Consider the following 56,584-nt stretch of genomic DNA (forward strand, 5'->3'; position numbering starts at 1 on the left):
CCCAGCATCAGTCCCAACATGCAGCCAAACAAGGCTTCCGAAGGCTGGGCACCTTCAAAGTTCGCCGCAAGCGCCACGTCGACGCAGATGCTGGCGACGGCGAGAAGGGAAAGCAGAAATCGTCCGGGAGTAATCATCCCTCCAGCATGATTAGAGGGAGCAGCAATTGCACACGCTACGGCAATTGTCCTCTCACGAAAAAGGAATCTGCACTAACGCTTGTGCCGGTTAAACCTATTAGTCGGCCGCGAACGGGTCTTCTTCCTCAGGAGCGGGTTTCGTGGGCAGGGTCTGAATTCGTACCTTCGCGTCGTGCAGAAGGATGACACCGCCTATCAACAGATAGAGTGACATGTAGCCGCCGATTTGTCCCACCAAGCTAACGGAGCTCACCGATTGCTCGGAGGTAACCGCAATGATCATAGAGATCACCAACGATAGCGACATCCACATGACATACCTCGGAGTCGAAGCGGTACGCGGGCCGACGAGCATGGACCCGGCCAATGGAATTGGGATGGCAGATCCGATGAAGAAGAAAAGATAAGTGATAAACCATTGCCAATCTGGATTGATTTGAACGACCAAGGCACATGCAATGGTCACCAGTGTCATCAGGCCGAATAAAAGTGAAAGGGAAAACTGCACCTGCAAACCGAAGAACACTATGCGATAGATCGCAAGCGGCGCGATTCCAAACAACAAGGTGGCAAGCAAGACGACAGCGATTCGATCGAAAGGGGCTGCCCAAGGACCTATAGTGACTGTCAGGCCGAAAGCCAGGGAAACGAGACCTCCACCCAGTGGTATCTTCCAGGCGGCAACATGCCGCATCATCAGAATCAGGCAAAGAGCCATCTGCGCTAGGGAAAGCCCTAGAATGCAGGTAGTCAAAAGTATTCTCTCTGGACCTTGTTCTATATCGTGTACGATCGCCGCCAGCACGAAGTCTACGAATGCGGTAAAAAGTACGAAGAAGAATGGTGCTCGGTTGTGGCTGCGGTGGTTCATTTTCCAAGCATCGCATTTTATTGCACCCAATGCACGCTCTCGTCGCAGGATCACGTTGCAAAAAACTCCACTGCCCGGCAAAATTGAGCCTGACAATTCCCCCTCAGCATTTTCCTACGCGCGCACGTAATGACTCACGAATCACTTCAGGAAATCGTCTGTTGCATGGGTCAGCCGGTGGCTGGTAACCCATCTCAGTTCATGATGGAACGGGCGTTTGCCGCAGCAGGTTTGGATTGGCGATATCTCACCTTGGAAGTCTCCCCAGAAGATCTTCCCGCGGCCGTGGCCGGCATGAAGGCCATGGGCTTTCACGGGGGCAACTTCACGATTCCACACAAGGTCGCCGTCATTGGGCATCTGAAACGATTGACCGAAGCGGCCGAGTTGATGGGGGCGGTCAACTGTATTTTCGCCGAAGATGATGGCTTCGTCGGCGAGAATACCGATGGCAAAGGTTTCGTCTTGGCGCTGAAAGAAGTCATGGAGCCGGAAGGGAAGAAGGTAGTTCTGCTGGGTGCCGGTGGAGCGGCCAGAGCGATTGCGGTTGAGTTGGGACTGAACAAGGTTGCCAGTATCGACGTTGTCAATCGCGATGCCGGCCGCGGCCGCGATCTGGCGAACCTTCTCTCGCAGCGCGTGGGAATCGCGTCGAAATGGATCCCTTGGAATGGAATGCACGAACTACCTGAGGATGCCGACCTGGTCATCAATGGAACAAGCATCGGATTGAACGATGCTTCGGCCATGGTTCCGGTCAATGTCGACACGTTTCGCGATTCGATGTTGGTGGCCGACGTGATCTTTAATCCGCCTGAAACCGCATTCTTGCAAGCGGCACAAGATGCCGGATGTCAGACGATCGATGGCCTGGGGATGCTGGTCAATCAAGGCGCGATCGGTTTCAAGATCTGGACCGGTATCGACCCCGATCCGGCTGTCATGCGAGAAGCTTTGGAAGAGTATCTAGGTATCTAGTCCCATAAAAACGAGGCCCTGACATTTACCAGGGCCTCGCTCGAATCATTCCGAACAATCACGATCGTTCGGTCTTATCTTTCATATTCGCTTACTCGCTAGGCTTGGCAATGCCGATCACGCCAACACCAACGCGAGGACCTGCATTGCCGGATGGTTGGCTCTTCAGATCGTCGGCATCGGCATGGACGACGAGCGAGCGTCCCAGCACGATGTGCAGCTTCAAACCCTCGGCTTTGATATCGATCTTAGCTTCGCCCTTATCGTCGGCGGTGATGTTACCCAAGTCACCGACATGGCTATGAGTACTAGGGGCACCATGTTCGTGACCATCAGGATTGAAGTGACCACCGGCGGCGGTTCCGTCCGACTTGGTCAGGTCACCGAACTCGTGGATATGGAAGCCGTGTTCGCCTGGTTTCAGATTGATCACTTTACCAGTCAGGTGTACGTAACCATCTTCCTGCTTCAGCATAATGACGCCCTTTACGTCGCTACCGCTGGTGGAAGCCAAGACGGCAACCGCGTTGGTGGGCATCTTAACCATTTCAGCGGCATGCTCATGTGCGTGTTCTTTTTCTTCCTTAGCACCTTCGTCTTGGGCCATAGCCAGGCCAGGAATTGCCAAAAGCAGAATGCTTAGAGTCAGAATGGTCGATTTCATCTTGCTGTCTTCTCCTGCGGGGGCGGTGAGCTTATTGTTTCGGTCGGCGAGAACGGTTCTACCGACGTCATCACTCTTGAATGAGTACTTGCGCCTATTGTTACGTATTGGATGAACCCATTCCACCAAGGATGAAAACTTTGTCGACCACTGAAAGCCCTCACCGAAAGAACATGCACGACACTTGGGCTAGTGAAACATCAGGCAGCTTGCTGCACTTTCTCAAGTACCAGCTGTTTCATTCGGGTCGCAGAATCACGAGCAAACTGTTTTTGTAGTTTCCGCATGTACGGTTGGACCAGCCAGACGATCCACCGTTTCGGTCGTGAAAAGGCCAGAATGTCATACCAGACGTCCCCATACTCATCCATTTCGACAAGGAAGCGTTCTTCACCCATTTCCATGTGGGCAGGCAATGTCCCGTACGCAAAGCCAAACTTAGGCGTATTCAGCCGATCGTCGATCACGTACACAATTCGCGCCGCATTAAGCCAATAGAGGCCAGCCGCTTTACCAATCACACATACCGTTTCTCCTTCGCGGATCGTAGTGGTGGTTGGCCTGGCAACGACCCAGCCCAGTTCAAACTGTTGCCACTTACCAAGGGCCTCTTTGGCCTTCTCGAAGACTTCAATGCCATACCCAAGCTTCACGCGAGTATGGTCAATCTGAAAACCTTTTGGGGGAGTGCCTGCCGTTTTCCCCTGATGGCAGTAAGAGTACTTCCGCTCGCACTGGCTTTTGATAAACCGTTCGACGGACGTAGCATCAGGTGAATGAAAGCGAAACATTGCGGTTCTAAAGGGTCTTTGAGACAATACTTCCGAGGTAACAGCTTGAACCGTAAAATCGAAACCCAAACAACATCGATCGGCCCGAATTATACCCAACGACGAAATGACCTCTGACGATCACCCCCCCAGCAACCGACGGAAAACGGTTCTCGTAACCGGAGCGACTGGGTATGTGGGAAGCCGGCTGATCCCCCGAATTCTACCTCACTACAACATCCGCTGCCTGGTACGCGATCCGAGCCGGCTAGATGAGACACTCTGTAATCAAGTGGAAGTCTCGCAAGGGGATGTAATGCACTCTCCTTCCCTTCAAAACTGCTTGCAGGGGGTCGACGTTGCGTTCTATCTCATCCACGGTTTGGGGTATGGGGCTGACTTTCAAAAGAAGGATCGCATTGCGGCCGAGAACTTCGCAGCCGCGGCCAAAGAGGCAGGCGTCTCGCGGATTGTTTACCTGGGAGGCCTGGGGGATGATGCCGACTCGAAGCTTTCGCCCCATCTGAGAAGTCGCCATGAGGTGGGTCAGATATTTCAAGCCAGTGGTGTGCCCACCATCGAGTTGCGCGCTTCGGTCGTGCTTGGCCCAGGCAGTTTGTCGTACGAACTCATTCGTTCGTTGACGCAGCGACTGCCAATGATGATTTGTCCGAAATGGCTATCAACACCGACGCAGCCTATCGCCACCGAAGACGTGCTGGCATACCTGCATGAATCGATTGAACTGCCCACCGAGAAAAGCGAAGTCTTCGAGATCGGCAGCCAAGACGTCGTCACCTATGGTGGACTGATTCAGATGTACGCGAAAGAGCGAAACCTGACGCGTATCTTAGTCCGCGTGCCACTACTGACGCCGTACCTTTCAAGCCTGTGGCTGGGGCTGGTCACGCCTACCAGTGCCGAGGTCGGTCGGCACTTGATCGAAGGGCTTCGCAACCCAACTGTCGTGCGTGACGATCGGGCCCGCACTATTTTTTCGCACCAGCCAATGACCACTCAGGAAGCAATTCGTCAGGCTGTCCAACAAGAAGCATAGCTGGCAGCTTGAGCGGCTCGTGGGAATGAAAATGAACGGCTTGGGACCGAAACCTCCCTCTGATGTTTCGATTTCGCAACACTCGTGGCGGTTGAGAAACGTTCAGCTCACTTGAACGTTGCATTAGGGCAACTTTTCCTTCTGGTTAAGCTAGCTGGTAGCAACCTTTCCTAATAGGATCACTTTGCCAAAAAAGAGGATTAGTTCGTCGGCAATTCGAAACGAAATCTTGAAAGAATTTTGTTTGATGTAAGACTAGATGAGGTATGCTTTTCCAGCGGAAAACGATCATGGTGGTAAACTTTTATGTTTGCCAGGCAGCACGATTTTTGCGAGTCTAATAAGACTCACACGCGTGGAAGAGGCGCCCCGTTTAAGGGAGTAGAACCGATCTGGAGCGAGAAGGATTTCGTCGGCGGATAGGCCTCGGTGGTCGTATTCGATAACCAACTTGGTCAGGAAACTTGAACCATGAAACTCGCTCATCTTAAGAAGGTACTTGTCGCTCCGGCGCTGCTTAGCGTTGTGGGCATGAGTATCGCGCCGACGCCATCACTGGCGCAGTGCGGCGGATGCGGTCCGTCGTACAAGATCGTCACTCAGACCGTCTATGAGGAACAGCCTGTAACCGCCTATCGGACGGAATACGAGCGCGTTGAAGTTCCCAAAGAGGTCACCTCCTATCGCCCCGTTTGGGAAACTGAACGCCGTGAGCGAACCGTGACCGTTGCAAAACCGGTCGTCGAAACTTCCGAGCGTGAAGAACGCTTCACCGTGATGAAGCCAGTTTGGCGCGAACGCGTTGAAGATCGCAGTTTCAATCGGACCCGTATGGTCACCGAAACGGAAATGCGCCAACAGGTGAACACGGTTCTCCGCCCGGTGACTGAAACGCAATTCTACGATCAACAAACGGTCGTGCGTCGTCCTATCACGGAAACCGTGATACAGAATCAAACGGTCACGATGTACCAGCCGCAAACCGTCTGCAAGACTCAGTATGTCGACCAAGGTGGTTACCAGACCACGCAGGTCTACACGCCTGGTCCCACACGTAACCGTTTGCGTTGGGTCCAAAGCCAAACCTTCGTCAATCCGACGACTGGTCAATTGGAAACCAACCGCGGTGGTTTGCACTGGATTCCCGAACAACGCCCTGGCACCGTCAGTAACGTGACCAATTACGTTCCGAACGTTGTGGCTCAGCAGGTTCCAGTCACCCAGATGGTTCCTACCCAGGTCACACAGCAAGTACCTGTTCAGCGTATTCGTTACGAAGACGAAGTTCAGGTAAACCGAATCCCGTTCAACGTGACTCGCTACGAACAAGTCCAGCAAGTCGAACAGATTCCGGTTACCGTTCAAAAGCCTGTGACGGAACGGGTCGAGAACATGGTCACCGTGAAGTACTGCGACTGGGTTCAGGAAGAAGTCGTTCGTAAAGTTCCTGTCAGCACGACCAAAATGGTCTACGAACAACGGGTCGAACCGTACGAAGTGCAGGTCCAGAAGTGGGTCACCGAAACGAACACAGTGACGGAAACCAAGCTGGTTCCGAAGCAGGTTCAGTACACGTATACTCGACGCATTCCGCGAACGGTGACTATGCGTATTCCGTTGGATTCGTTCGGCAATCCGATTTATGTTGCCCCGGCAACCTCGGCTAACCGTGTGATCCTGCCACCGGCTGCACCTTCGCCAACTCTGGCTGCTCCAAGCAGCGTGGTGGAAAAGCCGCCAACGATTATCCAGAAGAGCATCGTGACTCCTGCGGAACCGCCACCGGCTCCGAGCAAGGAAGAAGCAGAAGATGCTACGGCGGATAAAAAGGCAACCAAGGACGAGTCGACCACGTCCCCCAGCGACGAAGACCCAACCGGTCAACCGAAGCTGTAATCGAACGTTTCAGGTTGGTTATCAAAAGAAGGCCCATCGCAAGATTGGGCCTTTTTTCATGGACCGACCGCTCATTTGCTTCGAGCGATCTAAGGCCGCTCTTCTGGCTGATGAAGAATCAACTGGTTGAATGAATCGATCACGCTTGCCGGATCGACCCCTTCGGCCAGAGCCGAGATGTACTGATGTTTGGAATCATCCGTATCGGTTTGCCACTGGTGCGTTCCATTGGCAAAGATGTGATTATGTCCCTGGGTAACGAGCTTCCAAGGATACCCTGTCCCGCGGGCCGCGACCATGACGGAGATCTGGTCGGCGCTGTGGCGATCTTTCACCTTGCCGCCGAAGTAAAGTTCGTAAACGCGGCGGACTGGATTGTTCTGGGGAACCTCGTTCAAACGCTTTCCAGTTGAAACCAACTCGGCGAATTTACCTCCGCCGGTAAATGTGATCTTGGTTGGCCACTTCTCAATCGCCCTGAAAGTCGACTCGGCATCGGGTTTAAAGTTGCCCCACTTGCCTGGATCCAGATCGGCCGGGTAGCGACTTCCCATGCATACCCAGTGAGCGACCTTTTGCTGTACGAGTTCCTTGCCTGACAGCGAGCTGATGTCGTCCCCTTCTGACTCGATCAGATAGCGAAGATTCGTCAGGTCCCCCACGGTCAGAATCGTCACGCTATGATCCGGCTGAGCTGAGAGGATCTGGCGATATAGCTTCGTCGCGTCGGGGACATCTTCATACTTGGGAGAATCGTGCGGAAACTCCTTGGCGATCTGCTCGGCATATTTCGACCCTTGCTGAATGCCAGCCTTACCTTTGGGAACGCCAATTGGCAGATCAGGTCGACCATAGTACGTGTTGATCGCATCGGTACAGGCCGCCGACCATGGATGCTTGGCCGAGATCATTGTCCCCAGCAGTTCGATCTCACCGCGATCGACTAAAGCATGCAACATCGCCAGGCAAGCTGCATCGTCGCAGTCGCTATCCATGTCGGTATCGAAGATGATCTTGGGTGGGACCTGCCCATGGGTCAAGTTCACCATACCAAACCAACCAATCAGACAGACAAGTGTTAAGCGGAAACAAGCCATTGCTTCAGTCCAATTTAGATGTGCTTTACTCGTCCCCATCAACCCGTGAGGTATCTTCCAGATGCACAGGGTAGGGATCGCCTTTGACGGGAGGGTCGGTAATTCTGATTTTCCCGAGCACTGTTATTTCGTCGTTCTCTTCGAGCGAGTTAGGGGCCGAAACATCGACATGACTGAAGTGAACCGTGATTGGTATCTCTTTCAGCCCCTGAAGCATGGTGAAGTCGATACTTCGCAGATGTAGATCGTCGAACTTTTCGGGGATATCATCGTGCTTGGCAATCTTACCGGTGACTAGGCAATACTTGTCTTGAAACTTCTTCAGCGCGGCACGTCGATTACGTTTCAGCTGGCTCATCAAATCGGCAGCTTCAATCGTAGGAGGCGGGCCTCCTTTCACCATAACAAACTTGCCACCGTGCAGGCCATTCTGCGTCGACCAGCGCATGTGGACGGTTACCTTGTCTCCGATGTTTGCCTTGCCCCAAGCTTCGTCCGCCGACGACATCCCACAGTGGATGTAATCCTCCTTGGTTCCGACCGCGGCGGTGATTCGTTTAAGACTCGTATCGTGGGCGTAGTAGATGACGTTGCCGGTGACTTCAATCCATTTCCCTTCGGTGGCTTCTTTCATCTCCTGGTAGCCCAGGTCGCGGATTTGCTTGTAAAGCTCGGCCGGGGTGAAACTCAACACCGGTTCATCCTCTGCCTTAGCGATGGCTGAGGTCAGCAACAATAAGCCCATCACCGACAACACAATGCGGTTCATTAGAGGTTTCTCAACTGAGTTAGGAATCACTTCAGGGCACAAATAAAGGGAGCCGATCGTATCGGCTCACTTATCATTTCTTTCCCGTCGAGCGGTGTCAAATCGATTCGATTAGACGTCCAGGTTGCGTACTTCCAACGCGTGCTTCTCGATGAACTCGCGGCGAGGTTCAACCTTGTCCCCCATCAAGATACGGAACATATCGTCGGCGGCGGAAGCGTCGCTCATGGTGACCTGCATCAGCGTTCGGTTTTGCGGATCGAGGGTCGTTTCGCGAAGTTCTTCCGCGTTCATTTCACCCAGACCTTTAAAGCGAGTTACCTGCAGGCCACGTTCACCGGCCGAACGAACAGCCGTCAAAAGACCACGCAAGTCTTCGAGGCCTGTTTCCGTTTCACCGCGACGCAGCTTATAACGCGATTCGGTGCTGCCGGTACGTTCCTGCGGGATCAGCGACTGGATATCGAAGCCGAGATCAGCGATCTCGCCCAGCTTGATGTTGATCGTTCGCACTTCATGCAGTTCAGCAATGTGCGGGGCATCGATTGCGGACTCTTCTTCCTTCGGTTGACCATTGGAAGAAGCTTCTTCATCGATAACCTGGCCGTCGACTACTTCCCCTTCATCAGGAATCTGGGTGTCTGGCTCGGCATCGAGTCCGCGTTCGGTGAGGTACGTATCGAGTTCCTTCTTGGTGGCGAACCAATGTTCTTCGCGACCCATCACCAGGTGGAAGACCGGCAACTTCTGGCTGACTGGGTCCTGACGTACGGCATGAATCTTGAGGCCAATGCCGCGGCGTTCCAAAGCGACGATCGCTTCTTCCAGCGGAGCGAGTGCCCGACAGAGCTTTTCCATGTTCTCGCCTTCGATGACGTCTCCGTTCTCGTCGACGAAAGCACAATCCGCCAGACCGTTGTCCAGCAACTGGTTCTTCATCTCTTCTTCGGTCTGAACGTACCAGACGTTCTTCTTATTCACCACGCGGAACAGTGGCGGCTGGGCGACGTAGACGTGCCCGCCGGCAACCAGTTCGTTCATCTGGCGATAGAAAAACGACAACAGCAACGTACGAATGTGCGAACCGTCGACGTCGGCATCGGTCATGATCACGACCTTGTTGTACCGACGCTTGTTGATGTCCTGGTCCTGCCCGATACCCACGCCAATGGCCTGGATCATGCTGCGAACTTCTTCGTTGGCCAGCACTTTGTCTTCTCGGGCCTTGTAGGTGTTGATGATCTTACCTCGCAGCGGCAAGATAGCCTGAAAATCTCGCAGGCGTCCCCCTTCGGCCGAACCACCGGCCGAGTCACCTTCCACCAGGTACAGTTCGCACTTCTCCATCTCTTTGCTGATGCAGTCGCGCAGCTTGCCGGGCAAGCCGCCACCGCTGAGGGCATCCTTGCGGTTACGCAGTAGATCGCGAGCTTTACGAGCCGCTTCGCGGGCCTGACCGGCGAGCAAAGCCTTGCGGATGATGATCTTGGCGACCTTGGGATTCTCTTCCAGGTACTTGGTCATGAACTCGCCGAACGCCGAGTTGATGTAGCTTTCGACTTCGCTGTTACCCAGCTTGGTCTTGGTCTGCCCTTCGAACTGCGGTTCTGGCACGCGGGTACTGATGATCGCCGTCAAACCTTCGCGGAAGTCGTCGCCGGAAAGCGCGAGATCCTTGATCATGCTTTCCTTCTTGGCGTAGTTATTCAGCGTACGCGTGAGGGCTGTCTTGAAACCCGAGACGTGCGTACCCCCTTCGTGCGTGTTGATATTGTTCACGTAGGAATGGAGGTTTTCGGTGTACTCTTCGCTGTACTGCAAAGCGATTTCGTAACCGACCCCTTCGGTAACACCACTTAGGAAGATCACGTCTGGATGTAGCGCGTTGGTGGCACGGTTGAGGTGCTCGACGTACTCGATGATCCCCTTTTCGTAGATGAATTCGTCTCTCTCTTGGGTGCGGTCATCGATGAAGATGATCTTCACGCCTTTGTTCAAGAAAGCGAGTTCCTGCAGACGCTTTGCCAGCGTGTCGTGATTGAACTTGCTGACGTTGAAGATCTGGCTGTCAGGCTTGAAGGTGGTCTTGGTGCCACGCTTCTTGGTTGCCTGACCCTTTTGAACCGGACCTTGGGGAACGCCCCGTTCGTATTCCTGCTGCCAGACGAAACCATCGCGATAGACTTCGACTTCACACCACTCGGACAGGAAGTTCACCACGGTCACACCCACGCCGTGCAGACCGCCTGAGGTTTGGTAGGCCCCTTTGCTGAACTTGCCGCCGAACTTCAGAACGGTCATCACCCCTTCCAGGGTCGAGACGTCGCGGCCGACTTGTTCGGAAAGCTGCGGGTGGCGATCGACCGGAATACCACGGCCGTCGTCTTCCACCGTGACCGAGTTATCGTTGTGAACGGTCACGATCACACTGGAAGCGAACTCAGCCATCGCTTCGTCGATCGAGTTATCGACCACTTCGTACACCAGATGATGGAAACCACGCGTAGAACGGTCGCCGATGTACATACTCGGACGTTCGCGGACGTGTTCCAAGTCAGAAAGGTGCTCGAGATCGCTCGCACCGTATTCCGATTTGGCCTTGGCCTGTTGGGCCTGCTGTGCGGCTTCCTTGTTTTCGATGTCCCCAGTCGGTTGATCTTGAGGTTCGTTCGGTTCGGTCATATTCGCTTTTCGTTTCTCTTTCCGGTCCCCTTTCCCTTGAGGGGGAGGGTTAGGGGTTAACTGTTTCGGTTAACGAGGTGAATTATTATTGGTTAGCTTGGGTCATAGAGCAGTTGCTGGGCGAAGTGACATCGCACACTCAAAAGCCCCTCAACCTAACTCTCTCCCCTCGGGGGCGAGGGAACCAGTGGGATCTTAGTCAATCCGTCCCACTTTGATTTTCAAATCGGTGATCCCGTGATCCGGCAGTTGCTCTTGCAGCGACTTAAGGATCTTGGGCTTCTGGAAACTAATCATCTGGCTGATCGTCGAATTGGCGACCATGACTAACAAAGTGCCACGCTGTACATTGCCAGCCACACTATGTTCGGCCAGTCGCTCGCCGGCAGCGACATCCCAGGCCTTTTGTGTGGCATCGGCCGTCTGAACCTGGGCATAACCCTTTTGGACCATCAACTGGGCCAAGGTTCCTTTGATCGATTGCAACTTGCCTGGCTGACGCTGGCTCATGTTGGTAATTCCGTTTATCTCTTTCGCGGGCCAGGTCGAGACCTAACCTACATCCTCACTGATTGGCAAAGCTTACCGATCGCGTGCCAGTGGCATGACGACATAGTCATAGTTGTCGTCTGTACTGAATAGGGCAGCACTTTCGGCGTTTTGGATATTGAGCGTGAAATTGCTTTCGCTACCCAGCACCTTGTAGAAGTCGGCCACGAAGCGGTGATCCATCGTGATCTCGACATTCTCACCGTCGTACGGAATCGGAATCTCGACGCGAGAATCGCCCACCTCGGCCGTGTTGCTGGAAAGGACCATCGAACCGTGACCGAACGTGAAGTCGATCCCACGGCTCTCGTCGGACGTCACAATGGCTGCCTGACGAAGGGCGGCATACGCTGGCCCGACCGACATCTCGATATGGGCCGCTTCGCGCTTTTCGGGAAGCACGTCGCGCCACTTCGGGAAACGCCCTTCGACCAGGCGGGCATAAATCGTGGCTGGGCCAACTTTGACGAGTACGTCGTTGGTGCGGGAAGCGATCTGTACCGTCGCGTCCAGATCGGTCAGGCTGCGTTCGATCAGCTGCATCGCACGCGAAGGGATGATCGTCATTGCGTCGGTATTACCGTGACCTTCGACCTGCGTGGCAGGTCCTTCCATCTTGGCCAATCGGCGACCGTCGGTTGCCACCGCGGTGATGCTGTTCTCGCCCAGTTCCAACAGAACACCACCCAGTGCGTAGCGGCCACTTTCGGTATCGGTGGCGAAGAGGGTACGGCGAATCAGTTCTTTGAGAACCCGAGCCGATACTTCATGGTACTTACCCTCGGCGAACGTTTGCACGGTGGGAAACTCGTCGGGATCTTCGCTCGACAATGTGAACTTACTGTGCTGGGCTTGCACGACTGTCCGTGATTCTTCCCGCTGCACGCTGAGTCGCTCATCGCGAACCTCCTTCAAGATAGAACCAAACCGGGCCACCGGTAAAACGATACTGCCAGGCTGCTCGACTTCAATGCCTTCCACCTCGATGCGAACCCCGATTTCCATGTCGGTAGCCATCAAGATGGTGGCCTTTTCGGTGGCGTCGAGTTTGACGTTTTGCAGGATCGGCTTGGGACTACGGCTAGGTGCCACCATGGCCGCCGTCTGGAATGCCGTCTGAAACTTCTCGCGATCGAAAGTGATTTTCATGGAGCTCGTTAATCCAACAAATGTCTTCTTATTAGTTTTTCGAAAGAGTAGTAGTAGTAAGGGGACGCTGCGAGCTGTCGACAAGTAATCTCTCAGGTGCGTTTCGCTCGGTTATCTTCGAATCAAACGAAGCTGGTCGAGTTGTGAAAAACTTGGCGATAAGCCGTTGTTTTCCTGTCACTTGAGCGTCGACAAGTTCGCTAGCGGTGTTGGTCGTTTGAAGTGGCGTCGATAAGCGATACGATGTCGACATCCTTGCACACAAAACCAACACCTTTTCCACTACCTCTTCTGTGTTTGACTGAAAAGTCAGGGTGCCAGTGGTACCCTCGCTAATCCATTTACCTTCTTCAAAGCCCCTCACCGTTTCTTCCTCAGCTGCGAGGAGACCAGAGAGGTCCGCTTCGAAATTCACACTCTGAGGTTCACACCGCACTGCGCTGCAAGATGCTCTCTCGCAGCTCGAGTACGGCTTCTCTCAAAGCGACATCCTTCTTGAGTTTGGCTTCCATACTGCTCACCGCATGCATGACGGTGGTGTGATCGCGGCCTCCGAAATGTTTTCCGACCGCTTTAAGGCTTTCTTCCGTGAGTTGCCGAGCCAGCAGCATAGCGACGCTGCGGGCCTGAACGATACTTTGCCGCCGTGAACTCCCCTTCATGTCGGCGACCTTCACGCGAAAGTACTTGGCCGTCATGCTGGCGATGTTACGAAGACTGACTTTGGCCGTGTTGTGCTCACTTTCCAGAAGCGAGTCGACGACCGACGTATCGATGACTTGGTTAGCCGCCGTTTGAGCAATCAGTCGGTTCACAATTCCGCTGAGCTGCAGCAGACCATGCGGAAATGCCGCGGCCAGCTTCTGAGCGGCCATCTTGGTGATTTGGCGGTTGTGTCGTGTCGCGATCCCCTGGATCAGGACTTCGCGGGTTCCCTGCTCTGGCAATACGACCGGAACCAGCAAACCAGCCGACAAACGGCTGCGAAGTTCGGTCGAGAACCCTTCCATGCCAATTGGGTTTTCGCGGCATGAAACCAGGACCGCGGCACCGCGTCGTTCCAGTTCGTCGAGCAAGTGCAAAAGCACCTGCTGCATCGACGGGAAGTGCAACAGTTCGTGCAGGTCTTCGATGACCAGTACATCGGTTCCGAAGAACTCGGTGCGCGTCTTGCTGGCCGTTTCTTGTCGCAGGGCATTGCCATACTCGCGGGCAAAATCGCTGCCGGTTACGGAGAGAACCTTCAGGTCAGGTTCCTTCTCGACGAGCACGCCTGTGAGGCCTTGCAGCAAATGCGACTTGCCGGAACCGCTAGGGCCGTAGATCACGACCGGCGAGAACTGCGAAGCGTCGTGCTTCAATGCTTCGACCGCCGATTGAATCATGCGGTTTTCAGGCCCTGCCACAAAGGGGCGCAGTCCCTCAATGGACCGTTTTATCGATCCATTGTAGGCGGGGTCCTCTTGGCGGACCCAAGGCAAGGCAATGGTGATGATCTCCGTAACCACCGAAACTCCGTCTGTGTGTCTGTCAGACAACGGGGAAAAGCTCAATCGGCAGAGTTCGCGTAATGCAATCTCCTAAGCCCCAAAGGGGCGGCAGATAGCCACCAAGGGCGCGATCCCGAAGGTTCGATCTACCAAGCCTAGATTATAGAGGTTTTCCACAGGGAAAACTAGCCATGGGAGACGATTTTAGAACGTTTTGAAAACGCTGTAACCTTTTGCAAATAAAAGAGATACGTTTTCGTCAGTGTATTAGGTCGACTTGCGCAACAAGGCCTCGTATTGGCTCGCGAGATCGAGCTTTCCGATGGCTTGATAGCAAGCCGCCAATTCCGAGTAGATATATGGGGATGTGGGCTCTTCGTTGGCCGATATCTGGAACATTTCGGCCGCTTCTGCCATGCGATTTTCATCGCGAAGAATGTATCCCAGGTCTTCTGCGATATAAGACTTCTGATCGGCCAGTTCGAGACCCTTCTTCAAGATTTTGATTCCACTATCGGGCGCTATTCGGGAATAAAAGAGTTCGTAGTCGCCGTACGCATCAATCGGTACGGCACAAATCACTTCACCGGCGACTTCGTGGTGATAACAAGTGCTCAGTTCGCCATCGTTTAGGACGTAAACAAAGTCGCTCACGCGTTCTGGCAACATCAGATTGATGTAGCAATCGTGAATGGTTCCGTCGGGAAGAATGTGCTTGGCTCGAACGATGAAGAAATCACTCGTCTCTGATTCCCGCAGTATTGGCGAATCAATTGGCTCGACTTCCCAGTTCGACGGATCGTCCTGATTGTCGTCCGTATCTTCTTCAAGTCCCTCATAACGAGCGAAAAACGGTGTATCAGGATGTCGTAGCAAGGCATCTCGTAACCGCATCCTCGATTCCTCTTCGCAGAAGGAAGGTTAACTTTTTTGTAACCGCTTTACACACTGGGAGATACGACTTGCGACCTCATCGACTTCTGGCTCGGTCGTGAAGCGACTCAAACTCACGCGAATTGAGCCAGAGATGACACCTTCCGGTAGGCCCATCGCGATCAGTGTTGGGGATGGCTCGGAAGACCCGCTAGCACATGCGGAGCCTGTACTACAGGCGACTCCTGCCATGTCCAATGCCATTACCAACGCCTGGCGATCGATGCCTGGGAATGCAATGTTTGAAGTGTGCGGAAGACGCGGTGCATCTCGCCCGATGATGACAATTTGGTCAGCACCAATCAGGTCGGTGAGAAGCGCTTCCAAGCGATCACGTAAGTTTTGCATGTTCGGGCCGGCCTCGGGCAACGTTTCGATGGCGAGTTGTAAGGCTCGTTCGAAGCCGATTGCCAACTCCACGCTTTCGGTGCCTGGCCGCATGGCAAGTTGTTGTGAGCCGCCAAACATACTGGGATTCAGCGTCACGCGATCGTTGAGGACCAATGCCCCGATTCCGCGTGGACCGTGAAACTTATGCGGAGTCAGCGTCATCGCTGAGGCCCCTAATTCACGGAAATTTACGGGTATTTTGCCAATTCCCTGCACGGCATCGACATGCAAAGGAACGTCTCGATCACGACAAATTGCGGCGATTTCTCGAATTGGCTGAAGGACACCGGTCTCGTTGTTCCCCAGCATGACGCTTACTATTCGCGTTGGTTCGACAAGCCAACGATCCAACTCCGCGAACTGGACGACACCATTTCCATCGACCGGCAGGACACGAACTTTCCCGCCGCGTGCGGCCAACTGATCGGCAGCTTCGGAAACGCTGGGATGCTCGATTGCCGAGATGATGACCTGACCGCTTGTTTCCTTACCCAGACCGAACAGTGCCAGATTGTTAGCTTCCGTTCCTCCGCTGGTGAAAACCAACCGATCGCTGGCAAACCGGGTCGTTTCAGCGCCGAGTAAATTGAGAATTGTTTCTCGGGCATCATCTAGGCGACGATGTGCTTTTTGGCCGGCTTGATGTTGGCTGGAAGGATTGAAGAAGGCCGACTCGTAGGCTTGGCTCATGGCCTGGGCGACTTCCACGGCCATGGGCGTCGTCGCGTTGTTGTCGACGTAAATCACTTTTTAGATTCATCTTCCGGCGATTCATTTTCGACGGAAGCCTCTTCTTCGGCCGGTTCTTCCTCGGCAACAGCAGGTAGCTGATCAAGCTTCTGCTGTGCCTCTTGGGTGCCTGGGGCTAACCGAAGGACTTGCTCGTAGCAAAAACGTGCCCGCTTGGTTTGTTCGGCATCTTGAGCTGCTTTTCCCGCCGTCAAATACAGCTGAACCAGGAACGGATCGAGACTTTGCTGGCCGATTGTTTTCTGACGAGTCTCGCCGGCGGCTTTCTCTTCTTTCGTTAGATCATCCGGGGGAGCCGCTGTTTTATCTTCCTGGGCGAGCCAGGACTGGGGCAGTGGATTATTCTTCTGCCGGCTCAAATCCAACATGTGATGCAGGATGTCGGGGATCAGGATGTACATGTTCCCTTCAGCCACTTTCTGAATCTCAGGCCACATGACGGCCGCGTAACCAGGGTTGGCTTGGTTCCAACGATCGAGGTCGATCGCCCCGGTTGCGTTCGACATTTCGAGATAATCGATCAGGATCGCGGCGTCACTCTGGTAAAAGGTGCCTTGGGTGAGCATCGATACGGTCACCCAATCTTTGTCTTTCGGCTTTCTGCCGGTGGACGTAATCCACTTGTTTTTAACGAGGTTGAGCTCGAGATTGCCGGTGTTGTTGAAGTAATCGGTCGCTGTGAGCCGCATGCCCAGCGCTTCGTAGTAGCTGAATCGGCGACGCTGGAAACCATCAGGCGAAAACTGTTCGCCGGAATGGCTCGACGTACCAAGCAGAATCGTTCCGCCAATAACGACAATTACCAGCACAATCACCACGATGATGAAGACACGCATCATCGTCTGATTTTGGGAAGCAGCAGGTGCAGAACTATGAGGTGCTGGACTCAAAGCAGACGCCGTCAATGAAAGTGGGCTGAAATAGGAGAATTCGGTACCGAGTTCCCGACCCCCTTAGTGTAGTATCTGCCGACGTCGTTGACGAGATTCCTGCCGCTTTGGCATGAGAGCTACGGCCTATTTCAGGTTTTGCATGAACCCAAAGCCGATCATACCCAGCCCGGAAAGGCCGATAAAGGCAAAGAAGAGGGTAAAGACCATGTCCCCTTGGCCCAGGAAAAACCAGAGTCCCAGGGCCATCAAAATATCCATCGCCCCTACCAGCATGAGAATGGTCCCGGTGGGGATTTGGCCGCGGCGAGTTCCGAATCCAAGTTGACGTCTCATGCGGTAAAAGCCTGTCTTCGTGAGTTTCGGTCGTGCAATTACTTATAAAGAAATAGCGGGCAATTGGCTGTTTCCAGCATCTTGTTCGTCGACGAACCGAAGATGGTTTCCTTGAATCCGCCCCGACCGTACGCCCCCAGGATGACCATTCGAGGGCTTAGTTCCTTCACCTTCTCGGCCAACATTTCCACGACGCGGCGTTCTTTGGGCACAAAGTGCAACTGTGCATCGATTCCGTGGAATTTGAGGAACTGGGCCGCTTCTTCCAAGCGTGGTGTAGCTTTATCTTCCGAGTCGGAAATACTGACGACATGAACCTCAGTTTGCGGGCCGCGGATCTCCAGGAGGGTCCACATCTGCAAGGCATGTGCCGCGGTGGCACTGCCGTCGTAGGCGATAACAACTCGGTGATTGTCCGGCATCTTCTGCGGATATACGATCACCGGTCGGGCGTTGTCGACCAACAGTTTGCGAACCGTGGCACCCACGTCTTCGCTGGTTTCGTAGTGGAAATTGGTATCTCGGCCGATCAAGATGACGTCGTGACGCAGTGCATGGCGTTCAATCTGTTCGTACGGAAGGCCTTCGCTGCCGATGGAGGTGTGCGGAATCCCGGCTTCGTTGCAGCGAGATTCGAATTCGCCCAGGATCTCTTCGGCACGTTCTTTCGCTTCGGAAATCAGCGTGTCATCTCGTTGCTTCTTATAGGCACCAGCCCCAATGGGCAAGCTAGTGGGTGCTTTGATGCCGGGGATATCCACCACGGCAACGCCGGACAAATGGATGATATCGGTCTTACCTTCGTTGCGGGCCGCGTAGCGCTGGCAGAAGGAGATCGCCATGTCTAATGCGGTCTTGCTGGAGGGAGAATTGTCCAGGGCAATAAGTGCGCTGCGAATCATGATACTGTTTCCTTCCCCAATAGTCGGCTTAGACCGGTGTAAGATTGCTCAGCGGATGGTCGCTTTCCATCGACCGGCAAACGTCCGCCACCTACTTTCTATTGTAGCATTGCCGGCGGTGCCTCGGGATGGCTCACGAAACGATTTTCAGGTAGGGGATTCGTGGGCAGATTAACCGACTTAACCCATCGAGATACTCTGAATCAAATCGGGATCGCCCCCTTGTATCAAGAAGATCATGCCGGTGATTCCTAAGGTGACTGCGAGCCACATGATGCCGATGGTCAGTAGAGCAAATGTCCCCCCATCGACGCCAGGTACTAAGGTGCATTTCTCGGGGCGGAGTGGATCGTAATAGACGTTCAAACTTGGGAGAGATTTCAAGGTATTGAGCAGCTTTTCGTGATCGTTCTGCTCACTGGTCGGGATGTAGCTAGGGGCAATACTGGTCCCCTCAAATGGGCGTCCGCACACGTCGTAGGTATAGGTCGTTTTGACTTCAAACACGCTCCGATGGGACTTATTGTTGGTACGCGTCTTCTCGTCGATGCATGCTTCGATCAGGCGTCCTGCGGTTTTCTCCCACGAGCATGTCTGCCAGGCACGATAGAGGTCTCGCAAACCGTAGCCGACGATCAACAATCCAATCAAGTTGAAACCACCCATCACCAGCATTGCAATGATTTCTTTCGACATGGTCAGCCTCTTAGTGAACGAGATTCAGGGATCGATGATTTATCCGGGCCAAACGCTCGGGAATCTTTTTGATAGAACCCCCGAAGTAAATCAACGAAAAGATGCCACCGCAAAACGCCAACCAGGCACCACCAAAGAGGACCGGCATATAAGCACTGCGATGGATGCCGGTTGCTAAAGTGCTTTCTCCCGGGTTGCCTGGGTCGAAGTAGACGCGAACATAGCGAGACCGACTGAGCTTCTTTTGCAGGTTTGAGTGCATCTTCTTGTTATTGGTGCCGCCGTAGCCGTAGGCGATGCGGTCCCCTTCGTGAATTTGCCCGTCGATGTCGTAGGCGTACTTCACATAGCAGGCCCACGTCTCTTTATGATCGTGGGTATGCGAGCGTAGTTTGCACTCAAGGATTTCACCACGGACGGCTGGCCACTGCGTGGTTCGGCTGGCCTGATCCAGTTGGTAAATCCCATACCCCAGAAAGGCCACACCGAATCCTACAAATAGCAGCACAATCAGGGACGTGAAGAGTTTAGACATGAAACCACTCGGAGAAAGACAGCTAAAGGAGAGCCGGCTTGCTCTCTTGGTAAAGGTCGCTCAAAACAGGAAATGGTTGCCTGAATTTCGAACTTCCCTAGGTCCGGTTGCTGCTTAAACGGTGAAAGATACCGGTTATGACGAAGATAGCGTCGTCCCCTCACTGGTGGCAGGTTGGGGTCCAGTTTGTCAATTAATGACGGGTACAGGCCCTTCGCCGAAAAAATAGATGTCACCTATCCCCAGCACAGATGTCTCCAAGGAGCAAGAGCGGCGAACTACCAGGATCGTCCTCTTATGCGTTTCCCCAAATCATGCTGTGAGGTGATTCGATGTTTTTGTCTCTGCTTTCCGCCAGCGTCTGTTGTGTTTACGCATTCACGTCTGTTGCCGTGACCGGGTATTGGGCCTGGAAAGTATGGAGCAAATAACACGATCCGTTTCAACCATACAAGAAACAAGAAGGACGACCTGAAAGTTGTCCTCAAGTAGTTTCTCTCGACAATAAGCAGTCGAACAGTTTGCGCTAAGAAAGAGATCGCTGAAGGGACGAAAGCAGGTCGCGATGGCGCGATTCGCATTCGCGCATTTGCTGTTCAATTGCCGCTTCTTCTTCCACCGAGGTGGCATGGGTGAGCGACTGCTTCAAACGACTCATTTCAGAATCGAACGTTTCGTTCGCGGCTGCGATTGCGCTGCTACATCCTAATGCATGAAGACCGTCCATAACGTATCTCCTTTGATAGGGAATACCAGGAATGATGCCTCTATACTCCGGTTTAATCTATCAGGCGAACTTCCGCAAAGCCCCCTCTTTGATTGCATCAGATATCCCGAGTAAAAGATGAAAACTAATCCGATTTTTACTCGCCCGAATTGCGGTTTTGCTCTAAATTCAACCGCAATGCCCCCTGCTCTTCTCGACCTTCAAACCCCACGCCAGCTCACCCCATGAGCGCTTATCTCATTCTGCTAACTTTATTTGCGATTGCCTGGGCGATTGTCGGCTTCAGTATCGCCATGCTTATTTTGAAGCTTCGCTGGAAGCTGGTAGGCGCGGTCTTTTTAATTACTGTGGGTATCGTCCTGCCCGCAATCGTGGCAAGCTTTGCTTTTAATCCAAGTAAACATCGAGCAGACCTCCTTTTTAGATACGGCGTCACGATCTTTGGCATGTTGGAGGTCGTCTACGAGTTCATGATTGTCACCTCATGCGGTGGTTTTATTTTGGGAATCCTGGTCGGCACGGTGGCCGGTCTGTGGCCGCGTAAAGACGAGGAAGGAAACCGTCAGCAAAGTGCGAAAAGTTGGAGGGGCTGGAAGCTTGTCGTCGCAGGCCCTTTGGTGCTGACGATTGCCTGCACACTTTTCTTTCTAGCCGATCTTCGCGCGCAGCAGCGCCTTGCCAGCCTGCGTGCGAAATACCAGGTCATACTCGAGGTTCAGGAAGACGTTGCCCCGCGCTTGCAGAATGACGCTGCCCTGGTTCACGATGCTCTGATGTTAGCGCTATTGGAGGACGATTCGCCGGATTGGGTTCTTAAAGCCGAACGAGAGGCAAAGGTCCAAATCCAACCGGTTCCCACGAAGATCGATCGTCGAGATTACTATCTATTGAAAATCTTCCTGCCTGGTTTCCCACAAACATCGCAAGTACTCGAATATGTCGACCGACATGAGAAGGAGTTTTTGAAACTACGCAGCAGCGTGCTCGTCGACGGATTGGAGTACCGTCACTGGAACGAGCAAGTCGCCCGGTTTGCAGCCGTCCATGCGCTAGCTCAAATCCATCAAGGCGACAACGACTCTGCCCTGAAAGACCTACAACTACTGCGGGCAATGGCGACACAATCTTTGGACAAACGGATTGAAGATTCATTTACCTTTGTCCAGATCGAAGAGTTTCGGTATCTCGTATTTCAAGCCTTCTTAGGCCATGTGAGCCCTGTCCCGGACGACGTGTATCAGGAAATGCTAACCAGTATCGGTGATACGAACCCAAGCCTACGCAGGAGTTTGAAACGGCAGTTAAGCCAACACGTCGTCTCGTCGATTGATGCTTTGTTGAAAGAACAGACAGGCCAACAACGCAACTTTCGTGAAACTTACAGACGCATGGCCGAGCGAATCATCTACCAGGAACATACACCCCAATGCGTGGTACTTTTGGAAGATCAAATCAATCAAGCGTTCGATGGTTCAACTGATCCATTTAACGTAACACTACAGTCCGTGTTTCCTGCCATGTGGGACCTGGACGAGGCCTGGTTGATGACCTCTGGATTTTCGAGCCATGTGTATCTCGCGGTTCAAATTCGCTATCAACACAATGGGCGTCTCGAATTGGTTAAAGCAGTCCAAATGTTAGAAAGTCAGCGCGAAGAGAAAGGACGATTTCTCACTCAACAAGAATTTCTTTCCGGTATCACATCGAATGAATTTACTTCGGCCATTGCAATTGACTATCTCACGCTTCACAATCCCACAACTGGCAAAGCCGAAGGAGCGATTTTAGCAGGCTCTGAACACATGCAGTTGCATGACTATTTGGGCTTCTATCTTGGTCCAGCTTTTTTTTCCATCCTTGATGACCGCTGGCCTACCTTGATAATGAGGTCTAGCCAATCCAGCAGCACTTGGGAACTTGCCCAGGTAAAAAACTATCCTCAACGGTTGGTAATTCCAACACCCAAGGCTAGCACCTCTAATCCAATGTCGCCGATGCGATAGACAATCATCCAGCCATGCCGAACCGTTTCTCCCAGCGGACGTAGTGAGCGTTCAAGGATTCGCTGCACCCGTTTCCGATGCGTCTGTAAGACACAGCGCTCAAGGAGAAGAGATTCTGTGAGAAAGATCGTCTATTTCGTCACGGCCAGCCTGGATGGATTCATCGCACGGCCCAATGGAGCCATCGATTGGCTTATTCAAGCCGAGGGGAACGAGGACTTTGGTTTCGCGACCTTCCTCGAATCGATAGATTCTGTCGTCCAGGGCCGCAACACGTACGAACAGGTATTAACTTTTGGCCCTTACCCCTATGCCGAGAAGAAGAACTTCGTCTTCTCGCGCAAGCTACTGCAATGCCAACATGCGGAAGTGGTTCGACAGCCGGTGTCGGACTTCGTCCGTTGGATTCATTCACAGCCAGGCAAAGATGTCTGGCTGGTTGGTGGCGGACAACTGGCCGCGTCGTTTCTGCATGTCGGAGCGATCGACGAGCTGAAGGTGTTCGTCCAGCCAATTCTGCTGGGAGAGGGCCTGCCACTGGTTTCCCATATTGGTCGCGACACGCGACTAAGGGTGAAACATTCGCACACGTTTGGACAAGGTCTCGTGCAGATCGATTACGATGTATTGCGATAGTAGTGCTATCGCCAGCCGTCGTTACAGCTTAACGCTGCCCGCCTAACGATCCCCGTTTGCCAGAAACATTCCCTGATTTGGTTCTCCAGCCGTTGCCGACTTTTCTATTACACGTATTACGCCGGTTCTACCGAATGCATCGGTGCTGGCAGTGCTAGTAGGAAGGTGTTCGCATGGCAGTCGGGAAACTAAACGTTTGGCAATGGTCGTTGGTACTGGCAGTTCCGTCATTGACTGGCTGCGTTCTCCCTTATGCCAAGCCAGCAACCTACGCGGAAGAGATCGTACCGGTCAGCCCAGCTCCGATCTCTCAATCGGAAGCGAAGTCGGATGTGAAGCTGGTCGATCATCAAGAACCGATTTCGGTGATTCAGCCACCGGTGTTGGAACCCACAAACATCCTGCCTTCCGAGATAGATCCTGCAGAGATCCCTGCGTTTGAAATTGCTCAGGCAACCAAAGTGCCTGCTCTGCCGGCGGTTGCAGGAAAAGGTCTAACCCTTGCCCAGCTGCAAGACCTGGCCTTGGCCAACAATCCCACGATCCGTCAGATCTCAGCATCGGCTCAGGCTGCTTCCGACTACCGGTATCAGGTGGGTCTCTCGGCGAACCCTATCGTCGGTTATTCGGGAAGCCAGTTGGCCGATCAAAATACGGATCAGCACCTGGTAACGGTCGATCGCGAGTTCGTCACCGCTGGCAAGTTAGACCTTAACCGAAATGTCCTTGGTCATGCTGTAGAAGCCCAGAAGTGGGACGTTGAATCGCAGCGTTACCGCGTGCTGACGGACGTTCGCCTGGCGTTTGTCGATGCCCTGGTCGCCCAACGCCGGATCGACGTCATCGATAATTTTCATGAAGTGGTTGCCAAAGGGGCTGAGCTCGCCCAGAAGCGATTCGAGGCAAAAGAAGCTTCGCAGTCCGATCAGCTTCAAGCGGAAATTCAGTTGAATGAAGTCGAAGTCCTGCGACAACAGGCCCAGTTTGCTTGGGATGCTGCCTGGCAAGAGATGGCTGCCACCGCCGGCGTACCCAATATGGAACGCAGTTCCCTTGCTGGCGAATTGAATCCTCAGGTCGGAAACCTCGAGTGGGATTCTATCTATAGCGATTTGCTGGGCAATAGTCCGGAATTACACGCCAGCTACAGCCGAGTAAACCAGGCCCGCTCGAACATGACTCGGCAAGAGGTGCAGCACATTCCCAACATTCTTGCTGGCATTCAGGCTGGGCATGATAACAGCACCAATAGCGGTATGATCAACGTGACTGTTGGTGCTCCGATTCCGATCTTTAACGACAACAGCGGCAACGTCTCGGCTGCCTATCGCGAGTACTGCCGAGCCACCCATGCCGTGAAACGCATCGAGATGTCGCTGAAAGCTCGTCTGGCCGGCGTTGCCAAGGAATACGACTCGGCCTTAGTCGCTGTCCAGCGGTACGAACAGCAGATCCTGCCGAAGGCAAAGCAAACGCTTGACCTTTCTGAACAAGCATACGCCGCTGGCGAGTTCTCGTTCATTCAGGTGTTGATCGTCCGGCGGACGTACTTTGATACGAACCTGCAGTACATCAGTGCCTTGGGTGAACTTGCCAAAGCGCACGCCAAGATCGATGGTCTGCTTCTTACCGGCGGCTTGGACGAGCCCACCGACTTCCAAGGTGGCGACGAACTGCGTGGTCAGACATTCAGCCAGCAGTAATATTGAACATAAGGATGTCAGCCAACGTTAGTTGCTGACATCCTTCATTCCTGCGTTTTTATCGGCAGTAGCAGGCACAAGCCAGCCGATTTGCCCTGCTGATTCCTTCTTGCCTCGGCCAATGAGAAACTTGCCAGGCGAGACAGGTACGATGCCATACGATGCGAAGTAGGGAAATCGCTTCGGCTCTTGGAAGTCGGCGTTCGTTCTCAGCAGTTCTTGCGGTGTGCCATAACAGCCAAACCACCAGTGGCCGTCGTGATACGCAGCCGTTTGAATGCCCAGAAACGTTTGCCCACTCTCGATAACGTGCTGTTTGAGAAACTTAAAGTCCGGGTCGTACTCGTAGACGTAATTCACTTCGATGTTGCCTGGCAAACCACCAACGACAAAGAATCGCCCGTTGTGATATTCCATTCCTCCGGCCCCATGCACCGCTTCCTGGACGGGATGCTTGGCGAGCAGGTCTAGCGAACTGGCATCGTACACGTACACCCACGAATCGGCCTTACCGGCCGGCTGATTAAATTCGCCAAGATTGGTCGCGACATAGATTTTCCCGTCGTGGTGGCATAAATCACCATGATGCGTGGGTACTTTCACCTGCCGCAAGATCTTTCCTTGCGAGTCTGTTTTCACAAGTTTTGTAGTAAACGACCAGTAGATGTTCGTCGCCTCATCGGCGCAAACACCTTGCAGGTGTCCCTCATAAGCTCCTTCACAGTCAATTTTCTCAAAGGGAAGCTGCTCGTTCTTGGCTTGAGCGAAGAGAGATTCGCTTATGCCCAACGTAGCCGAGACGGCAAGGGCATGTTTCAGGAAACTACGTCGGGAATAGCCAGAAGGCTGAGAGTTTGAGTAGATCATTCTTGTCTGGATGGTAGGAAGGTGATTTTGCCGGGAAATTCGTTGTGGTTCTTGGGCCGAATGATTTAACGATCGGACACCGTCATACCCGAGGCCTTTAACACCACTTCATGCACGGCCAAATCATGCTGGCGATCCCAGGCCAGTTCTTTCTCGCCGCGGATGACCTTGGCCAGATCGGTGAATTCGCCATCGTAACGACCCCCTTCACGTTTCAAGGTAAGGTGCTGCGTTCCTTTCTTGAACTCGCCATGGGCTTCGGTCAAAGAGAGATCGACCTCGCCGGACTCCAGTGGTTTGATCTCTAGTGCGCCGCCTGATCCGGCGACTTGGAATCGACGACGAGGGAAGCCGAACGGGTCGAGGTGGTTGCAGCGGACAGTGGCGGTGGCTTTCGGATAGTCGAGCACAGCCAGTTGGTTGTCGGCAAAGCTGTCCTCTGGGGACTGTGTTCTTTTGGTGAAAGCAATCACTTCGTCCGGTTTACCTAGGATCGTCACCACCGCATCAATCAAGTGGCAGGCAAGTTCAAACAAGCCGCCCCCTTCGTATTGGGCCAGGTCTTTTCGCAGACCTGGGGAAGCCAGCTTTCCCATCATCGAATCGATTTCGTAGATCTCGCCCAACCATCCTTCGCGTGCCGCTTGAAACAGAAGCTCGAACGCGGGGTTGTACCGCAACATGTAACCCATTTGAATCGTTCGCTTCTTCACATCCGCCGCGGCGCACAGCTCACGAAATTCCGATAGCGACTCGCCTGCCGGCTTATCGAGATGAATGTGCATACCAGCTTCGATGCACTGCTTGGCCGTGGGAACGAGTTGCCGTACTTCGGTCTCCACCGCGACAGCTTGCAGACCAGGCGTGCTTAACAACTGCTCGATCGACATCACCGGCAGGCCTTCGTATGGCTTCCGCTGCACACCCTTTTTGGCCAGTTCGATATCGACGTCTGCCAGGCCTACCACTTCGTACGTATCGGAAAGCGATCGCATCGCTTCCATCTTTCCGGAAGCATGGGCATGAGAGGTCCCAATCTGGCCGATCTTAATTTTGGAACCAGCGGCAGCAGGTGCAGCATGCACATTGGCAGCCAGAGATGCGACGGCTGCGGCAGTCGTGGTGGTGAATTGGCGACGGGTAAGCTTCGTCATGATGGCAGGCCTTTACGAGGTGGGATTAATCTGGGGCCTAGTTTAGTCGGTTTCCGCCAGGAATTCGAGAAATGCAATGCGAATCTGCGTCGACAGGAATCTTTTTGAAAACTTGATCTCCCCTGTCACATTCCGTGTCCTTAGTTCGTCTGGTCATGGTAAGCCGTGTTTTACACCTCATGCAATCAGGGAAAACAGACCATGTTTCGCACCATTCTCACCCTGGCCGTAGGTATCTTTCTGGGAACCGCCGGCCTACTTGCCGCCCAGCACACGAGCATGCCCACGGTTGTTCCGATCTCAGCGCAAGACATCGTCGAGAAACTCGACGGGCACGACGCGAAGGTATCTGTTGTCGAAGTTCAACTCGAACCACTCGGCGAGGGGATGCCGCACCGACATCCGGGCCCGGTCTTCGGCTATGTGCTGGAAGGTGAATACGAACTTGGGATCGACGACCAGCCAACGAAGGTCTTCAAACAGGGAGAGACTTTTTACGAGCCGACCGGGTGCCTGCACCGTGTGGGTAAGAACCCCCAGGCTGTTGCCAAAACACGCGTAATCGCAGTCGTCGTTCATCCACGCGATGCGAAAGAGCTGGTGATTCCTGCACCAATGGCCAGGCCGTAGAATCCCATACCGAACAAATGAGCCTCTTCCTAAACAGAGCAAATACTTCATGCAACTGACGCGCGATCGTAATGTTTTCTTAGCGGAAGTCTTTCTTCGAGTAGCACTGGCCGCCTCGTTTCTTTCCGCTGTGGCCGATCGCTTTGGCGTGTGGGGTGCGCCGGGCGAGTCAGGCGTGGCCTGGGGCGCGTGGGATCCGTTTGTCGAGTACGTGGCCCTATTGAACTGGTTTGCTCCAGCGGCACTTCACGCGCCGCTGGGCTGGGTGGCGACGATCGCCGAAGTGATCATCGCCATCGGCCTGCTTGTCGGCTGGAAGCTGCGCTGGTTCGCGATCGCATCAGGCACACTACTGCTGGTCTTTGCCGTGACGATGACAATCGCGACCGGCATCAAGTCACCACTCGATTACTCAGTCTTCACGGCAGCAGCCGCTTCGTTCTTATTAGCGGCGATCCCGAAGAGTTCGCCGTCTGCATAAGTTGCATTGCGGGCGAGTTAGGACGAGAATTGAGCCTGCTTCTCGATCTCGTTCTTTTTCCTTCCACTTGGTATCTGCCGTTGGCCGGCTTCCTTCGATACGCGTGGAAGATTTCAAGCTGATCGAGTTCTTTGGCGATCGCTTTGATGCGGCACCGCCGGACATCGAATCGAACTGTACAACCTGAGGAGTGACCTGGGCGGCAAAACGGTTTTTCCAAGTCGATGCCAGCGATGCGAGACAAACTGCATCAACAGCTTCGCGATTGGATACATGAGATGGACGCCGCTGTGCCGGGTTTGAATTCGCACTATGACCCGGCCCAGGCATTTGAAACGACGCGTGTTAAGCCGGAGTGGGTTTCTACTCCGTAAATGTTCAATTAGATCGGTTTCCCGCTCATTTCAACGGCTTTTTTAGTAGCAAGCGAAACTTACGGACTGTTCGATGGTTGAATGCCTTTAGAGAACGAGCAACTCTCGATCTCTGTGCTTTGTTTCTCATCCAGAATAGAGGATCTTCCATGCATCGCAGTTTGCATTTTGGTAGCAGTCGTCGGGCATTCATGGGGCTGATGGGTACGGCATTTTTCACCACCCCAGGCCTGTTTGCCGAGGAACTGCTCAAACCGACGCCGTTTCTCACGGAAGGGCCTTTCTACCCCGATAAGCTGCCGTTGGATCAGGATAATGACCTGATCATCATCAAAGACAGCACCACGCCGGCTGTTGGGGAGATTACCCATCTGACGGGTCGGATCCTCGACAAGAGTGGTAGCCCGATGAAGGATGCCACCATCGAGATTTGGCAGTGCGATGCCAATGCCGTCTATTTGCACACCCGCGACAGCAGCGGAAAACAAGAACAACAGGACCGAAACTTTCAAGGCTTCGGTCGGTTTACCACCGGAAGCAGCGGCGAATACCGCTTCCGCACCATTAAGCCTGTCCCCTACCCCGGTCGTCCTGCACCCCACATTCACATCAAGGTGAAGCAAGGGGACAAAGAGCTGTTAACCACTCAGCTGATGATTCGCGGCTTTGAAGGAAACAAGCGTGACGGGGTATTTTCCCAAGTTCGCGATCCGGAAAAACGCGAGCTCCTGATGACCGATTTCAAACCGATTCCCGATTCGAAAATGAATGAGTTCGCGGCTTCGTTTGATATCGTTCTAGGGGCAACTCCTGATGAACGCGATATGCGACGCCCAGGTCCGCCTCCGGGTGGGCGGGGACCGGGTCGAGGTCCTGGCGGTCGTCCTCCAGGGCCACCACCACAAAATTCGTAATGCACGAAGTCACGCGTGTGAGTTCGTGATTCACCAACCTACTTGTCTCCCCATTTCTGCAAAAGTGAAAAGAACCATGAAGATCGTTTGGAAACATTCCTTAGCTATGCTTTCGCTGTTGATGGTGGGTGTGGCCTTCACCACGGCCAACGCCCAAGACGGCGAACGTGGTCCACGTGGACCTCGTGAAGGGGAACAGCGCGAAGGGGATCGCCCACGCGAGTTCAACCCAGAACAAATGATCGAGCGCCTGATGAATGCTCTCGATAAAGACAAAGACGGCAAGATCACCAAGGAAGAAGCAGGCGAAGGTCGTGCTGCTGCCATGGTCGAACGTGCCGACGCCGACAAAGATGGCGTCACCACCAAGGAAGAATTGATGAAGGCCTTTGCCCGCGGTCCTGGCGATCGTCCTGGTCCACCACGTGAAGGTGACCGACCCGGCCCACCGCGCGGTGAAGGTGATCGTCCAGAAATGCGTCGCGGCGAAGGCGGACGTCCTGGTCCTCCTCGTGATGGCGACCGTCCGGGGCCACCACGTGAAGGTGATCGCCCAGGTCCTCCACGAGATGGTGACCGACCTGGTCCACGTCCAGAGGGTATGAATGCTGGCATGATGATGATGGCTCCTTTCGTCCTGGAACGTCTGGAACTGTCCGAAGAACAACGTCGTGAAGTTCGCGCTCTGCAAGAAGAAATGCAGAAGAAGTTCATGTCGATCTTGAACGAAGAACAACGTAAGACGCTGAACGAAATGCGTGAACGTCGTCCTGAAGGGGATCGACCTCAGTTCCGCGGCCCGCGTGATGGCGAGCGCCCTGAAGGTGCTCGTGGTCCACGCGACGGCGAACGCGGTCCTCGCGGTCCTCGTGAAGGGGATCGTGAACGTGACGGCGAACGTCGCGAACGTGACTAACACGACGCTTAAGCTTCCGCGAGTTGTAGTGCCTCTCGAAAGAGATCAACTCGCTGAAAACTCCGTTCCGGAGACCGGCCGCCTGGACTCAGGCGGCCGGTTTTTTTATGCGCGGCTGCACGGAACGAGACCAGTCAAATCCCTATTCCCCAGATTGCCAGGGTGGTTTACGATAAGGGACTTCAGTAGATGGACCTACGCGAAAGAAGCCCTTGTGAATTCAGAATTTACAACCATTCGCTCCCTGATTGTTCTCACCTTTTTGGTCGGCCTTCCTGTGCTTGCTATCATGCCTGAGGGGGTACAAGGAGCTTTCAAGGGGTTCTGGCCAGAAGAAGAAGCTGCCGCAGATACGCCTACTCTACCGGTCCTGAAGCCATCGAGCTTTCCTTTGGCTGCCCCGGCACCGCACCAGCCTGCTGTTGCTCCTACGCTGTCACCAATGACGGAGTTAGCGGACTTCCAACAGCCCACGATGTCGAGCGAACCGGAGTTTCAACGCGCGAGCTTCGAGGTACCGTCCGAAGTGATCTCGCGGGAAGAAGGTGCTACCGCGTTTGCTTCTTCGCCGGGCAATCCAATTCAAGACCTTCCGCTGCCGAGTGATCGCCTGACGGCACCGGGCAGCCAACCATCCGGCTTGATTACTCAGGGAACACAGAATATCCAGACCGAACTGGATCAACTTGGGGCGAATTACTATCGATTAGAATCGTGGGGCAATTCACCTCGAGTCTACCGCTTTCACTGCACGGTCGCGATCAAGATTGGCCAGTCTGAATACTCGCAGCGATTTGAAGCCACCGGCGATAGCCCAGAAGCCGCCATGCGACAAGTTCATACGGATGTGCAAACTTGGCACCAGCGATTCTCGAATCTGTCGCTGGGAAGCGAGTTTCACGATCGCATGAGCACCCAGTCTCAGCCGTAACTCACCTTGTTTGACTCGATCTATTTCTCAAGTTCGATGGCCAGCTTGTTTTCGCCATCTGCCGAAATAGTCTCGCGAAGCTTTGACGCGCCGTTGTACTTATCCGGGATATAAGACTCGGTGATCGCTTCGCCATACTGGTCTTTCTTTTCCAACGTACGGACCGCGCTGATTCGGACGATCTTCTCACCAGCGGTCACCTCGGCCTTGATCTCACCGTTTTCGATTCCTCCCATGGACGATGGTCCTATGCCATCGACCGGATCGAACACAATCGAGCCTGATTCAATTGGCTTGCCAGCGTAGGTGATGGTTCCCGTTACAGGATATTTGGGAAACTCTTCAGAGGCCGTGCATCCTACAAGGGATATCGCAGAGGTAACGGCAAAAAGGGCAATCATCAAAGCGCGCATGCTATAAGTACTTTCTTGCAACTCAGGGTGAAACCAACACAAGGCCAACTATCTTTGGTTGGCCTTGTCTGGTTAGGGAAACAAACACGACTTACGGCAGTTCGACGACTTCCCCGCCGTTGCGAGAACCGATTGCCTGAAAGACGGTCTGGTTCACTGTATCGGGAATGAAGCGAATCGAGCCGTCAGCCAGTGCAATGTGTCCGCCACCAGGGTGATAGCTGCGGATGTGCGTTTCCATATTAGAACTCACGCATTGACGGCACGGGGCGATCGGCGTTCCGTTGCAGTACTGCAAGGCATCACCCACGTCCGTATTAGGACCACGCATCGTCGTGAAGTAGATGTTGCCGTGGTAAGGATTGTGGTACCGACCTCGCAGGTCATGCGTTCCACCGCAAACAACGTTGCCGGTTCCGGACGCGGCAATGCTATCCTCCTGAAGGCGAATTTCGCCCAACATCGCGGTGTTGGAGGTTCCGTCGGTGATGTCCTCGAAGCCAGTATTGTTGCGAGGATAGAACATCCCGTCGGTCTTAGTGGCACCACTGTTGGTATGGCTGGAACCATTGCAGACGACGTAGTTTCCATGAAAACCCTGTTGTTCGACTTTGTCATCCAGAGGCTCTGAAGGGCAGATGAATGCGTCGAACACGATATTTCGGACACTCGTGGGCCAGCCGCCTGGGAACTCGTCGTTTTCAATACGAGGCATGATTTGATCGTAGTAGGCCGTTTGCTCAATGAACGGCATGATCAGGTGAAAGAAGGAAACCCGGCGATTGCTGGAGTGACCGGGATCGGCACCATTGATGTTGCAGTTGGTTGCCATCGGGAATTTCTGGAACGTGTCGTGATAGTTATGAAATGCCAGGGCGAGCTGTTTCATGTTGTTGGTGCATGACATCCGCCGAGCAGCTTCGCGTGCTTGCTGCACAGCTGGCAACAAGAGGGCAATCAATACACCGATGATGGCAATCACAACCAGCAGTTCCACTAAAGTAAACCCGCGTTGTTGGTCGTTCAGTGACGAACGAAATCGAGTCGAAATCATAGTGCGTACCTAGTAGATAAAGGCATAAGAATAGATGGCTCAAATACGACAAAAGATTGCCGTACGAAGACTCATTAGGAAAAGGGATTTTTCGGGTGTAGGTGCCCAAGAGGAGATGGTTGACCCTAGTTTGCGCTTATTTGCGAATCGGGTCAATAAAATTTTATAAAATTTTACTTACATAATAATTCACGTGATATCGGAAGCTATCGCACCAAATCTAGAAGGAAAACAGCCTCCGATTCAGAAAATGCAAAATGGGACATGCCCGATTCGCAAGATGCTCAAGGGTTACTGTTCTCGAAGCCGAGCCATGTCGCCGCGCGGAGGAAGCCAAGGTAATTGATCGCCTCTGAAATGCACGCGTTCAGGGTGTGTTCGCAGTCTGGCAGAGTGAGGAGCTATTTCGTTTCCGACGCCGTAGAGTTGGCGGAATTCGCGATTTCAGGGGTAGTGTTTGTTCTCCCCATGTCGCTCGGAGGAATGATGGCGATGCCTATCTTTACGGGATCCATCGCAGGGGCTTTTACATGCCGGATTTCAATCGGTTTCTGGACAATCGCATTCGGAAAGCGGGATAGCCATTCTTCGATTTGGGCAGGCCGATCGTCTGGATCTTCCCATACGATGACACCGCCTTGGTCGCGAATGTTTGTTTCATCGATCCAGGGTGCGAATCGAGGGTCGCATTCGGGATAGACATCGACCGGCCTATCGGCATACACCGAGGCATTGCCGGCCGGCCACCACGATCCAGCGATCGTGGGAGGCTGCCCAGTACTGGCTACCGATTGCCAGCGCAGTTGCACTTCGTCGGCAAGTTGATTCCCTGGATAGTCGACGCGCAGGTACTTCTCGCGCATGGCCGTTCCGTACACATTGCGTGAACCGACGATGGCCGCGAAGACAATACTTAGGCACGCGCAGCCCACTGCAAGCCTGCCGCAGGTAAGTGGGTCTTGCCGACGGCGTTCAAAGCACATCACCAATAGTGCCGGCAAGAAGATCCAGATCGGTGCCCCGAGCATGCTGCGAATCATTCCGCCAGTCGCCAAAGAAGCGAGCACGGCGATCGACAACGGCCCAAGCACCACAGCCAAAAGGTAGTCGCGTGTCAGGCGATCTTCACTGCTAAGGTCGGTTCGCCACTTCCAGAAGAATCCCAGCAGTGCGATGGATCCGATCAGCATACCGGCGATCGCTCCGAGTTGTTCTCCGAGGAACTTAGCCGGCATGATCAGGTGATTCCAGGCATTGGGTTCGGTATGCGTGCGATCCTGAATGTATTTGAGCGTGATGAAATCGTTTTCGACCATCCACCATGCGTGCGGAGCAAACAATAGAAGCGAAACGCCAATCAACACGTACGGGCCCGGCGTTTTCCACAGACCACGTACTTGCGGATGAATCGCAGCAAACGCGACCAGGCTTAATACGAGCATACCGTGGTCGTACTTCGAGAGCAGACCTAACGCAACAAACACCCCAGCGGCTGCCCAGTAGGCTAGGCGTCCCTTAGTGATGGCCCAATACAGAAACAACACGGTTAGCGCGGTCATGCCCCGGCGGACCATGTTGTTATTCAGTTCGATGGTGGTGTAGTTGTAGAACGCACAGGCCTCAAGCAGCGCGGCAGCCGCGAGCGCAATCCAAGGCTTGTTCCGATCGCGAACGATCTCCCACACCGCCCACAGACAAGCCAGAATGCAGGCCTGAGCGACGATGTACGAAGCCCAGGCTGGGTCGCTGAACCAGCCGCTTGTTCCTGCCGCTAACCAGGCCGGAAGAGGCGGATGCTTGTAGTAGCCCCATTGCCATTGGTTGCCCCAGTAGATCATTTCGATCGTATCCAAGGGGGCATTGGCCGCGGTCAGGATAGGCATGATCGACCAGACGATGACATGCGTCAGCGCGAAGAGCCAGAACCAACGCGTCCAAACCGACGACGAAGCTTCCAATTCCATCTGTAATCCCCATCCTTGCGAGTGGCGTGCTATCTAATTTCGCAGGAAGATTACCAGGACGATGCTGGCAGGAAAAGAGCGATCGGACCGGGCCGTGATGCTGTGCTATCGCTCTGTCTTCTTAAGTCGCTCTGCTAGCATCGCGATGGCCTCATTGGCTTCGCCTTGCATCAGTTTGACGCCGGCCCCCATCAGCATCGAGGCCACCATGATCGGGATTGTTAGAAAGAAGAACGTCAGCGCGTAGAGAATGGCCTGCATCAAATCGGGAGCGAGCTTGATTTCCGGCACGTTTTGATTGGCGGCCTCGGCGGCGGCTTTTTCCGCCGCGATATCCTGGATGCGGGCGATCAGGGGAGGTGGTACTTCCCCATAGATCAGTTCAAGCGTCGCATTGGCCACGTAGATGCCCAACGCCACGCCTGCCACGATTAATAGCGTACCGACCATCAACTTATAGATGGTCACGGCACTGAGCCCTTCGGAACTTTTCAGGGCATCATGTCGAAATGGTTCGTCTCGCATGGTTGCGTTCACCTAACTAGTTCTCGGCCTGAACGTACTGGGTACCACCCGATTTTCCGTTGCCGCTGTTCAGGTTGAACATCACGTTGGCACCACGGGGAATGATGCTGACCTCGGCTTTCGAGTTGAGCAGCTTCTCGACTTCCATCACCTCGAGCACCGATTCCAGAATCTCTGGATCGGCTTTACCAATTTCATTCAACATCTTACCGACGATATCGGGTCGCATCGCACCTGCTTCGGCCATCTTCTGCGAGACTTCCTTCGCCGTTTCACTCTTGATCAAGCCAACACGGTTTTCGCCGTCCTGTTTCATGGCACTGGTGACCTGAATCAGACGTTTGACGACCTTGTCGGTAATATTGTGAACCATCTGCACGTCGGTAAAGAAGACTTTTCGGATGTAGACCGAACCGAGGCGATAACCCCACTTCTCAGACAGAGGAGACACCGCGGCGCGAACGGTGCGGCTCAGTGTGTGCCGGTCTTCCAGCATCTTGTCCATTTCCAGGTTGCTCAGCGTGCTGATCGCGCTGGATGCGACGTTGGCTTGGAGCGAGCCTTCCGGGTTCGTATTGATGAACAGGTAAGCGACTGGGTCGTTGACTTCCATCTCGTACCACAAGCCAACACCCATCGGGGTCCCTTCTTCGGAGTTGACCATCTGGCCGCGGAGATAGTGCTGACGCAGGGCCGTGCTGACCACGTGCCGCTTGCCAAAGAACGGGACCAACAGCGCGCCCACCCCGAACTTCGAGATCGGCAAGTGCAGGCCAGGCTCGTCGATCGTGCCGATGACCTTACCAAACAGGGTGTAAACGTGGGCTTCGCATTCATGGACGATCACGTACAGGCCAAAACTGGTGGCGATGCGAAGCATGATCGGGACGAATGCTACCCCGACGAAGAAACCGAAAAGAAGTATGGGAAACATGATTATGATCTCTGTGGGTGATTATGTTGGGTCCGCAATCAACAAGAGAGAAGTTGTTACTTCTCTTCTCGGGTTTGAACGACACTGACCGCGCGGGATAGCAGCGGCACTTTCAAGTCGCGGATGTAGGCACGGACGGCTCCCGAGCCACCTTCGTGTTTGATTTGCGTGAGTGTTCGAGCCAGTTCTCGCAGCGGGGCGACTTCGGCCTGGGCGTTGTTCGAGGCGATATCGACGGCTCGCTTGCTCATCGTGATCTGCTGCTCGGCATCGGCCTGGGCGGTACTTAGGTCGGCGGCTACCTGGTTGCGGGTACTGTTAATGGCTGAAAGAGCACGGTCGACTTCCGGTGGCGGATCGATACTGGTGATCAGTGCCGCATCGAGTTCCACCCCATAACGACCTGGCGTGCAGCGGCATTGTTCTTCCATGTAGGAATTCAACAGTGGCAGGTTCTTTCGCAGGTCGTTAATCGAGACCCCTTCCGAAAGATCGATGCTTGTCGGTGCGTCATCGTCGCCGGCGGAAGGCTTGGCGAGGAAGCTGGCACCCTTCGGATCGCTGAACGTAGCGATGCGTTCGCGAAGCACGCTCACGAAGTAACCCATGATGTGTTCCAGTGGACTGGAAACACCAAATAAAAACGCGTACAGGTTGTTCTCACTCACTTTGTAGCGGATCTGCCCGTTGACACCGGTCGTCAGGTTATCTTTGGTGACCGCTTCGATCGTTTCTTGTTTTTTCGTTGGGTCCCACACCAGGTCGACGCTGCGGGTAGCGACGCTCACCTTATGGACCTGCTGCCATGGCATCTTGAAATAGGGTCCGCCAGGGCCAACGACGCGGACCTTGGGATAGGTGTAACGCTTCTTTTCGTCTTCGCTCAAGTTCGGATCGTCCAGTGGTTCGACAAACTCTTCGCTCAACCGTTCGGCTCGCCCAAAGGTGGTGATCACGGCCCGTTGGTCAGGCGGAATGATATAGAACGCCGTCAATATGACGCGAAAGAAGACGTAAGCCATGAGCCCGAGTGTGAGCCCTACCAAGAACGTAGTCATGAAGTATCCCCCTAAGATGTCCGCGGCCAGTCGACCAATCGTTCAACTGTAGCACTGCGCCAAAGCCGTGCGCCCTGATCGTATCGCGCCACGTACAGGTTGCAACGGTTGTCCCCTCTGTAGGGCCGATGTTGGCGACGAGAATGGTTATGGGCGCGAAATGTTAACGGGTGCGCGGCAAGTTATTCGCCGCCCGGTGGGAAATCTTGGAATGACGTTGAAGATGTTCAACGATTAGTTAACCGTGATAACTTTCGCCGCACCGACCTGGCCTTGGTTGATACCTTGCGTCCAGCGGACGTGCACTTCCTTCAACTTGGGAAGATCTTCGAGATGAACCATCCCTTCGCGCGAGACACCAGTCAACTGAACATCTAAGACTTCCAAGTTGGGCATCTCGCTTAGATACCGTAGGTCATCGTCATAGATGTTGTACGGTTCGAACGTCAAATCCCGCACCGAGGCGAGCTGTCCGGCGACCTTCACAGCAGTACTCTCGGTGTCATTGGGAGTCGGTTCTTCTTGGGTGAGAAGTTTTCCTGTGATGTTCTCAACCAATTGCCGACTCTTTGGCCTGGAAGGCTTGATCGTCGTTTTCAAAGCCAGTTCGCGGAGGGAAGTCGCCTGTTTTAGAGCTGGTAAAGATTCTTCCGAGACAAGATCACATTGAACCGTCAGTTCCTGCAACTGCTTAAGAGCGGGAAATCCTGCGGCGGAAACTCCCGGGACATCTAGAATAAAGAGGGACTCGAGCTTGGAAAGCGAATCCAACGACGAGAGGCCGACATCGGTCGCAGGTCCACCGATAATTCCGACTATTTCAAGATTGGGAAATTGTGATATCTCAACCAGGTTCTCGTCGGAAGCCGACTCCCCAAACAGCGATATTCCCGTAATCTGCTCGGCCTCTCGGAATTGACGAAGCTGTCTGGGGGAAACCGGTGTCCTTAAGAAACCAAGTGACCGGAGATTCTTAAGCTCTTGCAAGGGCTCCAGAGAGTTCTCTTCGATCGATGAGCTCTGAAACAATATGCTTTGCAACTGGTCCAGCTTGGCGATATCTTCGGCCATTTCTCGATCGACGACTTGTCTCTGTACATTCACCGAGATGACACGCGCATAGAGATGATCGCCGAAACAAAATCGCAGAAAAGCAGGTCCAGGAGGTGAGGCATCCGTCAGGAAATCGTTGCCGTCATACTGATAGTCGTATTGAGCTGAGCCGCCGATCTTTTGAACAATCTGGGCCTCGCGATAAGAAACGGCAAGGTCACGGCCAACCCACGCCATCAAGACGCACAACAGAGCGGTAATCGCCAACATCGTGCGTAGGCCGAAGCGTAACCAGCGACGGCGGGGTTTTGCGGGAACTTCTTTGGCTTCCGTCATGTTCCGTGGGGTTACTTCGGCGAATAGACTTTCTGTTTTGGCTGCGGCAGGTCTTCGAACTCGTCGTCGTCATAGCGACTGACACTGATGTATTGCGTATCGACATGGATGATCCGCGGTCCGGTTGGCTCTGGGCCGAGAGCTGCAAACGTACCACAAAAGCCTCCCATTACTACGGTAATCTTCACCGGCGTCAGCGTGTCGAGTCGCATGGTTCCCCAGGCGTAATACTCGATGTCCAAATCGTCGGGAGTGATATAAACATCATCTAATTCCGGAATGCTTTTCAGCGTGTCGACGCACCCTTCGTCGACCTTGATTCCGATGGCATAAATATAGGTAAGCTTCTGACAACTACTCAGTTCCGCGAAACCAACGTTGGTTACCTCTGGTGCTTGCTCGATTTCCAATGACTTAAGCTGGGGAAGCTGGCCGAGCGACTTCATCCCTCGATCGGTGATCGTTGTCTCGCGGAGATTGACTTCTTCCAAAGCCGGAAGCTCTGGGAGTAATTCCAGGTAGTCGTCCGTGGCCGTCGGGCCTATCAAGGTAATGGAATTCAGCGGCAATGCCTGGGTAAGCGTCCGCATTTTCTCGATGCTCAAAGTAGTGCCGAGCAATGCTAAGTGCTTGAGCCTGGGCATCCGGGCGATCGTTTCGACCGATGAATCGCTGAGCTCTACAGCAGGGATACTTAGCGATTCCAATCGATGACAATCAGCTAACCTGGGGACAAGCGTGTTGATTTCCTCAGACTCCACACAAGTAACGTGGGTGACGTACGAATGAATGTGCTCGCCAAACAATTTCCGCAGCACCCATGGACCAGACGGCTCAGGCGGTTTGGCCCACATGACGTTCTCGTGATAGTCGTACGACGCGTACCCGCCTGCTTTCTCAACGGCGGCGACCACTTCAGACTCACGCTGAGCCCGATAAATGTCTCTGGCAATCCACCCCATCGGCAATGACATCAGAAGCACAAGCACCATCAGCCCGCGCAGGCCGAAGCTTAGCCAGCGGCGTCGTGGTTTCGGGTGATCTTGGTTCACTTCTGACATGTTTCGTGGGCTTACTATGGCGAATGGGTTTCTTGCTGTGACTGGGGCAGGTCGATGAGTTCGTCTTCGTTGAAGCGATCGACGGAGATGCTCGCTGCACCGATGCGAAGTATCGGTGGTCCGGTTTTCTCGGAAGGCGTGGCGGCGAACGTTCCACAGAGGCCTGCCGATTGGGTTGAGATCTTCACTGGAGTGAGCGTATCGAGTCGCATGGATTCCTGGGCTTGGTATTCAATTTCCAACACATCGGGAATGATGTAGACGTCATCCACTTCGGGAAGGGACTTAAGCGTCTCGATGCAGCCATTGTCGACCTTTGTTCCCCGCAACCAGAGATGGGTCAGTTTCTGACAAGGGGTCAGGGCCGCCAGGCCGGCGTTGGTGACCGCTGAGGCGTGTTCAATTTCCAACCAGGCAAGCTCAGGTAGTTGTCCCAGCGATTGCATGCCGCTGTCGGTGATGGTTGTGTCTTTGAGTGTGACTTTTTCCAGGTTCGAAAAATGGGACAGCTGCTGGAGGTGCTGGTCCGTAGCAGTCGGTCCCGTCAGCTTGATCGACCTGAGAGACGGTGCCTGGGACAACAGTTTTAGTTGCTCGACGGTTAGGGGTGTGTCGTAGAGCACCAGTTCAACCAGCTTCGGCAGTCGGGCAAGCGTTTCGATCGACTGGTCGCTAAGCGTCTGCGAGGGAAGCTGCAAGTAGCCGAGCCGACCGCAACTGGCAAGCAAGGGGACTAGCGTATTGACGTCTTCCTTCTCTCCAATGACAACTAAGTCGACGTGCGCGTGGATATGATCGCCGAACAGCTTGCGAAGGATCCAAGGTCCCGGCAGATTAGGCGGTTCGCCCCAGGCCGAAAGCTTTTGATAGTCGTACATGGCGTACCCACCAGTTTTCTCGATCGCCGTCACCGCTTCCGTCTCGCGCTGGGTCCGGTAAACATCCCGGGCAATCCACCCCATCGGCAATGACAGCAGAAGCACAAGCACCATCAGCCCGCGCAGGCCGAAACTTAGCCAGCGGCGTTTGGGTTTCTTCGTGCTCTCATTGGTGGAGTTCATACGCCTGATCGTACCGAATGTAACGATCGTCTGCCAAGATTTTGTGGTTTGCCTACCCCCTGCGCTTTTCGGGTGACCTAACCTTTCCCAGCCGTTTTGCTTACGCGTTTTGCTGGGAAAGTCATGCCGCCTGCCGCTCGGATCGCTGATATGCATACCTGCCCGATGAGTACCGGGCCGGTTCCGCATGTAGGTGGACCGGTGATGGTGGGTTGTCCGACGGTGCTGATCGGCGGAATGCCGGCTGCCCGTGTGGGAGATATGGTCACGTGCTGTGGCCCGCCGGATGTGATTTCGATGGGTTCACCCTCCGTATTCATTGGCGGCATGCCTGCTGCCCGGATGGGAGACATGTGTGCCCACGGGGGGACCATCACGATCGGTTTCCCTCTGGTAAACATCGGCGAAATGGGCGGGGCTCCGACGATCCCTTCGATCCCCAGTTTGCCGTCGCTGTCAGGCCTTTCGATCAGCCTGCCTGAGATTCATATCCCGGTGCCCTGCATCTCGCTGGAACTGCCACACCTGACGATTCCCAAGCTGAAGAAGCTGCACCTGCCGTCGCTGGTCAGTTCGTTTGGCCAGGGATTGTTTGAAGGTTTGGTGAACAAGCAAAACCTGGAGATGTTCGCGGCACGCACTGCCTTGGTCGCGCTGGGGGCGAATCCGGAACTGGTCGGTGCCGCGATGGCCATGTACGGCGCGTACAGCTTGTACAAGACGTGCGATCAGATGGGCAACGGTAACCCGGCGGCTGGTCTGGCCAAGTTGGGTTCGGCCCTGGCTAGCGGCAATGCGAATGACTACGCCCACCTGGCGGGCAGCCTGGCTTCAATCGCCGTGATGGGGAAGGCCAACGACGCCGTCGACGACGCAGCCCTGACCGGGGCACGCAACGCCAATGCGATCTCTAAAGTCGACGACGCGCTAGACGACGCATCGAAGTCCGGAAACGCCGGCAAGGCAGCCAAAGCAACCAACGCCGCCGGCAAGATCGCCAAGGCAGGCGACAAGATCGACCGGGCCAGTGCGGCCGCCGGTCAAGCACAAGATAACGCAGACGAACACCACACAGGCATCTTGGGAATTTAAGCGATGCTCGATATTGAAAGCCAAATGCTGGACGCCTTGGATATCCTTTACGGCTGCTTGGAAGAGCCGGTCGAAGGACTCAACGACGAGGTTCGCGAGACATGCCTCCAAGAGGTCGACGATCTGGGGCAGCGCACGTTCCAGCATATGATCATGCCGGATCCAAAGCTGCGTGACGATCTGGTCATTCGGCACGTGCTCGACCGTCAGGCATTTCCCTTACCGATCGCCATTGCCGTCGAGCGGTATTTAGAGCTTTACGAGAAGGCACCCCTTCCCGCGCATGCTCGACCGATTATTGATACGATTCCTACCCAGTCGAACTTGCCGTTGACTCGCGTGCGGAACATCAACTGGCAGACGTTTACCTACGAAGCAAGCGTTGCCGGGCGATTTCTGACCTGGGCAAACATGCTGATCAATGCCGATCTGGCCAATGCTTCGGTGACTGAGCGGGCATTTTGTCAGCGGATGCAACCGTGTTACGAACAAGACACGTCGTCGCTGCAATACAAGCTCTACTCGCGTTGGAACTTGGCCGATACGATCCCCGAGTACAACCTGGAAATGGGGCTCTCGGAAAGCGTGTTTCTGGCACTGCACCCCAATCACCCAGCGACCGACTTCCTGATTCACTTTCAGTTCATGCTGACGACATGGATCGAAGTCAACGCGCAGCGGAAGAACTTGAGCTTGAAGGAAGCGGTACTCACCTATTGCACCGATATACCGGCAGATGTTTATGCGGAACTAATGCCACCCCTTTCGCAGATTGTCATCATCGATAAGAAGCATCAAACGCTTTATCACTTCGGCAGCGACTTGTCGTCTGTCCAGCGAATGATGCGGTTCTGGCAGCCTGAATTGGTTTAGGATTTGACATCGCCGTGTCGAAAGAGATTGCCAAATAGATTGCCGGATTGGTAGAACAAACGAGACTTACCCACTCCGTTTTGCGACCAAGGGAGAATGATTATGTTGTCTACGTTTCGCGTGCCAGCGTTTCTGTTCTTGTGTACTGGGCTTTTGATTCCGGCAATCATGCCTGCAACGGTAGATGCTCAAGACTTTCCGCGACGCGAAGAACGCGAGCGAGACGAGTTCCGTCGAGAGCAGGAGCGAGTAAACCAATCGCGGCCACGCATCGATGAGAGAATGAGAGAGTTGGAGCAACAACGTCATGAGCAGATGGAACGCGAACATCATCGCATGATGCTCGAGGGACATCGCCTCGACTTTGAAATGCATAAATTGCATTTGGAACGCATTTCGGCCCAGGCACATATCGCCAACGATGCCGTTCTGAGCGCAGCGTTTGCCTTGGAACGTCTGCCAGAATTGATTCCCAACGTTAAGGAGCGGCGAGAAGTCCTCGAAGACTTTCTCGAGGCTTCTCAGAATATTGCCGTCCAGCGATTGATCCGCATGAAGCTTCTGGAACTGCCTGCGGAAGGCCGAGATCGAGAGGAAGCCCTGGAGATTCTTGGGGGGTTGATACCTTAGTCCCCTGCCTAGGCGTCTTCCTCTTTCGAGTCATTTGCTGGTGCGCGGTAAATGAATGCCTCGCGAACCAATGCTCCTTTCGTTTTGCGAACCACGACGCGATTATTCTCGTCGCGGATCGTCATGCCGCTAAGGGGTGGATCGGTGAGATGTTCGAGAATCCAGTCGTTCAAGTTCAGAACCGGCTTTTCGCTGATGGGCTTGAGCGTCAGGCCGGTCACATGTTGCAGGTGGTGCAACGATGCAAATCCCCCGGCAATCCAGCCGTCGCCAGAGCGACGAACGTATGTGGGCAGTTGGTCGAACTCGTCGTGGATCTCGCCGATGATCTCTTCGATAATATCCTCGAGGGTCACCATGCCGATGATTTGATCATTCTCGCGCACCAGGGCGATATGCTGTCGTTCGCGCATCAACTGCTCGAGACACTCGGCAACCGAGGCGTTCGCGGCGAATGAAATGATCGGTCGGGTCAGGGTGCTCAGCTTCCGCTGCGAACCCTCATGAGTATTTTCGGCAATGATGTCTTTCAGATTAACGTACCCGGTAATTTGTTGTGCGCTGCCTGCTTGCTGTGTGACCGGGTACCGCGTGTGCATCGTCTGATGGGCTAACTGCAAAGCGTGTTCCATCGTTTCGTCTGCAGGCAACATGCCCATATACTGGGCCGGCAGCATAATATCGGATAACGGTGTGGCTGAAAGCCGAGACGCACTGACGATGATGCCTTCTTCACGGCGTCCGATCAGTTTGCTGATACGTGCCAAGGATGCTGCTCCGTGAAGTTCTTGAATGGCAGCTTCGGAAGTGTCGTCACCATCTGCTTGGCGTTTACCGAAGAGCGAGACGATGCCAGTTACCGACTTCTCGAAGAACCAAACGGCTGGCCAGACCGCGTACGAGAACCATTCCATCGGCGGTGAAAGCTTCAGGCAGATCCACTCCTTGTTCTTCAGTGCAAAGACTTTGGGAACCAGTTCCCCAAACAGGATGGTGATCATCGTTAACGGTGCGACCACCAAGGCAATGGCCAACAGTGCGGCAACTGTTTCCGAGAAGCCAGCTTCGATCAGCATCGGCTCGACTTTCTCGGCGGCCCCTGCCCCGCCGGTAGCCGCGGCAACAGCAGCAACCAACGTGATGCCTAACTGTACGACGGCCAGGCTGGCCTCCATGTTGTCTTTCATGCGCAGCGCGGAGGTCGCCCCATGCCGGTTTTCGTCTTTCAACGCATGCAGCCGACCAAGGCCAATCGATGCTAGGGCAATTTCATAAGCGGCGAAGACACTGTTGAACGCGATCATCAAAGCGATCACGAGCAATTCGAACGTTCCCATGGGTTCCTCCTTAAGAGAATCGCACCATGCGTTGGGTGAAAGAAATCAAATATTGTGGGCACTCGCTCTTGCCTTCTTGTTCCGTATTGAAAACCGCGGAATCTAACATGATTCTTGCCGGTAGGAATGCCAAAAGGACGTTCCACAACGAAGAGGTACGGGCGTTTACAGGTTCCGGATGGCAACGCCCAATCAGTAAGAATTCTAACAATGTAGGATAAAACGCTGCACAAGACCGTTTAAGGCGTCTAGTAGTGCACAAAAGATGTCCGATTTTGCATATAAAAATGCATTGTTTTTATATATATTAACCTTAGTAATGAGATGTTTGTCAGACGCAGCACCCCAAAGATTTGCGAGAAGGCGAGATCAGGCGTTTTCGCAGATTTCCAAACAAACCTAGCGACATTAGCATCACTTATCCTCATCTTATCCTTACCTCTCAACCCACTCACGTCTCCGCTCGCTGAGCGGGAATGATTTTCCATTCATTCTAACTGCATACTTTTCCACACTCTTCAGGAGGCATCGGATGTCTATCCGTATGAATTGTCGGCGCGGGTTCACTCTCGTCGAACTGCTGGTTGTCATTGCCATTATTGGAGTATTGATCGCTCTACTGTTGCCTGCGGTACAGCAGGCCCGCGAAGCGGCTCGTCGGATGCAGTGCAGCAACAATTTGAAACAGTTTGGTATCGCACTTCACAATTACCACGATACCTTTGGTAAGTTCCCGCCTGGTTATTTGCTCCAAGACCTCAATGGAAGCAATTTGGACTACAACGGCACAGGATCGTCGTGGGGTTGGGGTGCTCAGTTACTTCCTTTCATAGAACAAAACGCTCTTGCTGACTCTTTAGGCGTGGGATCCCAGTCGCTGACCAATGCGCTCAGCAACGCTACCTTAGTCACGTTGATGAAGCAGCCAGTTCAGGCATTTCTTTGTCCTTCCGATACGGCTCCCAATCCGAATACGGGGCATCAACTGAAAAAGTCTTCTGGCGACGAACCGGTTGCGACAAGTAACTATGTCGGAAACAACACGAGCCATAAGTGGCACTCCGGCGGCCGGCTTACCGGTTACGGGCCTGGCGAAGGAGGCGGTTGGTCGGGTCCTGGAGCGGCTAATGCGCCGACCGGAATCTTCTGGCGGAACTCGCGAATTGGCATGCGCGACATCACCGATGGTACCTCGAACACCATTGCGATCGGAGAACGCAGTTGGCGTCTGAATAATCCAGCAGGAACGCAGTTCGTCTGTGATGCAGCAATCGCCATCGGTACGGCCCACAACAACGAACAGTTGACGATTCGCCACGTACTGGCTGGCGGTGCAGTTCGCATCAATTTCACCAACAACGAGTGCAAATACGGTTTCTCCAGCCGTCACCCTGGCGGAGCGATGTTCGTGCTGTGCGATGGTTCGGTGCGTTTCATTCCCGAAACGATTGACCATACACCTACGGCATCGGGTTCCAGTGGTTCCTTCAACAACAGTACCTTTGAGAAGCTTCTATCACGCGACGATGGTCAGCCTATTGGGTCTTACTAATTCGCCCTCGTTCGGTTTCTCAGCAGATTGTCAACCCGCGCCCAGCCAGCCAGCCAGACATGGTCCTGCTGGCGGCGTGAGGTCGTCTTTGGTATTTCATCTTCAAGGAAATAGTAATGAAGTGCGCGCTAGGTGTGCCGCTACTCGCAATGCTTACCATGTTGCTCGGCTGTGGTGGCTACGATGGTCCCCCTGTGGGGAGCGTATCCGGAGTCGTAACGATCCAGGGAAAACCGGCTTCGGACGTGGTTGTCGAATTCACTCCGTTAGAAGGAGGGCGCGGCTCTACGGGAACAACCGACGACAGTGGACGGTACGAGCTTATTTACAGCTCAAACAAAATGGGAGCCCAAATCGGTAAACACTCTGTCACGATCAGCGGTAATCAGGTACTCGACGATAGCAATACCAACTTGATGAAACCCAAAACCTCGGTTCCCAAGGAAGTCGCCGAGACGAAACGTGAAGTCGAGGTCAACTCAGGCAGCAACACGATTGATCTTGAATATCCATAACATCGACTAGTGGCGCGTTCGACGCGACGCGAGACTTTTACCTGTCTTCGAACAACCAGCAAAGAAAATCATTGCTGGTTGTTTTTTTCTGAATCCGTGGATCTTTCGCGAACCTTGCAGGTAATTGCGTGTCTTCTCCTGGCGGTTGCCTGATCCCTGCTTTTCGCCATTTTTCTTACGGCATAGAAAGATACGGTGAAGGAAAAACCTAACTGTATTCCCACATCTTCAAGGTCACCCGATGCCTCCTACGATACGATGTCAGGACCTCGTTAAGACTTATCCTGGCAAGCCACCGGTGGAAGCTGTACGGGGGCTCGACTTGGAAGTCCACCCTGGCGAATGCTTCGGACTGCTTGGGCCCAATGGGGCCGGCAAGACAACCACAATCGAGATTCTTGAAGGACTATTAACCCCAACCAGTGGCGAGGTTGAAGTTCTGGGTCGGCGTTGGGGGGGAAGCGAGGAAGGAGAGATCCGCCAGCGGATTGGAATCTCGCTGCAAGAGACTCGCCTGAGCGATAAGCTGACCGTAAAAGAAACGATCGTGCTCTTTCGCAGCTTCTATAATCAAGGGATCGCTCCGGACGAGGCGTTGGGGCTGGTCTCGCTGAACGAGAAATCGAATGCCCGGATTAGTAGTCTTTCCGGGGGTCAGAAGCAGCGACTTGCGGTGGCTTGTGCGTTGGTGGGGGATCCGTTGCTCGTCTTTCTCGACGAGCCCACGACTGGGCTCGATCCCCAATCGCGACGGCAACTCTGGGACGTCGTTCGCGATTTGCGTGATGGGGGCCGTACGGTCATGCTCACCACGCACTACATGGACGAGGCCGAGCGGCTGTGCGATCGCGTGGCAGTCGTCGATCAGGGGAAAGTGATTGCCCTGGGGTCACCGCGCGATTTAATTACTCGCCTGGGAGGCGACCAGGTGATCGAGTTCCGGTTGAAAGAGAATGGCCCGCAGCTTACGGCGGAATCATTCGAGACGCTTCCTGGTGTGCAATCGACTTTCTTCGACGCGGGCACAATCGTGCTACATGTCGAAGAGATCCATGCCGCGCTGCCGGCGGTCATGGATAAACTTCGAGCAGATCAAGTCGAACTAGCCCAACTGACGACGCGTCAAGCAAGTCTGGAAGATGTCTTCGTCACGCTTACCGGACGTCACTTGCGGGATGGAGGAGAATAATCATGGCCTGGTCGATCCGCCCGATGACACAACTGGTTATTGCCCGACTGAAAGAGTTCTACCGCGAACCAGAAGCCGTTTTCTGGGTGTATGGCTTTCCGATCCTGATGACGGTCGCTTTGGGAGTCGCGTTTCGCGAACAGCCCGAGCAAACGTTTCGCATCGAGGTGATCGGCCCCAGCGCAGAAGTCGCGCGGACGGCACTCCAAGAGGATACGCGTTTTCACTTGGGCGATAGTGACGAAGCTGCCGCGAAAGAGCGTCTACGCACCGGTCGAACCGACCTGGTAGTCACGGCCGGCGGTACGAAGCAGTTCGACTACTTGTTTGTCCCCACGAGGCCAGAAAGCCAACTCGCGCGGAACGAAGTCGACCTGGTCCTGCAAAAGGCTTCAGGGCGAGTCGACTCGGCCGAGGTAACCTCCGTCGAACTTGACGTGCCTGGTGGTCGGTATATCGACTTCCTGGTACCAGGCCTGTTGGGCATGGGTTTGATGGGGGGCGGTTTGTGGGGGCTTGGCTTCGTGGTAGTGGATATGCGGCTGCGGAAACTGCTGAAGCGGTTTCTTGCCACTCCGATGCGCAAGACCGACTTCCTGGCGTCGCTCATGATCAGTCGCTTGATCTTCATGGTGCCAGAGGTCCTGCTCCTGCTTGTGTTTGCCTGGCTGGTGTTCGGAGTGCAGATCGCCGGGAATCCGCTGACCGTGGTGTTCTTTATTCTGCTGGGGGCCGTTAGTTTTGCCGGCCTGGGGCTGTTGATTGCCTGTCGAGCGAAAACCCTAGAGACGGTCTCTGGTTTGATGAACCTGGTGATGCTGCCGATGTGGGTCCTTTCGGGCATCTTCTTCAGCCGCGAACGCTTTCCGGAGTTCCTGCAACCGGCCATTCGGCTGTTACCTTTGACCGCGCTAAACGATGCCTTGCGAGGCGTGATGTTGGAAGGGACGGGGTTGTTTTCGTTAGCACACGAAACAATCGTGCTGGTTCTTTGGGGAGCCCTTTCGTTCGTGGTCGCGCTAAGATACTTCCGCTGGCATTAACAGTAAGTGGACGATTTGTGGCCTATTTCCCGAGGAAATCGCTGGTAAACGTTACGCGAGGGTGAATTTTCGAGTGTTTCGAACAAACGCGGTCAAACGTTACTTTTTCCCATTGACTCCACTTCTCGGGGGTCGATACATTCAGACTTGAATCTAAGCATGGCTGTCAGTCTGCCTGCAATGATCGACCTGTTAGATGTGTTTTCTGAGAGACGTAATGGCGGATAGGGCCTTTTTGCCCGAGTTCGTCCGTTTGTTCGGATGCCCTACTGGCATCGCTCGAACCACCTACTAGTTGACGATTTTGGCGACAGAAAGACGCGGTGGGCCCGACACCACTGCATAGATGATGTGAATGACGCACCAAGCCCATGGGCGAAGGTGCGACGCCTGATCGAGCGAATCGGTCACTACCGATTTTATGTCTTTCTTTTGCTAGTAGGTTTTAGATCCGTGAAGAAGAAATTGTACGTAGGGAATCTCCCTTACAGTTACACCGGTACTGACTTGGAAAACCTTTTCGGTGAGTACGGTCCCGTCGCTTACGTTAGCGTCATCTCCGATCGTGAAACGGGCCGTTCGCGCGGTTTCGGTTTCGTCGAAATGGACAACGACCAGGACGCAACGGCTGCTATCGATGCCCTGAACGGCTTCGACGTTGATGGCCGCAAGCTGGTTGTGAACGAAGCTCGCGAACGCGAAGGTCGTCCAGGTGGCGGCGGCGGTGGCGGCGGTGGCGGTCATCGTGGTGGCGGCGGCGGCGGTGGCCGTGGCGGCGATCGCGGTGGATACCGTGGCGGTCGCTAAGCTTTAAAAGCTTAACAGCACAAAACAACGAAGCGGCCCGAGAGAGTTTCTCTTGGGCTGCTTTTTTATTGGGAAGTGGGTAACTTAACCGGCACGTCGATTCGTGGGTCGGTCCATAGAATAGGTTTTCCTGGACCGTAATTACTTTTGATTATGAACGTCACGTGGGGGTAATCACGTCGCAGCGATGTGAGTTCATCGCCGGATACCAAAGTGTTGGATAACCAAATGGTCTGGATGGTTGGAAGTTCAGCGATCTGGCGAATGTGTCTTGCCTGGTAACCGAGGCCATTTACGGAGATCGATGTTACTTTAAGTGACTTTAGACGTACGATATGCTCAGCATGAAACGGTTCATGGGGATCGCCCTGCTCTTTGCGTAACATGTCCGCAATTCCAAGATCAGGAAGCCCAAGGTGCTTCAAGTTTTGATTGCGTTCCAGGATGGGAATCGCACCTAGTGGCAACCAGTGATTGATCGTGACCTCGTTCAGGTATGGACACTTCTCAAGTTGGGCGAACTCTTCTTGCCAGTTGTCACTAGGGTCAATCGTGACAGCATCGATATGAAACATACTGCGAAGGAAGAATTTGTTTCCTGCCAACTTTCGCAGCCAGACGGGGCCGTGATACGCGAAATCTCTTTCAATGCCATTCTCTTCTAATGAGAGAAGTAGGACGGGTGCTTCCAAACGCTGGACGTGAGCATGATAGGCAAAGGGCGCCAGGAAGAGAGCCAGTACCGCAGTGATCAAAAACGCATCGAATAGACGAAAACGCCACCTGCCATCCCCAGAGCGAATTCGCCACTCGATCACGGCACCGACGATTCCCAGAAAGAGCAAGCCGACGGCAAGATCTACCGCCAATGCCCACCCTCGAAAAATTCGCTTGTCTGCGAAGAATGGCCAGGTTTCCGCGTAGATCCAGCCAATTCCTTTATAGCTATCCGTAAGAAAGCCGTATTGCGGTGGTACTCCCTCGCGAATCACGCCGCGAGCCATGTAAGGTATGGGCCAACCGTGCTCATAAAGGTCTACGTCAAGGAAGAAAAAATCTGGAAAGCGGGGAGTGAGATCGGATGTCGATTTCCGAAGATCCTGAAGCGATTCCTGCCAGGCCGAGATTTCGTTCCCAGAATCCCAGACTTCCTCGCCCGGTACCATGATCAGAACCAAAGGCACTGCGGCCAGCAGCATTGTGCACCAGGTCGCCCCGTGCAGATGCTTGAGCAGCGAAAGTCGTTGCCAAAGATACTTCATCTTCTGCGTTTATCCTGGCGAAAGAAACATCCGGATATCAGGCAACTCATGGAAGTCGACTTGAGGGAACTCTTCCCGCAGCTCTTCGATCTGCTTCTCCGTGGCGCTGGTTGATTGGAACTGAATGTGACGTATCGTCGGCAATGCGGCAAGAAGAGCGAGGTGTTTCTTTTGTACAAAAACACCACTGACTGTGACCCGCTTAAGACGCAATGCTTTCAACTGCGAGAAATCATCCGGCTGCAAGGCTCGGTCTTTCGTCCCGGGAACCAACAGCGGCGTATCCAACTCATACATGCCAAGGTGAATCTCTTCCAACCGCGGGCAATCTTGAAGCAGTGGGATGGCATCGACGGGCAACCCAAAACGCGTGGTGAGAGTCTTTAGATAAGGGTATTCTCGGAGGCGGTTGAAGTTGTCGCGCCAGCCATCATCCACGGTGACAGTGGCCCTATCGACATGGTGTAACAGCGGGAGGAAATACTGGTTGCCAGTGAGTTTTCTCAGCCAGTTTGGGCCCTGGTAACTTTGACCATACGTGATGCCGCCATCTGGCGATCGGAACGCCGGGGCCGCGATTGGCTTTCCATCGAACGCTTCTCGTAGGCGAAGTGTGTCGTGATAGAGAAAGGTTCCCAGTCCAATTCCGATCAGAGTCACGATCGCCAGCATATCTGTCAGTTTAAATCGCAACAGCCCGCCGTTGCTCTCGATGCGCCATTGCACAAGGCCTCCCGCCGTTATCAGGACAAGGGTTGCTACCAGCACATCAAGCAGAAGTGACCAGGGCCGCAGCAGCCAGCCGTCGGTCGACAGCGGCCAATTATCGTAGTTGCTCCACGATACATTGTGATGAAGCGAACCGCCCCACGAAGCGAAGGAACTCTTCTTGCCGAGCCAAGGCTTACTCTTCGAACGCCGATAATCATAAACGAGAGCCCGCACAAGAAACGGACGAGGCCAACCATGGGAAAACGCGGCCGTATGCGTATACATATAAAAGCCGGGAGAATCGGGCTCCTTCTCCGCTGCTCTCTGCCGTTTGGCCCTCGCATCGATACAAAGCTGGTAACACGTCTGCTCCCAGTCGGTTACCGGAAAAATAGAACCCTCGGCTTGGTACTCCCCAGGGACAACGATCAAAAGTAAAGCCAGCAGCGTGAATGATAGGACCGTCCAGGTTGCCCAGTGCAATCGCTTGAGCATCGCCAGGGTGGTCATCATGCGCCGCATGTTGTGTTAAGCCTCAACGGTTAGTAACCACGTTGCAAAGTTCTCGAACTTCTTCAGTGTGTTGCCGTTTTGATGATGCGTATTGTTCCCCTTCGAGAGCCACGAGAAGCCGGGGCCGATCAGCGCTTCGGGGCTACGCATATGCAGGGCGATGCACAGCGCACGGAAGTTCATTTCGCGGTTGGTGTGCATCTTCAGCCCGGTCGATGTGTACCGAAACAGACTGCGATCGATTCGCATCCGTAGGACCGGATCCGAGCAGACGATCTCTAGGAAGACACTTACTTCGAAGTGGGCCTTGCGTTCCGGCTTCTTGCTGTGCCCTTCGCGGTTCCCTTCGATGACCGAAACGATCTCGACCTTCTCTTCCACTTCCTGCACGATGTCCAACAAGCGAATGTGCTGCCATGGGATGTGCCCTTCCCAATCGACCGACCGAAAGACAAGGTGCTCTTCCGTAAACGCCATGCCGCGGATCGTTACCCGCGGTATGGCTGGGACAAGGATTAAATGGTCGTCGTGAACGACGCGGCACGGCATGCCAGCCAGGATGAGTGCCTTGGATATATCGCGAGCCGCATCGTACTCGACATGATTGGCCAGAATGCCGGGACTGTTGTGCAGCGCTTGCAGCATTTCTGCTTTAGCCAGGCCAAGGTACGGCCCCATGATCTCGGAAGCTTTATCGAGATCCAAGCGGCAATCGGCTTCGCGCAAAATCGCATACGTGTCCGGCATGTTCTTCCCTGGGAGAGAGACTCTGTGCACTTCGTTGTACCAAGGGCCTCCCAAACGGGCAAAGCTTTCTCCGGTATGTAGAAATCGATAGGGACCAGGAACTAGAATAAAGATACTATCCCCTTCTGTTTACGAGGTTTTCCTATGAAACTGTCACGCGTCTTTTGTCTCTCTTTGCTCCTCCTTTTCCCGCTAACTGTTGGCCTGCAAGCTGCCGATGAAAAGCCGGCCACGCAGTCGGAAGAGACTTTCGAGCTTCCCGATGGGAAGGAAATGGATTTCCTGCTGTACCTGCCCAAGGGTTATGAACAACAGCAGAAGTGGCCGCTTGTTCTGTTTCTGCATGGTGCCGGCGAACGAGGGGACGATTTATCTCTCGTCAAGAAGCATGGCCCACCGAAGCTGATCGAGAACGGGAAGGATTTTCCCTTCATCGTTGTCTCGCCTCAGTGCCCTAAGGGAACATGGTGGGTGACTGAAGACGTGGTCGCCCTGATGAAGCACATCATGCAAATCCACAACGTCGACAAGAACCGTGTGTACATTACCGGTCTGAGCATGGGTGGCCGTGGAACCTGGCAAGTCGCCGGAGCGATGGCCGACGAAGTCGCCGCAATCGCACCGATCTGTGGGCCATCCGATGTCACGGTGGTCGAGAAGATCGCTCACCTGCCGATCTGGGTGTTTCATGGCGGCAAAGACTCGGCTGTGAATATCTCGAACTCGGAAGAGATGGTTAAGCTACTGAAGGAGAAGGGAAACGAAGCCAAGTTCACCATCTATCCGGAAGCCGGCCACGATAGCTGGACGGAAACTTACGACAACGAAGAGCTATACAAATGGCTGTTGTCGCACGAGCTAAAGACTGACAAAGAGTAGTCCCTCGCTGTCGATCAGAACGACCGAAGCGCTATTCAAAGTGCTTCGGTCGTTTTTCTTTACGAGGAAGTATTTCTCGCGAACGCCGCATTCGGACCACCGACGACCATCCTGGCACCTGGGACGATGCGAAACTTCAGGGTAGCGAAGGTTGCCTTCTCTCCATCCAGGCTACAAGGAATTTCAGGCGATGCCTCGAATTCCACTTCTTCTGCGTTGTAGGTAACAATCCGTTGTTCAGCGTCCTCGTTGGTCAGAACGAAATTAATGCCCGACTCGAACATCTCGATAGTGGACAGAGCGGGTAATACCGTCACGTGGATTTTGCCGTCGTTGAGTTGGGCATTCGGAGCGATGACGAAGCCACCACCAGCACAACGTCCATTGGCCACACAAAAAGCGTAGGCCTCTTCTTCAATCACATGTTGCTGGTCGAGTGTCAGGCGAATGCGAAAGACCGGCGGATCAGAAAGTACCGAGAACGCCGACATCCAGTAGGCGAGTGCTCCGTATGTTTCTTTCATCTCGGTTTGAATTTCTTCGGCGACAACACCGCCGATACCGGCGGTGACTGCATTCATCAGAAGCCTGGGCTCGTCGATGGACGTTTCGAGGATGTCCATCGCTTTTGCCTGGCCGCTGACTGCCAGATTCCATGCGGCTTCGATATTACCTAGGGGAATATCGAGCGATCTTGCCAGATCGTTGCCGGTTCCGGTCGGAACAATGCCGAACTGAAGATCACTCGGCCGAGAAAGAATGCTCAATGAGCGTGAGATAGTACCATCGCCACCAACAAGAATGACTCTCTCAGGCCTTTCCCTTTCGACGATCTCGATCAACTCCTCGTCGGTTTGGAGTTGATCGATCGCAATCCAACAAAACCCATCGCGCTCTGCAAGTTGTTTCACTTGAGGGCCGATCGCTTGGGCTCTGCCCGCCCGACCGTTGAAGAGCGTACAGATTTTCATGCAGTCCTTTGCCTCCTGTCGACTATTCGTCCAGCAGCATGATTTCCACTTTGCGGAACTGACATGGATGGCTTTCCGATTGCAGCGAAATCGTTCCGCCGGTAAGCATGACATCGCCGCCATTCTTTTCGATCAACATCTTTGTGTGATCTGGTTCGGAAATGGAACCGTTGGTCGGATCGAGTTGCGACTTTTCATATTCCAACACAACTTTGCCGTCCATGATGTGCTTGATCGTTCCGTTGCCGTGAACTTCGATCTCGCAGGTCACCCACTCATCGCCACGGTAAGTTTCCGACGAGCTGTTAATGCAGTGAGGCTTGAACAACTTGCCGTCCATCACCACGTGGGTGCCCGGGGTGCACAGGTTCGCGGTGGGGCGACTGCCCATTTCCCTGCCGCCCAGCAGTTGCACTTCGATGGATGCGGGGAAGTTTTGATCTTTGCCCATCTCCTGCGGCGATTCTCCATGAATCATCACGCCGCTGTTGCGGAATGCCCAGCCTGGACCACCTTTGCACTGGTCGCCAATGAAACGGTATTCCACCCGCAGGCGATAGTTGCTGAACGGCTTTTCGTAGAACAGGTGGCCGAACGTTTCGTTGAAGCCATCTGGGTAGCCATCGGCATACGAAACGGTCAGCAGACCATCTTCCACGCGAAACGTGTTGCCAGGGTTTTCGCCGGCTTCGTGATAACGAACTTTAGGAATCCAACCGGTCAGGTCCTTCCCGTTGAACAGCTGAATCCATTCTCCTTTAGGTTCGTCCGTCTTCTTGTCTTCCGCTTGAAGCGAGACGACACATGTGAGAACCAACAACAACGAAAGAGACAGACTGCGGTGCATAGTCATGGGGGACCTCATTGGTAAAGTCGGACCGCCGGCAGGCGGAGTGAATTTCAGGGAACAATCGACTTGAGGGGTCGACCGAGATTCCCCTCAGTTTAATCCACGCCCAGTCGCGTCTAAAGTCGCCGCCAGCAATCCCCACAAAAAACTACCCACCAATAAATGGTGGGTAGTTTTGGAATTTTATGCTGGCACTTGGACTAGTAGCCGATGATCGGCATTCCAACCGTCCGTGGGACGGGTGCTGGCGTGCTGTACCAGTACGTCTTGGGGTAGTAGTTCACCGTCGTTGGGACTGCGGAATAGGTCGTCGCGGGAACCACTTGCGAGGTTGGTGCGTAGTAGGTGGTTGTCGCCGGAGGCGAGTAGTAGGCCGTGGTGACTTCCGGCGTGTAATACGACGTGGTCGGAGTATAGTACGAGGTCGTTGGTGCGAAAGAACTCGTTGTGGGTGCGTAATAGCTAGTGGTCGGCGTGTAGTACGTCGTAGTAGGAGCGTAGTTCGTCGTGACTACAGGGCGGTTTACAACAGTCGTTGCCGCACCTGGGACAACCACCGGTTGGAGATCTGAACGCAAACCAAACAGTCCTCGACGAACTGGAATGTAGCCGACCGCCGTCGGTGGGGCTACGGTCGTGTAGACTTGCGCCTCAACCGTTTTAACAGCAAATAGTGGTGCCATCGCAACGGCACCGACAATCAACAATTGTTTGAACATGTCGATCCCCCTTGGGTATGGATAAGTTGTTTTTGTTTTCGTGGCAAAGAACAAGGCATCAAGCATTGTTCCCTGACTAATGGAAGAGACAAGGCAAACCCAGTGCCAATATCTCGACAGATAAGGATTCTGCACCAGTGTAGGACACGGTTGGTCGCATACCCGTCAGGTTGATCGCTGGAATTCAATGGTTTGCAATCCAAGGACAAATTTTCCTCGATATCAGATCAGATTGAAACAATTGTTATCAAAATGATCGCAAATCTTCCTATGACGCTCTTCGGAATTGCCGGAGGAATCGTCATAACTTATCGCTGGATATGATCTTTAGGGGAACCAGGTCGGATTGCGTTCTATTGGCATGCTCCCTGCACTTGTGATGAGTACACACAGTTACGCAATTTGTCCGACGACCGGAACCCAATGCCATGACGTCCTTGGCATTGGAGCATCCCCCCTGCTGAATCAGCAAAGCGAAAACGCACGCTTCGCTTCGTTGGAGTCTGGTCGAGGTCGAGAATAACCCCAAGGAGTTCTATTATGTTTACGCGCTCC

At 53.9% G+C, this 56,584-nt stretch carries 58 protein-coding genes (2 of these 58 cut by a window edge); 22 read left to right on the forward strand and 36 right to left on the reverse strand.

The window, feature by feature from the left end; genetic code table 11:
* On the reverse strand, positions 1-137 hold the beginning of the coding sequence (locus tag C5Y96_RS12030; RefSeq protein ID WP_105353511.1) for a hypothetical protein. It extends 607 nt beyond the left edge of the window; the window shows 137 of its 744 coding nt (coding positions 1-137); the start codon lies at positions 135-137; its stop codon lies off the left edge, out of view.
* Between the two features lie 100 nt (positions 138-237).
* Entirely contained in the window at positions 238-1,011 is a 774-nt protein-coding gene (locus C5Y96_RS12035) for a hypothetical protein (protein ID WP_105353513.1), read from the reverse strand.
* Positions 1,012-1,140: 129 nt separating this feature from the next.
* On the opposite strand from C5Y96_RS12035, the gene aroE reads away from it, so the two are divergent.
* Positions 1,141-1,989, forward strand: a complete 849-nt coding sequence (gene aroE / locus C5Y96_RS12040; protein ID WP_233198933.1) for a shikimate dehydrogenase — start codon at positions 1,141-1,143, stop codon at positions 1,987-1,989.
* 91 nt (positions 1,990-2,080) lie between these two features.
* Here aroE and C5Y96_RS12045 read toward each other — a convergent pair whose 3' ends face one another.
* Both C5Y96_RS12045 and C5Y96_RS12050 read right to left on the reverse strand, forming a co-directional pair.
* Positions 2,081-2,653, reverse strand: a complete 573-nt coding sequence (locus C5Y96_RS12045; protein ID WP_199188687.1) for a superoxide dismutase family protein — start codon at positions 2,651-2,653, stop codon at positions 2,081-2,083.
* A gap of 200 nt (positions 2,654-2,853) precedes the next feature.
* Positions 2,854-3,444, reverse strand: coding sequence for a DUF1990 domain-containing protein (locus C5Y96_RS12050; RefSeq protein WP_105353518.1), 591 nt, complete (start codon positions 3,442-3,444; stop codon positions 2,854-2,856).
* 106 nt (positions 3,445-3,550) lie between these two features.
* Here C5Y96_RS12050 and C5Y96_RS12055 point away from each other — a divergent pair, with 106 nt between their 5' ends.
* Both C5Y96_RS12055 and C5Y96_RS12060 read left to right on the forward strand, forming a co-directional pair.
* Complete coding sequence (locus C5Y96_RS12055) at positions 3,551-4,480, forward strand: NAD(P)H-binding protein (protein WP_105353521.1); 930 nt, start codon at positions 3,551-3,553, stop codon at positions 4,478-4,480.
* 471 nt (positions 4,481-4,951) lie between these two features.
* Positions 4,952-6,376, forward strand: coding sequence for a hypothetical protein (locus C5Y96_RS12060; protein WP_105353524.1), 1,425 nt, complete (start codon positions 4,952-4,954; stop codon positions 6,374-6,376).
* Between the two features lie 89 nt (positions 6,377-6,465).
* Here C5Y96_RS12060 and C5Y96_RS12065 read toward each other — a convergent pair whose 3' ends face one another.
* The 14 genes from C5Y96_RS12065 to C5Y96_RS12135 form a co-directional block, all read right to left on the reverse strand.
* Positions 6,466-7,473, reverse strand: coding sequence for a nucleoside hydrolase (locus C5Y96_RS12065; RefSeq protein ID WP_158261201.1), 1,008 nt, complete (start codon positions 7,471-7,473; stop codon positions 6,466-6,468).
* Positions 7,474-7,498: 25 nt separating this feature from the next.
* The gene (locus C5Y96_RS12070) at positions 7,499-8,242 is read right to left on the reverse strand and encodes a hypothetical protein (protein ID WP_105353530.1); all 744 of its coding nucleotides are present in this window, start codon (positions 8,240-8,242) and stop codon (positions 7,499-7,501) included.
* 111 nt (positions 8,243-8,353) lie between these two features.
* Positions 8,354-10,924 carry a DNA gyrase subunit B gene (locus C5Y96_RS12075; protein WP_105353533.1) on the reverse strand — a complete coding sequence of 857 codons (2,571 nt, stop codon included), beginning with the start codon at positions 10,922-10,924 and terminating at the stop codon, positions 8,354-8,356.
* 195 nt (positions 10,925-11,119) lie between these two features.
* On the reverse strand, positions 11,120-11,434 hold the full coding sequence (locus C5Y96_RS12080; RefSeq protein ID WP_105353535.1) for a DUF721 domain-containing protein: 315 nt from the start codon (positions 11,432-11,434) through the stop codon (positions 11,120-11,122).
* Between the two features lie 72 nt (positions 11,435-11,506).
* Positions 11,507-12,622, reverse strand: a complete 1,116-nt coding sequence (gene dnaN / locus C5Y96_RS12085) for a DNA polymerase III subunit beta (protein WP_105353537.1) — start codon at positions 12,620-12,622, stop codon at positions 11,507-11,509.
* Positions 12,623-13,047: 425 nt separating this feature from the next.
* Positions 13,048-14,130 (reverse strand): DnaA ATPase domain-containing protein, encoded by a 1,083-nt coding sequence (locus C5Y96_RS12095; protein WP_105353542.1) that lies wholly within the window; start codon positions 14,128-14,130, stop codon positions 13,048-13,050.
* Between the two features lie 249 nt (positions 14,131-14,379).
* Positions 14,380-15,006: a tetratricopeptide repeat protein gene (locus C5Y96_RS12100; RefSeq protein ID WP_105353545.1), complete on the reverse strand. Its 627-nt coding sequence runs from the start codon at positions 15,004-15,006 to the stop codon at positions 14,380-14,382.
* Between the two features lie 27 nt (positions 15,007-15,033).
* The gene (locus C5Y96_RS12105) at positions 15,034-16,182 is read right to left on the reverse strand and encodes a cysteine desulfurase family protein (protein ID WP_105353548.1); all 1,149 of its coding nucleotides are present in this window, start codon (positions 16,180-16,182) and stop codon (positions 15,034-15,036) included.
* The gene (locus tag C5Y96_RS12110) at positions 16,179-17,024 is read right to left on the reverse strand and encodes a hypothetical protein (protein ID WP_105353551.1); all 846 of its coding nucleotides are present in this window, start codon (positions 17,022-17,024) and stop codon (positions 16,179-16,181) included. Before C5Y96_RS12110 ends, C5Y96_RS12105 begins: the two co-directional genes overlap by 4 nt.
* Before the next feature lie 177 nt (positions 17,025-17,201).
* The gene (locus C5Y96_RS12115) at positions 17,202-17,411 is read right to left on the reverse strand and encodes a hypothetical protein (RefSeq protein WP_105353554.1); all 210 of its coding nucleotides are present in this window, start codon (positions 17,409-17,411) and stop codon (positions 17,202-17,204) included.
* Positions 17,412-17,449: 38 nt separating this feature from the next.
* Entirely contained in the window at positions 17,450-18,313 is an 864-nt protein-coding gene (locus C5Y96_RS12120; protein WP_105353556.1) for a universal stress protein, read from the reverse strand.
* A 180-nt stretch (positions 18,314-18,493) separates the two neighbouring features.
* On the reverse strand, positions 18,494-19,009 hold the full coding sequence (locus C5Y96_RS12125; protein ID WP_105353559.1) for a DUF3592 domain-containing protein: 516 nt from the start codon (positions 19,007-19,009) through the stop codon (positions 18,494-18,496).
* Between the two features lie 10 nt (positions 19,010-19,019).
* The gene (locus tag C5Y96_RS12130) at positions 19,020-19,544 is read right to left on the reverse strand and encodes a DUF3592 domain-containing protein (RefSeq protein WP_105353561.1); all 525 of its coding nucleotides are present in this window, start codon (positions 19,542-19,544) and stop codon (positions 19,020-19,022) included.
* A 526-nt stretch (positions 19,545-20,070) separates the two neighbouring features.
* Positions 20,071-20,271, reverse strand: a complete 201-nt coding sequence (locus C5Y96_RS12135; protein ID WP_105353564.1) for a hypothetical protein — start codon at positions 20,269-20,271, stop codon at positions 20,071-20,073.
* Positions 20,272-20,495: 224 nt separating this feature from the next.
* Here C5Y96_RS12135 and C5Y96_RS12140 point away from each other — a divergent pair, with 224 nt between their 5' ends.
* From C5Y96_RS12140 to C5Y96_RS12150, 3 genes are all read left to right on the forward strand, one after another.
* Positions 20,496-22,274, forward strand: a complete 1,779-nt coding sequence (locus tag C5Y96_RS12140) for a hypothetical protein (protein ID WP_105353566.1) — start codon at positions 20,496-20,498, stop codon at positions 22,272-22,274.
* 117 nt (positions 22,275-22,391) lie between these two features.
* On the forward strand, positions 22,392-22,910 hold the full coding sequence (locus tag C5Y96_RS12145) for a dihydrofolate reductase family protein (protein ID WP_158261202.1): 519 nt from the start codon (positions 22,392-22,394) through the stop codon (positions 22,908-22,910).
* A gap of 173 nt (positions 22,911-23,083) precedes the next feature.
* Entirely contained in the window at positions 23,084-24,613 is a 1,530-nt protein-coding gene (locus tag C5Y96_RS12150) for a TolC family protein (RefSeq protein WP_105353571.1), read from the forward strand.
* Between the two features lie 27 nt (positions 24,614-24,640).
* On the opposite strand, the gene C5Y96_RS12155 is transcribed toward C5Y96_RS12150, so the two are convergent.
* Both C5Y96_RS12155 and C5Y96_RS12160 read right to left on the reverse strand, forming a co-directional pair.
* Positions 24,641-25,480, reverse strand: a complete 840-nt coding sequence (locus C5Y96_RS12155) for a hypothetical protein (RefSeq protein WP_199188688.1) — start codon at positions 25,478-25,480, stop codon at positions 24,641-24,643.
* Between the two features lie 65 nt (positions 25,481-25,545).
* On the reverse strand, positions 25,546-26,634 hold the full coding sequence (locus tag C5Y96_RS12160) for a Gfo/Idh/MocA family protein (RefSeq protein WP_105353573.1): 1,089 nt from the start codon (positions 26,632-26,634) through the stop codon (positions 25,546-25,548).
* 201 nt (positions 26,635-26,835) lie between these two features.
* Here C5Y96_RS12160 and C5Y96_RS12165 point away from each other — a divergent pair, with 201 nt between their 5' ends.
* The 6 genes from C5Y96_RS12165 (at position 26,836) to C5Y96_RS12185 (ending at position 30,880) form a co-directional block, all read left to right on the forward strand.
* Positions 26,836-27,264, forward strand: coding sequence for a cupin domain-containing protein (locus C5Y96_RS12165; protein ID WP_105353575.1), 429 nt, complete (start codon positions 26,836-26,838; stop codon positions 27,262-27,264).
* Positions 27,265-27,313: 49 nt separating this feature from the next.
* Positions 27,314-27,745 carry a MauE/DoxX family redox-associated membrane protein gene (locus C5Y96_RS12170; protein ID WP_105353577.1) on the forward strand — a complete coding sequence of 144 codons (432 nt, stop codon included), beginning with the start codon at positions 27,314-27,316 and terminating at the stop codon, positions 27,743-27,745.
* Positions 27,746-27,978: 233 nt separating this feature from the next.
* A complete protein-coding gene (locus tag C5Y96_RS27360) occupies positions 27,979-28,119 on the forward strand; it encodes a hypothetical protein (RefSeq protein ID WP_158261203.1) in 141 nt (46 codons plus the stop codon).
* Positions 28,120-28,268: 149 nt separating this feature from the next.
* Positions 28,269-29,033, forward strand: coding sequence for a protocatechuate 3,4-dioxygenase (locus tag C5Y96_RS12175; protein ID WP_105353580.1), 765 nt, complete (start codon positions 28,269-28,271; stop codon positions 29,031-29,033).
* 76 nt (positions 29,034-29,109) lie between these two features.
* Positions 29,110-29,949 (forward strand): EF-hand domain-containing protein, encoded by an 840-nt coding sequence (locus C5Y96_RS12180; protein WP_158261204.1) that lies wholly within the window; start codon positions 29,110-29,112, stop codon positions 29,947-29,949.
* 214 nt (positions 29,950-30,163) lie between these two features.
* A complete protein-coding gene (locus C5Y96_RS12185) occupies positions 30,164-30,880 on the forward strand; it encodes a hypothetical protein (RefSeq protein ID WP_105353585.1) in 717 nt (238 codons plus the stop codon).
* Positions 30,881-30,900: 20 nt separating this feature from the next.
* Here the strand turns inward: C5Y96_RS12185 and C5Y96_RS12190 are convergent, their stop codons facing one another.
* The 9 genes from C5Y96_RS12190 to C5Y96_RS12230 form a co-directional block, all read right to left on the reverse strand.
* On the reverse strand, positions 30,901-31,293 hold the full coding sequence (locus tag C5Y96_RS12190) for a hypothetical protein (RefSeq protein WP_105353587.1): 393 nt from the start codon (positions 31,291-31,293) through the stop codon (positions 30,901-30,903).
* Positions 31,294-31,384: 91 nt separating this feature from the next.
* Positions 31,385-32,347 (reverse strand): DUF1559 domain-containing protein, encoded by a 963-nt coding sequence (locus C5Y96_RS12195; protein WP_105353590.1) that lies wholly within the window; start codon positions 32,345-32,347, stop codon positions 31,385-31,387.
* 401 nt (positions 32,348-32,748) lie between these two features.
* Entirely contained in the window at positions 32,749-34,311 is a 1,563-nt protein-coding gene (locus C5Y96_RS12200) for a glycosyltransferase family 39 protein (protein ID WP_105353592.1), read from the reverse strand.
* Between the two features lie 105 nt (positions 34,312-34,416).
* Positions 34,417-34,836, reverse strand: a complete 420-nt coding sequence (locus tag C5Y96_RS12205; protein WP_105353594.1) for a hypothetical protein — start codon at positions 34,834-34,836, stop codon at positions 34,417-34,419.
* Between the two features lie 16 nt (positions 34,837-34,852).
* A complete protein-coding gene (locus C5Y96_RS12210; protein ID WP_105353596.1) occupies positions 34,853-35,770 on the reverse strand; it encodes an SPFH domain-containing protein in 918 nt (305 codons plus the stop codon).
* Positions 35,771-35,826: 56 nt separating this feature from the next.
* A complete protein-coding gene (locus tag C5Y96_RS12215) occupies positions 35,827-36,828 on the reverse strand; it encodes an SPFH domain-containing protein (protein ID WP_105353598.1) in 1,002 nt (333 codons plus the stop codon).
* A 234-nt stretch (positions 36,829-37,062) separates the two neighbouring features.
* Positions 37,063-38,217 carry a hypothetical protein gene (locus C5Y96_RS12220; RefSeq protein ID WP_105353600.1) on the reverse strand — a complete coding sequence of 385 codons (1,155 nt, stop codon included), beginning with the start codon at positions 38,215-38,217 and terminating at the stop codon, positions 37,063-37,065.
* 11 nt (positions 38,218-38,228) lie between these two features.
* The gene (locus C5Y96_RS12225) at positions 38,229-39,278 is read right to left on the reverse strand and encodes a hypothetical protein (RefSeq protein ID WP_105353602.1); all 1,050 of its coding nucleotides are present in this window, start codon (positions 39,276-39,278) and stop codon (positions 38,229-38,231) included.
* Between the two features lie 14 nt (positions 39,279-39,292).
* Positions 39,293-40,339 (reverse strand): hypothetical protein, encoded by a 1,047-nt coding sequence (locus tag C5Y96_RS12230; protein ID WP_105353604.1) that lies wholly within the window; start codon positions 40,337-40,339, stop codon positions 39,293-39,295.
* A gap of 123 nt (positions 40,340-40,462) precedes the next feature.
* Here C5Y96_RS12230 and C5Y96_RS12235 point away from each other — a divergent pair, with 123 nt between their 5' ends.
* The 3 genes from C5Y96_RS12235 (at position 40,463) to C5Y96_RS12245 (ending at position 42,934) form a co-directional block, all read left to right on the forward strand.
* A complete protein-coding gene (locus tag C5Y96_RS12235) occupies positions 40,463-41,431 on the forward strand; it encodes a PAAR domain-containing protein (RefSeq protein WP_105353605.1) in 969 nt (322 codons plus the stop codon).
* 3 nt (positions 41,432-41,434) lie between these two features.
* Positions 41,435-42,304, forward strand: a complete 870-nt coding sequence (locus C5Y96_RS12240; protein WP_105353606.1) for a hypothetical protein — start codon at positions 41,435-41,437, stop codon at positions 42,302-42,304.
* A gap of 102 nt (positions 42,305-42,406) precedes the next feature.
* Entirely contained in the window at positions 42,407-42,934 is a 528-nt protein-coding gene (locus C5Y96_RS12245; RefSeq protein ID WP_105353607.1) for a hypothetical protein, read from the forward strand.
* A gap of 8 nt (positions 42,935-42,942) precedes the next feature.
* Here C5Y96_RS12245 and C5Y96_RS12250 read toward each other — a convergent pair whose 3' ends face one another.
* On the reverse strand, positions 42,943-44,271 hold the full coding sequence (locus C5Y96_RS12250) for a hemolysin family protein (protein ID WP_105353608.1): 1,329 nt from the start codon (positions 44,269-44,271) through the stop codon (positions 42,943-42,945).
* 532 nt (positions 44,272-44,803) lie between these two features.
* Between C5Y96_RS12250 and C5Y96_RS12255 the strand changes: the two genes are divergently transcribed.
* The 5 genes from C5Y96_RS12255 (at position 44,804) to C5Y96_RS27990 (ending at position 49,377) form a co-directional block, all read left to right on the forward strand.
* A complete protein-coding gene (locus C5Y96_RS12255) occupies positions 44,804-45,823 on the forward strand; it encodes a DUF1559 domain-containing protein (protein ID WP_315850648.1) in 1,020 nt (339 codons plus the stop codon).
* 116 nt (positions 45,824-45,939) lie between these two features.
* The gene (locus C5Y96_RS12260) at positions 45,940-46,338 is read left to right on the forward strand and encodes a carboxypeptidase-like regulatory domain-containing protein (RefSeq protein WP_105353609.1); all 399 of its coding nucleotides are present in this window, start codon (positions 45,940-45,942) and stop codon (positions 46,336-46,338) included.
* A gap of 241 nt (positions 46,339-46,579) precedes the next feature.
* Positions 46,580-47,527, forward strand: coding sequence for an ABC transporter ATP-binding protein (locus C5Y96_RS12265; RefSeq protein ID WP_105353610.1), 948 nt, complete (start codon positions 46,580-46,582; stop codon positions 47,525-47,527).
* A 2-nt stretch (positions 47,528-47,529) separates the two neighbouring features.
* Positions 47,530-48,570 carry an ABC transporter permease gene (locus C5Y96_RS12270; RefSeq protein ID WP_199188689.1) on the forward strand — a complete coding sequence of 347 codons (1,041 nt, stop codon included), beginning with the start codon at positions 47,530-47,532 and terminating at the stop codon, positions 48,568-48,570.
* Between the two features lie 453 nt (positions 48,571-49,023).
* Positions 49,024-49,377, forward strand: coding sequence for an RNA recognition motif domain-containing protein (locus C5Y96_RS27990; RefSeq protein WP_105354293.1), 354 nt, complete (start codon positions 49,024-49,026; stop codon positions 49,375-49,377).
* A 65-nt stretch (positions 49,378-49,442) separates the two neighbouring features.
* Here C5Y96_RS27990 and C5Y96_RS12280 read toward each other — a convergent pair whose 3' ends face one another.
* The 3 genes from C5Y96_RS12280 to C5Y96_RS12290 all read right to left on the reverse strand — a co-directional run bounded on the left by C5Y96_RS12280 (position 49,443) and on the right by C5Y96_RS12290 (position 52,610).
* A complete protein-coding gene (locus tag C5Y96_RS12280; protein WP_146115637.1) occupies positions 49,443-50,576 on the reverse strand; it encodes a hypothetical protein in 1,134 nt (377 codons plus the stop codon).
* A 72-nt stretch (positions 50,577-50,648) separates the two neighbouring features.
* The gene (locus C5Y96_RS12285; protein WP_146115638.1) at positions 50,649-51,863 is read right to left on the reverse strand and encodes a hypothetical protein; all 1,215 of its coding nucleotides are present in this window, start codon (positions 51,861-51,863) and stop codon (positions 50,649-50,651) included.
* 15 nt (positions 51,864-51,878) lie between these two features.
* Entirely contained in the window at positions 51,879-52,610 is a 732-nt protein-coding gene (locus C5Y96_RS12290) for a hypothetical protein (protein ID WP_105353618.1), read from the reverse strand.
* Positions 52,611-52,754: 144 nt separating this feature from the next.
* Between C5Y96_RS12290 and C5Y96_RS12295 the strand changes: the two genes are divergently transcribed.
* Entirely contained in the window at positions 52,755-53,489 is a 735-nt protein-coding gene (locus C5Y96_RS12295) for a dienelactone hydrolase family protein (protein ID WP_199188690.1), read from the forward strand.
* 59 nt (positions 53,490-53,548) lie between these two features.
* Here C5Y96_RS12295 and C5Y96_RS12300 read toward each other — a convergent pair whose 3' ends face one another.
* The 3 genes from C5Y96_RS12300 to C5Y96_RS12310 all read right to left on the reverse strand — a co-directional run bounded on the left by C5Y96_RS12300 (position 53,549) and on the right by C5Y96_RS12310 (position 56,029).
* Complete coding sequence (locus tag C5Y96_RS12300) at positions 53,549-54,460, reverse strand: diacylglycerol/lipid kinase family protein (RefSeq protein WP_158261205.1); 912 nt, start codon at positions 54,458-54,460, stop codon at positions 53,549-53,551.
* 22 nt (positions 54,461-54,482) lie between these two features.
* Positions 54,483-55,313, reverse strand: coding sequence for a DUF1080 domain-containing protein (locus tag C5Y96_RS12305; RefSeq protein WP_233198934.1), 831 nt, complete (start codon positions 55,311-55,313; stop codon positions 54,483-54,485).
* Between the two features lie 197 nt (positions 55,314-55,510).
* Positions 55,511-56,029 carry a hypothetical protein gene (locus C5Y96_RS12310; protein WP_146115639.1) on the reverse strand — a complete coding sequence of 173 codons (519 nt, stop codon included), beginning with the start codon at positions 56,027-56,029 and terminating at the stop codon, positions 55,511-55,513.
* Between the two features lie 540 nt (positions 56,030-56,569).
* On the opposite strand from C5Y96_RS12310, the gene C5Y96_RS12315 reads away from it, so the two are divergent.
* Positions 56,570-56,584, forward strand: partial view of a hypothetical protein gene (locus tag C5Y96_RS12315; RefSeq protein ID WP_146115640.1) — the 5' portion only. It continues 2,094 nt past the right edge of the window; 15 of the gene's 2,109 nt are visible here — the first part of the coding sequence; the start codon lies at positions 56,570-56,572; its stop codon lies beyond the right edge, outside the window.

It is taken from the genome of Blastopirellula marina, assembly GCF_002967715.1.
In the GTDB taxonomy this organism is placed as follows: domain Bacteria; phylum Planctomycetota; class Planctomycetia; order Pirellulales; family Pirellulaceae; genus Bremerella; species Bremerella marina_B.

Excerpts from the sequence above, each read along its gene's own strand:
- C5Y96_RS12035 (WP_105353513.1), bottom strand. The coding sequence starts at position 1,011 with ATGAACCACCGCAGCCACAACCGAGCACCATTCTTCTTCGTACTTTTT.
- aroE (WP_233198933.1), top strand. The coding sequence starts at position 1,141 with ATGACTCACGAATCACTTCAGGAAATCGTCTGTTGCATGGGTCAGCCG.
- C5Y96_RS12045 (WP_199188687.1), bottom strand. The coding sequence starts at position 2,653 with ATGAAATCGACCATTCTGACTCTAAGCATTCTGCTTTTGGCAATTCCT.
- C5Y96_RS12050 (WP_105353518.1), bottom strand. The coding sequence starts at position 3,444 with ATGTTTCGCTTTCATTCACCTGATGCTACGTCCGTCGAACGGTTTATC.
- C5Y96_RS12055 (WP_105353521.1), top strand. The coding sequence starts at position 3,551 with ATGACCTCTGACGATCACCCCCCCAGCAACCGACGGAAAACGGTTCTC.
- C5Y96_RS12060 (WP_105353524.1), top strand. The coding sequence starts at position 4,952 with ATGAAACTCGCTCATCTTAAGAAGGTACTTGTCGCTCCGGCGCTGCTT.
- C5Y96_RS12065 (WP_158261201.1), bottom strand. The coding sequence starts at position 7,473 with ATGGCTTGTTTCCGCTTAACACTTGTCTGTCTGATTGGTTGGTTTGGT.
- C5Y96_RS12070 (WP_105353530.1), bottom strand. The coding sequence starts at position 8,242 with ATGAACCGCATTGTGTTGTCGGTGATGGGCTTATTGTTGCTGACCTCA.
- C5Y96_RS12075 (WP_105353533.1), bottom strand. The coding sequence starts at position 10,924 with ATGACCGAACCGAACGAACCTCAAGATCAACCGACTGGGGACATCGAA.
- C5Y96_RS12080 (WP_105353535.1), bottom strand. The coding sequence starts at position 11,434 with ATGAGCCAGCGTCAGCCAGGCAAGTTGCAATCGATCAAAGGAACCTTG.
- dnaN (WP_105353537.1), bottom strand. The coding sequence starts at position 12,622 with ATGAAAATCACTTTCGATCGCGAGAAGTTTCAGACGGCATTCCAGACG.
- C5Y96_RS12100 (WP_105353545.1), bottom strand. The coding sequence starts at position 15,006 with ATGCGGTTACGAGATGCCTTGCTACGACATCCTGATACACCGTTTTTC.
- C5Y96_RS12110 (WP_105353551.1), bottom strand. The coding sequence starts at position 17,024 with ATGATGCGTGTCTTCATCATCGTGGTGATTGTGCTGGTAATTGTCGTT.
- C5Y96_RS12115 (WP_105353554.1), bottom strand. The coding sequence starts at position 17,411 with ATGAGACGTCAACTTGGATTCGGAACTCGCCGCGGCCAAATCCCCACC.
- C5Y96_RS12120 (WP_105353556.1), bottom strand. The coding sequence starts at position 18,313 with ATGATTCGCAGCGCACTTATTGCCCTGGACAATTCTCCCTCCAGCAAG.
- C5Y96_RS12125 (WP_105353559.1), bottom strand. The coding sequence starts at position 19,009 with ATGTCGAAAGAAATCATTGCAATGCTGGTGATGGGTGGTTTCAACTTG.
- C5Y96_RS12130 (WP_105353561.1), bottom strand. The coding sequence starts at position 19,544 with ATGTCTAAACTCTTCACGTCCCTGATTGTGCTGCTATTTGTAGGATTC.
- C5Y96_RS12135 (WP_105353564.1), bottom strand. The coding sequence starts at position 20,271 with ATGGACGGTCTTCATGCATTAGGATGTAGCAGCGCAATCGCAGCCGCG.
- C5Y96_RS12140 (WP_105353566.1), top strand. The coding sequence starts at position 20,496 with ATGAGCGCTTATCTCATTCTGCTAACTTTATTTGCGATTGCCTGGGCG.
- C5Y96_RS12150 (WP_105353571.1), top strand. The coding sequence starts at position 23,084 with ATGGCAGTCGGGAAACTAAACGTTTGGCAATGGTCGTTGGTACTGGCA.
- C5Y96_RS12155 (WP_199188688.1), bottom strand. The coding sequence starts at position 25,480 with ATGATCTACTCAAACTCTCAGCCTTCTGGCTATTCCCGACGTAGTTTC.
- C5Y96_RS12160 (WP_105353573.1), bottom strand. The coding sequence starts at position 26,634 with ATGACGAAGCTTACCCGTCGCCAATTCACCACCACGACTGCCGCAGCC.
- C5Y96_RS12165 (WP_105353575.1), top strand. The coding sequence starts at position 26,836 with ATGTTTCGCACCATTCTCACCCTGGCCGTAGGTATCTTTCTGGGAACC.
- C5Y96_RS12170 (WP_105353577.1), top strand. The coding sequence starts at position 27,314 with ATGCAACTGACGCGCGATCGTAATGTTTTCTTAGCGGAAGTCTTTCTT.
- C5Y96_RS27360 (WP_158261203.1), top strand. The coding sequence starts at position 27,979 with ATGCGAGACAAACTGCATCAACAGCTTCGCGATTGGATACATGAGATG.
- C5Y96_RS12175 (WP_105353580.1), top strand. The coding sequence starts at position 28,269 with ATGCATCGCAGTTTGCATTTTGGTAGCAGTCGTCGGGCATTCATGGGG.
- C5Y96_RS12180 (WP_158261204.1), top strand. The coding sequence starts at position 29,110 with ATGAAGATCGTTTGGAAACATTCCTTAGCTATGCTTTCGCTGTTGATG.
- C5Y96_RS12190 (WP_105353587.1), bottom strand. The coding sequence starts at position 31,293 with ATGCGCGCTTTGATGATTGCCCTTTTTGCCGTTACCTCTGCGATATCC.
- C5Y96_RS12195 (WP_105353590.1), bottom strand. The coding sequence starts at position 32,347 with ATGATTTCGACTCGATTTCGTTCGTCACTGAACGACCAACAACGCGGG.
- C5Y96_RS12200 (WP_105353592.1), bottom strand. The coding sequence starts at position 34,311 with ATGGAATTGGAAGCTTCGTCGTCGGTTTGGACGCGTTGGTTCTGGCTC.
- C5Y96_RS12205 (WP_105353594.1), bottom strand. The coding sequence starts at position 34,836 with ATGCGAGACGAACCATTTCGACATGATGCCCTGAAAAGTTCCGAAGGG.
- C5Y96_RS12210 (WP_105353596.1), bottom strand. The coding sequence starts at position 35,770 with ATGTTTCCCATACTTCTTTTCGGTTTCTTCGTCGGGGTAGCATTCGTC.
- C5Y96_RS12215 (WP_105353598.1), bottom strand. The coding sequence starts at position 36,828 with ATGACTACGTTCTTGGTAGGGCTCACACTCGGGCTCATGGCTTACGTC.
- C5Y96_RS12220 (WP_105353600.1), bottom strand. The coding sequence starts at position 38,217 with ATGACGGAAGCCAAAGAAGTTCCCGCAAAACCCCGCCGTCGCTGGTTA.
- C5Y96_RS12225 (WP_105353602.1), bottom strand. The coding sequence starts at position 39,278 with ATGTCAGAAGTGAACCAAGATCACCCGAAACCACGACGCCGCTGGCTA.
- C5Y96_RS12230 (WP_105353604.1), bottom strand. The coding sequence starts at position 40,339 with ATGAACTCCACCAATGAGAGCACGAAGAAACCCAAACGCCGCTGGCTA.
- C5Y96_RS12235 (WP_105353605.1), top strand. The coding sequence starts at position 40,463 with ATGCCGCCTGCCGCTCGGATCGCTGATATGCATACCTGCCCGATGAGT.
- C5Y96_RS12240 (WP_105353606.1), top strand. The coding sequence starts at position 41,435 with ATGCTCGATATTGAAAGCCAAATGCTGGACGCCTTGGATATCCTTTAC.
- C5Y96_RS12245 (WP_105353607.1), top strand. The coding sequence starts at position 42,407 with ATGTTGTCTACGTTTCGCGTGCCAGCGTTTCTGTTCTTGTGTACTGGG.
- C5Y96_RS12250 (WP_105353608.1), bottom strand. The coding sequence starts at position 44,271 with ATGGGAACGTTCGAATTGCTCGTGATCGCTTTGATGATCGCGTTCAAC.
- C5Y96_RS12255 (WP_315850648.1), top strand. The coding sequence starts at position 44,804 with ATGTCTATCCGTATGAATTGTCGGCGCGGGTTCACTCTCGTCGAACTG.
- C5Y96_RS12260 (WP_105353609.1), top strand. The coding sequence starts at position 45,940 with ATGAAGTGCGCGCTAGGTGTGCCGCTACTCGCAATGCTTACCATGTTG.
- C5Y96_RS12265 (WP_105353610.1), top strand. The coding sequence starts at position 46,580 with ATGCCTCCTACGATACGATGTCAGGACCTCGTTAAGACTTATCCTGGC.
- C5Y96_RS12270 (WP_199188689.1), top strand. The coding sequence starts at position 47,530 with ATGGCCTGGTCGATCCGCCCGATGACACAACTGGTTATTGCCCGACTG.
- C5Y96_RS12280 (WP_146115637.1), bottom strand. The coding sequence starts at position 50,576 with ATGCTGCTGGCCGCAGTGCCTTTGGTTCTGATCATGGTACCGGGCGAG.
- C5Y96_RS12285 (WP_146115638.1), bottom strand. The coding sequence starts at position 51,863 with ATGATGACCACCCTGGCGATGCTCAAGCGATTGCACTGGGCAACCTGG.
- C5Y96_RS12290 (WP_105353618.1), bottom strand. The coding sequence starts at position 52,610 with ATGCCGGACACGTATGCGATTTTGCGCGAAGCCGATTGCCGCTTGGAT.
- C5Y96_RS12295 (WP_199188690.1), top strand. The coding sequence starts at position 52,755 with ATGAAACTGTCACGCGTCTTTTGTCTCTCTTTGCTCCTCCTTTTCCCG.
- C5Y96_RS12300 (WP_158261205.1), bottom strand. The coding sequence starts at position 54,460 with ATGAAAATCTGTACGCTCTTCAACGGTCGGGCGGGCAGAGCCCAAGCG.
- C5Y96_RS12305 (WP_233198934.1), bottom strand. The coding sequence starts at position 55,313 with ATGACTATGCACCGCAGTCTGTCTCTTTCGTTGTTGTTGGTTCTCACA.
- C5Y96_RS12310 (WP_146115639.1), bottom strand. The coding sequence starts at position 56,029 with ATGTTCAAACAATTGTTGATTGTCGGTGCCGTTGCGATGGCACCACTA.